We start from the raw sequence: 41,012 nt of genomic DNA on the forward strand, positions 1-41,012 counted from the left end.
TCGCTTCCAGGCTCTGGCTTACTCCGGGATTCACTGCCTGCCAGGCCTGAGGGGAAGTCAAAATACGGATGTGCGTGGCGTAAGGTTTAATAAATTCACCCGCGCGGGCGCGCAGGCCTGCCTCATGGGCATAGGCAGACGGAGATTTAATCGCTAACACGGCGTTACCCTGATTAAATGGAAGGCTATAACGGATAAAGTAGAGTAATTACAGAGAGTTAATAGGGGTTTGTTATAGCGCTGTTTATTTTCTGCATACTACGGTAAATAGCGATTTAAGCAATAAAAAACCGGGCGTTTCATTTTCACAAATTTGTATTAGCTTAGTTATTTTTCAGATATAGCGGGCCGGGCCTTTGCTGTTAATCTCAATCCCTTCAAAGGCTCACTTAATAAACCGCCGGCATGGCGGTTTCCCGGGAAGACTATGCAACTCGATTTTCGCCAGGTCAGAGAGGATGAAGTGGATATCTATCTGGCGCTGATGCATGCCGCCTATGCGCCGGTAAAAGCGCTGGGCATCCGTTTTGATGCCGCCACGGCCAGCCGCGAACAGGCGCTGCGCCATCTGCAAAGCCACGGGGTTTATGCGTTGTATGCCAACGGTGACATGGTCTCCTCGGTGACCCTGCGCTACCCCTGGGGGCCGCTGCCCGGCCCGTTTGGCCTGCCGCACATCGGCTGGTTCGGCGCGCACCCGGATTACCCCGGGCAGCATTTTGGCCGCCAGGTGCAGGACCGCTTAGAGCAGGAGATCCTCATCGGCCAGCTGCGCGCGCCTGCGGTTTCGCTCGGCACCGCCACCAATCATCCGTGGCTGAAAGAGATGTACCTGAAGCGGGGCTTCCAGCCGATGCATACCACTGACCTGGGTAAAGGTCATATCACCCTCTATATGAAAAAAGTGCTGGATGCGTCCGCACATGACGCCTGGCTGACCCGGCAGGCCGCACCACAAGGGAATAAGGCATGAGTACCACAGATTACGCGGCGCTGGGCGAACACCTCATCGCCTTCCGCCATGAATTGCACCGTTTCCCGGAACTCTCGAACCAGGAAGTTGAAACCACCGCCCGTTTGCGCCAACAGCTGGAGCAACACCAGATCCGCATCCTCGACCTGCCGCTGAAAACCGGGCTGGTTGCGGAAGTGGGCCAGCCACAGGGGCCGCTGATTGTGCTGCGTGCGGACATCGACGCGCTGCCGATTGAGGAGCAGTCCGGCGTCAGCTACGGCTCAGAGCGCCCGGGGGTGATGCACGCCTGCGGCCATGATTTCCACAGCGCCGCGGCGCTGGGCGCGGCGATCCTGTTGAAGCAGCAGGAAGCCACGTTGCCGGGCCGGGTGCGCATCCTGTTCCAGGCGGCAGAAGAGACCGGCCAGGGTGCGCCGGAGGTGATCGCCACCGGTGCATTAACCGGTGCCGCAGCGATTTTCGGCATCCATAACGATCCCTCCCTCCCGCCGGGGGTGATCGGCAGCAAAGCCGGCCCGCTCACCGCCGCCGTGGACCGCTTTGAGATCACGGTGACCGGCACCGGCAGCCATGCCGCCAAGCCCCACCAGGGTAATGACCCGATTGTGATTGCGGCGCAGATTGTCTCGGCCGCGCAGACGCTGATCAGCCGGAACGCCCCTTCCGCCGATAACGCCGTGGTCTCGGTTACCCAGATCCACAGCGGCAGCACCTGGAACGTCATCCCCGACAGCGCCTGGCTGGAGGGCACGGTACGCACCTTCTCACAGGCGACCCGCGAACGCCTTGAACAGCGCTTCCGCGCCCTCGCGGAGGGCATCGGTGCGGCCTTTGACGCGCAGGTCAGGTTCGACTGGCATGCCGGGCCGCCGTCGGTAATGAACGATGCGCACTGGGCGGAGTTTGCCCTGCGGCAGGCCGACGCCAGCGGGTTTGAAGGCCGCGTGGTAGAGGCCAGCCCGATCGGTGAAGATTTCGCCTTCTACCAGCAGCAATTGCCCGGTGCCTTTATGATGGTCGGCACCGGCGAACCTTATGCGCTGCACCACCCGGCATTCCGCGTGAATGATGAGGTGCTGCTGCCCACGGCGCGCTATCTGGCCGATCTGGCGCGGGCGGCGCTCCAGCACCCGGGGCTGCCCCAATGAGCCTGACTGCCGCCCTGGCCGGACGGATCGTCCACAGCCAGCCGGATGCCGCGGCGCGCGACCACGCGCGTGAAGGCGTGCGGGATTTTCTGGCGGTGACCTGGCCGGTGTTACAGGGCCATGTGCCTGACAGCGGCTTACCGGCGCTGCGTACCCTGTATGGCGACGGCAGCGTGCGTTCGCAGGCGCTGCTGCTGGGCTATGCCGGCCACGCCCTCGACTATGATGATTTTCATGCTGATTTTCGCGGCCACCCCAGCGTGGTGATCCTGCCGGCGCTGTTTGCCTGGCACCACCACCACCCGGGGGCAAGCGTTGAGCAATTCTGTGAGGCCTACGCCATCGGCGTGGAAACGGCGGGCCGTCTGGGGCTGGCGGTGAGCCAGCAGCACTACGCGCTGGGCTATCACAACACCGCGACGCTGGGCACCCTTGCGGCGGCCGCGGCGCTGGCCCGTTTCCTGGATCTTACGGAGGCCGACACCGCAACCCTGCTGGGGATCGCAGCCACCCAGGCCAGCGGCCTGCGCGCGCAGTTTGGCTCCCTGGTGAAACCGCTGCATGCCGGTTTCGCCGCTGAGCGCGCGGTCACCGCCGCCCAGCTGACGCTGGCGGGCATAGACGGCAGGCAGAGCGGGGTGATTAACGCCTTTCTCGACGCCGGCAGCCGGGGCGAGGCGCAGCCGGAAAAATTGCTGGAGAACTGGGGCGCGCCCTGGCGGATCAGCGCGCCCGGGCTGGAGTTCAAGCCCTTCCCGACCTGCGCCGGGACACACAGCGCGGCGGAAGCAGCACGCCTGTTGCGCCGGCGCTGGCTGGCAAGCGGCCGGCCCCTTGAGGCGCTGCTGGATCAGATCGCGGATATTACCGTCGCTTTCCCGCCAGGCGGGGATATCGCCGCCTCGGTGCGGGTGCCCACCACGGGGATTGAGGCGCGCTTCAGCCTGGAATATGTGATTGCCGCGATGCTGATCTACGGCGACCTGCGGTTGCAGGACTTTGCCGAAGGCGACCTCAACCCGGGGATTATGCCGTTGGCCGTCCGAGTACGCCGCACCCCGGACAGCGCCGCGCCGCCGGATGCGCTTAACCCGGCGCTGCGCTTCCACGACGTGACCTTGTCACTTCAGGACGGTATGACGCTGAACCAGCGCCGCACCCGTCAGGAATCACTGGCGGAGGGCGTGGATGTCGGCGGAAAACTGCGGGCGGCATTGCGCGGGGACGCCCCGGCACTGCTGGACCACAGCGCGCTGCGCTCAACGGCGGATCTGCAGGCCGTCGGCGATGCCCTGTTGCAAGGTATCGCCTGACGGCCGGAGGGTGATGGCGGGCGCTATTGCGGGGGAATAAACGCCTGCACGGGCGTCACCTCCCCGGCAAATTTCCGCACCTGCACTACCGTGATCTGGCCGCTGCACCCCTGTGTCAGGGAAGAGGTGCCGATGTCCAGGGTCAACACGTTCGGGTTGCCGTGGCGGCATAACGGCCGGGCAGCGGTGGGGTCGACCGGGTCGTACCAGGCCCCGGTGGGGAGCTGCACCACACCGGGCATGATGGCATCGGTCAGGCGCGCTGCGGCGAGCACATGGCCCCGGTCGTTATAGAGTTCAATAATATCGCCGTCGGCAATCCCACGCGCGGCCGCATCCTGGCTGTTCAGGCGACAGACTTCCCGCCCGCCGCGCTTGCCGCTCAGGCTGTACTCCCCAAAGTCCAGCTGGCTGTGCAGGCGTGTCGCGGGCTGGTTGGCGATCAGCCAGAGCGGGTGGTCAGCGTCCGGCTTTTGCTGCGGTTCACGCCATACCGGGTGGCCCGGGCAGTTTTCATAGCCAAACCCGGCAATGGTGGCAGAGAAGATCTCAATTTTACCGCTCGGCGTCGGCAGCGGTGCCGCCTCAGGGTCAGCGCGGAAGGCGTTGATCATGCGGCCCCCGTCTTTTACCTGCGGTAGTTCAATCACCCCCTGCTGCCAGAACTGACCGAACTCCGGGATCGTGACCTGATGCGCCGCCAGCTTCTCCTGCAACTGACGGTAATGATGTTGCAGCCAGCCACGCGCGTCCCGCCCCTCGGTGAACGCCTCTTCCCTGCCGAGCCGCCGAGCCAGTTCACTGAAGATGGTGTAATCATCTTTCGCCTCCGCATAAGGTGCGGCCACCGGCTGCATGGCGACCAGATGGCGATCGGTCGGCGCGCCGCCGATGTCCTCGCGCTCCAGCGTCATGGTGGCGGGCAGGACAATATCGGCATGGCGCGCGCTGGCCGTCCAGGCGCTCTCATGCACGATCAGGGTGTCGAGCTGACAAAACGCCCGGCGCAGGCGCGCCAGATCCTGATGGTGGTGGAACGGGTTGCCGCCCGCCCAGTAGGCCAGGCGGATATGCGGATAGGTGAGCCGGCGGCCGTTGTAGTCAAATGGCGTGCCGGGGTTCAGCAGCATATCGGCAATACGCGCCACCGGGATCAGGCGGTCGATGCCGTTTTTGCCCTGCGGCAGCGCCGGGAAGCTGACCAGATTATGGTGTTTGCCATAGTGCCCCAACGCGCCCAGCGCATAGGTGTACCCGCCGCCCGGCAGCCCCGGCTGCCCGAGCGCCGCCGCCAGCACCAGCCCAAGCCACACCGGTTGTTCACCGTGCTCGGCGCGCTGTAACGCATGGGCCACCGTCACCAGCACGCGTTTGCCGTGCAACCGGCGCGCAAACGTGCCGATCGCCTCGCTGCTGATGCCGCAAATCTCTGCCGCCCAGCGTGCGTCGCGGACCACCCCATCCTCTTCACCGCGGAGGTAGGCCACCATCTCCGGCCAGCCGACACAATAGCGGGCCAGGAACGCCTCATCGGTTAAGCCGTCGGCGATCAACACCGAGAGCAGGCCGAGCATAAACGCCGCATCGGTGCCGGGCCGCAGCGCCAGCCACTCCCCCTGCGCCTCGTCAGGGAGATCGCTTTTCAGCGGGCTGACGGAGATAAAGCGGGTGCCGCGCTGCGCCGCCTGCCGCATAAAGCCACGTTCGGTATGCTCACTCAGCCCGCCGCTGGCGACCTGCGAGTTTTTCAGCGCCAGCCCGCCAAACGCCAGCACGATGTCGCTGTGGGCGGCGATCTCCTCCCAGCTCACGCCACGGCGGGCGATTTCCGTCATGTCACCGACGATGTGCGGCAGCAGCACCGAGGCCGCGCCGGAGCTGTAGCTGTTGACGGAGCGGACATACCCGCCCATCACCGTGTTCAGAAAACGGTGTACCTGGCTTTGTGCATGGTGGAAGCGGCCCGCGCTGGACCAGCCGTAAGAGCCGCCGAAAATCCCCGCCGGGCCGTGGGCGTCCCCCACCCGTTTCAGCTCCTGCGCGACCCGCTGGCAGGCTTCTTCCCAGCTGACGGCCACGTACTCATCGGCACCGCGGCGCTGATCCGGCCCCGGCCCGTTTTCCAGCCAGCCCCGGCGTACCATCGGGCGGGCGACACGGGCCGGGTGATGCAGGGCGTGGCGGAAGTTCTGCAATAAGGGGCTGGGGTCGGGGTCGCGGGGGAAAGGGGTTACCCTGAGGTGCTCGCCCTCGCGCTGGGCGTGAAATGCGCCCCAGTGGGCGCTGTGCATTACCGGTTTCTGCGTCATCACGGTTCCTGGCTCAAACAAAGAAAAACGGTGCTTAAAGCACCGTTGAAATAAAGTCTCTTACCCGCCCGTTTTCCGGGTCGTCGAGCACCTGCTGCGTCGGGCCGGCCGCCACGATTTTGCCGCCTTCCATAAAGACAATGTTGTCCGCGACCTCGCGGGCAAAGCCGATCTCATGGGTGACGATCACCATCGTGATACCGGAATGCGCCAGTTGCTTAATCACCTGCAACACCTCGCCGACCAGCTCCGGGTCAAGGGCAGAGGTCGGCTCGTCAAACAGCATGACGCCCGGGTCCATCGCCAGCGCGCGGGCAATCGCCACACGCTGCTGCTGGCCGCCGGAGAGGTTTTGCGGCCACTCCTCTTCACGCCCCGCCAGGCCCACCTGTTTCAGCAGCGCCAGCGCTTTGCTGGTGGCCTGCTGGCGGCTCTGCTTTTTCACCCGCATCGGCGCATCGGTGATGTTCTGCAACACAGTGCGGTGCGGGAAGAGGTTGAACTGCTGGAAGACCATGCCGATCTCCGCCCGCTGGCGCGCAATGGCGCTGCTGCTCAGTTCATGCAGCGCCTGGCCCTTTTGCTGGTAACCCACCATCTGGCCGCCGATACGGATGGTGCCGCCATCGAGCTTTTCGAGGTGGTTGATACAGCGCAGCAGCGTGGATTTACCGGAGCCGGATGGCCCGAGGATCACGGTGACGGAACCGGCCGGAATATCGAGGTTAACCTCGTCCAGGATGGTCACGCCGGAGAAGCGTTTGGTGACCTTGCGCAGGGTAATTGCCTCAGCCATTGCTCACGCTCCTTTCGGTTTTCGGCGCGGAGAAACGCGGCAACGACGGCCATACGCCGCGCTTTTCACGGCGCGTGACGCCGCGGCCAAAATAGCGTTCCACGTAATACTGGCCCACCGAGAGCACGGAGGTCATCAGCAGGTACCACAGCGTCGCGACCAGCAGCAGCGGGATCACCTCATAGGTGCGCTGGTAGATGATCTGCGCGGAGAACAGCACGTCCTGCAGGGAGATCACCGACACCACTGCCGTGGTTTTCAGCTGGCCGATAATCTCGTTACCCGCGGGCGGCATAATGGCGCGCATGGCCTGCGGCAGCACGGTGTGGCGGAAGATCTGCGCCGGGCGGTAACCGAGCGCGCGCGCCGCCTCAATCTGGCCATTGCCCACGCTCTGGATTCCGGCCCGCACAATCTCCGCCGCATAGGCGGACTGGTGCATCACCAGCGCGATCACGGCCGCACTGAACGGGCTGACCAGCGAGTTGGCGTCGGCATGCCAGATCTCCCCGAAACCGGGGATCGACAGCACGATGTCCGGGTAGAGTGCCGCGATGTTGTACCAGAGAAACAGCTGCACCAGCATCGGCACGCCGCGGAAAAACCAGGTATAGGCCCAGCTCACCGTCACCAGCACCGGGTTAGAGGAGAGGCGCATCAGCGCCAGCACCGTGCCGAAGGCAAACCCCAGCACCACCGAAATGGCGGTGAGCTGCAGCGTCATCAGCACACCCTGCAAAATAGAGGGGGCAGTGAAGTTTTCGGCGATCACTCCCCACTCAAAGCGCGGGTTGTTAATCATGGAATGCGCCATCGCCACGATGCACAACAGCACCACCAGCGCACTCAGCCAGCGTCCGTAGTAGCGTTTACCGACGATTTTCAGATCGTCGGCGTGGTCGTGAACATCACTCATTGAAAGATCTCTTCGTTACGTTTGGCTTCGGTCACAGCGCCAAATCCAATGCCCCAGTTGTCGAGGATTTTCTTGTAGCTGCCGTCTTTGATTAACGAGGTGAGCGCGGCCTGAACGGCCGGTTCCAGCGGCGAGGCTTTCGGGAACGCCACCGAGACAGGGGCGTCATTCACGGTGATCTCACCGCTCATAGTCAGGGGCTTGATGATTTTCACCTGCCACAGCAGCCCTTCGTACGGCCCCAGGAACATCGGGACGCGGCCGCTGACCACCGCCTGCACACCGGCCGGGCGATCCGGGAAGACCGAGACTTTGATCGGCGGTTTACCCGCGGCCTCACAGGCTTTGCTGGCCTCTTCCAGGCGGGTTACCTGGGTGGTGCCTGACCCGGCACCGACCTCTTTGCCGCATACCTCGCTGAGGGATTTAAACGGGGTAATATTGGCCGCTTTCTTTGAAATGACGCCGAGCAGGCTGGCGTTGTAGTAGCCCACAAAGTCGATCTGTTTCAGGCGGGTCGGCGTGGCGTTGATGTTTGACAGCGCAACATCATAGCGCCCGGTTTTCAGGCCGGGGATGATGTTGTCAAAACCGCCGGTGTCGCGCCATTGCACCGCGATGCCCAGGCGCTCACCCACGGCGTTCATGATGTCGATTTCACGGCCGGCCAGCGTTTTATTGTCTTCTTTATAGAAGGTGGTGGGCGGCGTGTTGGGGTTGGTTCCGGCCACGATGTAGCCGCGTTTCACGATATCCGCAGGCAACAGGCTTTTCAGCGCCGGGTCAGCCTGCACATGCAGGGCGCTGTCAGTAGGCACAGACGGTTCAGCGGCAAACGTGGTGTGCGCACTCAGAGCAAGTGCGAAAAGGGTGAAGCCTTTTGCGAATTTCACGGAACCTTTCTCCTGATATATAAAGTGTTTCCCAGCGGGAAAAGGCATTGAGGTAGCGATGTATTATTAGCGCCAAAAAGCCAATAAACCCTGTGCTTTAAGGGGGTTATCATCCTCGGAATGTCCCGTTGTCATTCTCAGTGAAGAGCTACGGCGATCACAAATGCTAAAAATAGATATATTTTCCCGGAATCCGGCAATAGACCCGTTGCGCGCCATCTGTGGATGATCCCTCTTGCCGCCTGAGGCGGCCTTCTTGTTCTTACCACGCTCAACGTCACACATTCCGCCATCAACCGGGAAGTGCCGTTTACTTATTGCACTTTATCCGAATAGAATGCATTTACACGAAGCATGGCTGGAGAGGATGATGGCTAAAGTGGTTCAGGCGGATGCATTAAGGGAGTTCGGGAAAGCGGTATTTGACGCGCTTGGCGTGCCTGAACAGGACGCCCTGATGGTGGCTGACAGCCTGGTCGCGGCGGAGCTTTGGGGCCACGCCTCCCACGGGATGCTCCGGCTGCCCTGGTATGTGGCGCGGCTGCGCCACGGGGCGATGCACCCCACCGACAGGAGCGCGGTTGAAACAGACAACGGGGCTGTCGTGGTGATTGACGGCAACCACAGCATGGGCCAGGTGCTGACCATGAACGCGGTGGAGCTGGGCATGGCGCGCGCCGGGCGTTACGGCATCAGCGCAGTCGCCGTGCGTAACTCAAACCACTTTGGCACGGCCGCCTATTTCACACGTAAAGCCGCTGAAAAAGGCTTTATCACCTTTCTGGCGACAAACGCCAGCCCGGCCATGGCCCCCTGGGGCGGTAAAGAGAAGCTGATCGGCACCAACCCCTGGTCAATCGCGGCACCGGCCGGTAAACGGGGCGTGGTGGTGATGGATATTGCCAACACCGCCGTCGCGCGCGGCAAAATCTACCTGGCCGCCGAGCGGGGCGATCCCCTGCCTGAGGGCTGGGCCGCCGACGAACAGGGCGTGCCGACCACGGCGGCAAGCGACGCCCTCCACGGGCTGATCCTGCCGATGGCGGGCCATAAAGGGTACGTCATCGCTTTTATGATGGATGTGCTGGCCGGTGTGTTGACCGGCAGCCAATTTGGTCACGGGGTCAACGGCCCCTATCAGGCAGATAAACCCAGCGGATGCGGCCACCTGCTGATCACCCTCGATATCAACGCCATGATGCCCGGCGAGCTGTTTATGGCGCGCCTCAACCAGCTGATCGACCAGGTAAAAGAGGCACCCACGGCCCACGGCGTTGCCGAAATCTTCTACCCCGGCGAGCTGGAGGATCGCCATACCCGGCACCATCTCGCGGCCGGTATCACCCTTGCCGAGCGCACCTGGGAGAGCCTCTCCCGGCTGGCGGAAGAAATGGCCGTGGCGTTACCGGCACTTATTAATGACACATCACAGGAAGCACTATGATCGCACTGACCGTTTCACTCTACGTACACGAAGAGAAGCTGGAGACTTTCCTGAAAGCTATCGAGGCCAATGCCCGCGCCACCTTTCATGATGAACCCGGCTGCCACTCTTTTGATGTCACACAGGATCTGAAAGACCCGCTGCACTTTATCTTCTATGAACTCTATACGGATGAGGCCGCCGTGGAGGCGCACCGTGCCGCGCCCCATTTTGCGGTGTGGCGCAAGGCCGCGGAGGCGTGCGTGGTGAAAGGGTCACAGGTCAACACGCTGAGCCGCCGCCTCTTCAGCCACGGCTGACCGCGTCCCCTGCCGGCTGGCGGCTGAAAAATTCAGATTGCCCCTTGTCGGATGTTGCCCGCTCAAGATGCAACCTGAGCTTCCCGGCCGCGGCCGGCCGATCCCCGGCCAACAGCAGTTCCAGGATCTCCAGGTGCTCTTCAGCATGGTGCCGGCGCTGACTGCGTTTTTCCTGCGCCTGGCGGTACTCCACAAGGCGGCGCAACTGGTTGAGGCGTCTGACGGTCTGAAGCAGGAAACGGTTGCCGGAACAGGCCGCCAGCGTCTCATGGAAGTCTGAGTTCGTCTCAAACAGCTCACGCGGCGTCATCGTCATAAAACCGCCCCCGGCGATAAACTGCTGCTGACGGCGGCACGCCTCCAGCCGTGCCCGGTCAAGGCGGAAGGAATCCCCCATCAGGCCTGCCGGCTCAATCATCATGCGCAGCGCATAACTCTCCTGATAAGCCTCAAAGGAATCAATCACCGGCAGGGTTTTCCACCCCTGCCCGGCGCGGAACTCAAGCCAGCCCTCCTGCTGGATGCGCGTCAGCACGCCCCTCAGCACGGTGCGTGAAATGTTCAGTTCGCGCATCAGCTCAATCTCGGTGAACAGCTCCGGCAGCGTGCGCGTCAGCCTCATCTCAGCAATCTGCTGATAGACAGGATCTTCACTTTGGGCAGAGAGCTGCTCCGCGAGCGGGCCCAGCTCACTGGCGTGTTGCGCCAGAAAGTAACCGCGGTTTTTGTCGTAGGTGAACATGCCTTGCTGCGTCAGAAAGGTCAGCGCGGTTTTCACCGGTGAACGGGAGGCGTTAAGCTCGCGCGCCAGCTGGGACTCAACGACATGCGTGCCGTGCGGCAACAGCTCGCGGCGTACATAAGAGACAATCTCCCGTAAAATGCGGGATTGCAGAGGAGTCAGGTTCATTTTCACCATGCCCAGGCGTCAGGTTTTCTATCCGGGACAGGATATTACAGTTGGCGGCCTTGTGCAGGGCTTTTAACTAAAGCACATGCTGTCTGAATCAATGCTTTCTCGGGATGTTTATCGTTAATTAAGAATATTCACCACTCTCTTTTTGCCGTTTTTAATTTTTTTCCGAAGCGTGGATTTTGTTTTGACCAGATGATAAGACACATCTTTCTCAATATTATTGATATTGAGGTAGCGCTCCAGCATCAGCTGATCTTCTGCCACCCTGCGCCGGGTGAAATTTTTCCCGGATAAGTCAATGATGCGTAACCCCTCTGCGGAAAGAATAAAGTTGCCTTTATGCGCATCACCCGACACGAGTTTATGGTGGTGTAATAGTGCCATTTTGCAGACGATTTCCTGCTTGATCTCTTCAGGGATCTCGTCAAATTCATTCAGTACTTTGCCGGGGATGTATTCAAACAGCATCACATAGAGATCGGTGCAACCGATTTTCTTGCGTCGTGCTAACAGGTAAACGTCATTCTGAAAACGCATGCCTCTTTCCCAGAGCTCATCATTTCTTTTAATCAGGTTAAAAGAATAATCTTTTTTAAACCAAGACTTATACAGGCGTTCAATCTTTTTTCCATTAGGTTTGAAAACCTTCAACACATAGAGATGCTTGTCATGCTCAATCAGCATGACTTTAGTTTTATTTTGGTTACGAAAGACACTGACAACCGACAGACGGTAATTAACGAAGTCTGCAAAGATACGATGATAAGGTGTACTACTTCCTTTGACATGAAGAGTAAAGTTTTTATGTCTGGACTTGTACAGCATAACTACCCTAAAGAACGGATAAAAAATGATAAAAGGCAATAAGGGTATATTGCCTCATGACTATTACCTAGGTATAGACCTGAACAATGTCGCCTATGTCTTTACTGCGTTTGTATTGTATCGCCGCAAGTAGCGCCAGCAGCGGTAAAGACATCTCCAGCAGCTCCTCTTGTGAGGTCTGAAATGCCACTAACCAAAGAGGCGCATGCCACCCAAAATTCTCTTTAAGCAACCCTAATGAACGGTCAGCGATGTTAGTCAAAGGTATTAATACAACGAACGTTACCGTGGTGACGGCATAGGCTTTATGTAATTTCGCCTGGAGCCGGATATTTTTTGCATGTTTTATAAGCAGGAAGAGGCAGGCGGCCACAACAGGTAACAGGATTAACAACGCGCCTATCTTATCATGCAAAGGCAGGTTTCCAGTCCAGAAGCGCAGTTTAAGCATGCTCATATGAGCAATGGATTTGTGTAAATCTGCCTCTCTGGCCATCATGATAAACAGGCAAAGAATAATGGCGCAGCGAGTCATAAAAGCAATGTGAAGATCAGACCGGAAAATCAAATACAGAAGCGCGACAGCATACGCATATAACGTTAATGTTTCGATCAGCTGGCCCTCTTCCATTAAATGGATGACGGTATTTGTCGGTAACAGGCACGACAAGACAAAAGCGAAAAAAGAGACAAAGACAGCCAGCCTGACTCCGGAAAAGGGGTGAGTAAACATAAAGAGCCTTAAGTTCGGAAACCGATGATTATAGGTATATTTTTTGTTATCGTTTTGTCAAAAAATGCCCAAAGATTTATAAACTATATTGTCACTTACTGTAATTAATCAGTTAACGTTATTCGTGCTTCGCGCATCCGTAAAGGCTGGCTAATACGGGCACCTTTTTGCCGGGCACGGATTACGCTCCCCGGCAGCATCTTTTTTTAATATTGACTGCTATTTTTGAAATATTACTGACTCCACATTTTGTAATGCCGCCATGAGGGCTTACGCATTATTACGCGGCGCGTTAAGGCGTTGGTGAATTTTACCTTTTATATTGCCCCTAAGATAAATCATACCGTTTTGGACATATCCCTGGCTTGCTCCCCATTAATGACTACACCGCGAAGTTAGCCATCTTTTCATCAGCAGCGTGCGGACATCCCCATGAAGAAACGTGTTTCCGGCGATCACAGCCTGGCGCTGTGCCGTGGCTGCCCGGCGACGATAAGAACTGATCAGAGGCGGCGTTTACCTGCCATACGGCGGCGCAAAGGGCTTTTGCGTACAGGGGGAGCTGTGCTTAATCCAGCCGGGGGAGCCGGCACAGAAAGGAGGTATTAAACGTTTTAAAAATGGGGCCCTAAGGCCCCACACTGTTTCACTGATAGTTGTATAAATGGCTATTCAGGCAGCGCATAGACCACGACCTGATCGCCAACCTGATCCTTCAGGATAGTATTCCCGCCTGCGACGAACGCCACATACTGACGGCCTTTATATTCATAGACCGACGGGTTCGCTACCGCAGGGGCTTCCACCTGATCGGACCACAACTCTTCACCGCTATCCACTGAATAGGCGCGGACTTTGGCATCCATCGAGGCGCCGATAAACACCACGCCGCCAGCGGTGACAGCCGGGCCGCCGATAGTCGGTGAGCCCCAGCTTTCCGGCATAAAGAAGCCGTACTGCTGAGACGCGCCAACCGGACGACGCCATTTCACATCACCGGTATGCATATCCAGCGCGACGATCTCGCCGAACGGCGGCTGCCAGCACGGCATACCCAACCAGTTATTTGCCACCATCAGGCGCAGACCGTAAGGGGCCCCTTCCTGCGGCGCAAAGCCGCTCTCGTTGCCGGAGTCCTTATCCGCTTTATCGTAATCTTCACGGCTGTAGAGCTTCACATACTGCACAATGTGTGAGGTGTTGACGATGGCGATCTGTTTTTCCGGATCGAACGCTACCCCACCCCACTGGACGCCACCGGCACTGTCCGGATAGGTCAGCGTGCCCTCGCCTTTGGTGGTCGGCGGCGTGTACATCCCCTCATAGGTCAGCTTATCCCATAGGCGCGAACACTGGCCGGCACCCACCATATCCGCCAGTTTCCAGATTGCCGGCTTTTTCGACTGATCAAGCAGCGGGGCGGGTTTGGTCGGGAACGGCTGCGTTGGCGAAAGCACTTCGCCCTGCACCGAACCATCGCCCTGCGGCACCGGACGTTCTTCAATCGGCCAGACATCCTCACCCGTCAGACGGTTCACAACAAACAGAAAGCCCTGCTTGGTCGCCTGGATCAGCGCCGGGATCTGTTTGCCGTTTACGGTGATATCCATCAGCGTCGGCGCAGAGTTGATATCGTAATCCCACACGTCGTGATGCACCCATTGGCGGGACCAGACCACTTTACCGGTGTTGATGTCCAGCGCGGTGGTTGAGGTGCCGAGCGGAATAGGATCGACGCGATTACCGCCCCAGTAGTTGGGGGAAGGTGAGGAGACCGGCAGATAGACTAAGCCATGCGCCTCATCGGCAGACATATGCGTCCAGACGTTAGCCGTACCGGTGCGTTGGCGGATCGCTGCCGGGATCGCGTCAAAGGTCCATTCACGCTCGCCGGTCTGTGCATTGATGGAGAACACGGAGCCCGGAGGCGCTTCAGCATAGGCCCAGTCTTTACCGGCCCAGCCTACCAGCAGATGGTTGCCCACGACAGTCGGCGGCTGCAGTATCGACAGCGGATATTTGGCGTTAACCGTGTTCCACTGATTGATATCCAGCACGCCATTGTCAGCAAACTCTTTGCACGGCTTACCTGAATCGGCGTCCAGCGCAAAGAGTTTGCCGTCAACCGTGCCCATATAGACGATCTTCTGACAGGCTTGCCCGGCGACCGGTTTTTTTGCCTGCCAGTAGGAGACACCGCGGTTTTTCAGTACCGGCTGCGTCAGGGCTTTGCGTGAGGATTTCGTATCGTAGTGCCACTTCTCTTTGCCTGTACCGGGGTCGAGCGCAATCAGGCGATCAAAAGGCGTGCCGATGTAGAGCGTCTCGTTGGCAAAAATAGGTGTTGCTGACCAGACGGTGGCCGGAGTGTCACCTTTGCCGTCCGAGACATCGCCGGTATGAAACTCCCAGATTTTCTTTAATTTATTAACATTATCAGCGGTGATCTGTTTCAGCGGGCTATATTTTTGGGCGTTAAGCTGGCCATGAAAGCTGTCCCAGGTGGCAACAGAGGGCACCAGGGACGTCCCCGGATGAGCGGCAGAGTCAGCGTTCTGTGTGTCGTGATTGCCCGTTGAGACATCTGCAGTGGATGTCGTGGTTCCCGGCGCTTGCTGATTGGCTGCATCCACATTGAGTTCTTCCCGCGCGCCCATAGAGGCTTCGGCGGCTTTATCCTGCGCCTGCAGCGTCAGCGGGGTGACCAGCAGCGCCAGCGCCGTCATGCTGACTTTCATTAATGGAGAGTGTTTATCGTTATGCACAGGCGGCTCCTCAGGATTTGACGTGATGATTGTGACGAACAGCATTTCTGCTCAGCGCAATCAGGCCTATCAGGCCGACCACCATAGCTGCCGTAATAACGTACTGGTGCAGCAGCGCGGCTGCAAAACCAATACCGAACAACACGGCCAGCGTGACAATAATCAGGAAGAGGCGCGTACCACGGGCAGATGCCCCACGCAGAATAAAGGTCAGCAGCGCCAGCACCACGCTGGCGATGACCACACCCAGCGCACCAATCGTACCTGTGACTCCGGTGAGGGGCGTCAGCCACGCGTATAACGCTACGGCGAAGCCGATCACGGCTGCCAGCAGCAGCAGCAGGCTGCCCAGGCGTGAGGGTTGAGAGTGCAACATACCAGGAATTTCCCTATGAAAAATGAATAATAAATAACCATGACGTATTGGTGAGTGTATGCAGCTATTTTTCACGCAAGGCAACAGCCAAAAAAGCCGGCATCGCGTGAAGAACAGCGGCACAGTTCACTAAACGCAACAAAGTATAGAAGATGGTTTTTTAAAGGGGGGCATTTAAGCGGGTGTGGCATACAGGATGGCCTGCAGGAAAAGGCCTGGCAATAATAGTGGCGAGTTGAGCATGCGTATTCACGTATGCCTCATGCTATAAGCGGATAGCCGCCATTCTTATCACCGCGCTGTTGTTTTATTGGAACAATATTATCAAGCTTATTATTCCTTTATCATCGCCGGGTTATCTTTCACCTGCTGTACATAAACGGCCAATTTCGAACATGCTACCGAAGACCTGTATGAAGGTTAGCGTTCTCATTTTCGGAGATACCTTATAATTCGTCCCCTTGTTCGTACGGGAAATTACGCTATGTCCCGAGTTTGCTTATCAGCAGGTCTCGCCCCTTTAATAGACCATCGAAAATCAAGGTGGGGAAAATCCCCACTCTACCCATTGATAACGCTGCGCGGGCGGGCGTGGGGAGCTGTATGCAGAGCTTCTTATTATCCTATTCCGGGACTGGCTCCCTTGCCCGGAAGGCACGCATCATTTGCTGATCCGGACAAATTAACCAGCCAAAAGGCTGGTTAATTATGCAATCGGTGTGATTGGCTGGAAAACAAAGGTCGTACTCATACGTCGCTGTGTATCGAACCGTTCGAAAGCCTCAATAGGGCTGACGTCTTCGAGATTGCTGAAGTTCAGCCTTTCGAAAAGTTGACGCTCGATACGAGATGAAATGATGTATTCATCCTCAATATGCCCGGTCTGCTTGCTGATCCGTTGAGTGAACCCGCTGATTATTACCGTGCCAAACGGGAGGGCGCAGAAGGCCATACCAGCCAGCCGCAGTAAGATCCCATGCACATGCAGTGCATAACGTTCACGTACTGCCTTCTGTGAAAGCTCTTTTTCAATAATTTCTGTTCCGCGCGCATTTACCCGCATGGAAGAGGTAGGCAGCATTTCATATTCTGGTAAATCGACTTCTACCAATATCTCAGACGAACCGGCATTCACCTGAAACGACACCAGTGTTTCGCGCGGCCAGTCTGCTGCCTGAATAACTTCTGCGAGGAGTGATTCGAAATAGCCTGTATCAGCTGTAAATTGCGAGAATATGTTGCGCCCTGCATCCATAAGCTTCTTCTCATGCTCAGCGGCTTCAAACTGCCAGTTAGCGTACTGCTCTGCCCACCGCTGGCGCATCTCCTGGTAGCGTTTCAGCATCAGCGCATTTTCCTGGCTGCATTCCTCGACGTCACGTTGCCATTTTTCAAGGTTTCGCGCCTGCCGCTCCTGCCGTGCAGTTGCAGATTCAAACAGGCGGCCAATCAACCCACTCCCATGCTTTTCATCTGGTTGTTCAGGTGCAGCAATAGGAACGGGTTTTTCCGGCCGGACCGGTGCGGGCACACTGTAGGGTTTTAACATAAGTTCCCGGTAATGGGATTCAAGCTCAGCAAAAGAATGACCGGTACGCGGATCTGGGGTAAGCAGATGAATATTAACTATCTCGTCCACAGCCCGGTTTAGTTGATCAACCTCGCGTTCAAGCTCCTCTCTTAAAAGGGGATCGTCCTGCCTGGCAGCATTACGTTTTCTGCTGGCCACACTGGCTCGATCCAGCCGCATTCTGTAGCTCAGCCCTGTGCCCGGAAGCCCCAGATTCGCATAGGTGCCACGTTTACCAAATGAGACAGAGGCCCCCCGTGGTCCAATGCTCATACTCGCACCTGAGCCGCTCAAATTTACCTTTACACCGGGAATAATTCTTATCGACTTTCTGAATCTCAGTCCCATATCCTTGACCATTCCAGTTTATTTTTTACGTGTTACCGGCAATTACCGGCTGAAATCTTACAGAGTTATATGTAGCCTTTTATGGCATCTAATTTTACCTCTGTTAATTTGCGGAGAGGACATTTTGTCCTCATTTTTAGGTTTTCAGTATTAGCGCTTCTTCTGGAGGGTATGGCTTTCATTTTCTGCCGCCATCCCCTTGAGGCCTTGCTGATCGGCATTTTTCTGATGGGGCCGGGAATGCCTCTATCCCGCTGCTCCTGTCGGTGATCCGTAAGCATTCACTGAAGGCGGGGCTTAACGCTACACGGCTGAATACACGGGCGTGTCGATTGTATGGATTGCCGGGCCGGCCCTGGCCTTGGTGTTTGCTGACAGGTTTGGCTTCACCTTTCTGGCCTCTGCCCTGCTGGCAACTCTTTCACATAACCTTTACGGCTTCAGGATGACGCTGCTGGCTCCGTTGGTATCCATTACTTGTGCTGCTTTATTGATGTTCTGCGTGAACAGGCACCGTGGGCTGAGGAAGTGCCCCCTCACGTGAGATAAGTGAGGTGGGTACCCCCCTTCTGCATCAGGCACCCCGGCTATAAGCGAACGGCTTTATGAAGACAGCGGAGAGCGTGACTAAGCATTAATTTACTGCCAGCTTATTCTTTAGCGCTGGTGTAGTGGTCAAAAAACTGTGCCAGGGCGCGGGCAACGGCCTCAGGCTGCTCCTCTGGCTGAAAATGGCCACACTCAGAAATCTGCCGGCTGTGAATGTCATCCCCAAAAGCACGCAGGGCCGCAGCCATATCAGGAATGGACCCCTGATCCGCTGACAGCCCCAGCACCGGCATAGTCAGACGCCGCTGCCCGGCAAGCTCTGCGTTTTGTGCCGCCGATAAAGAGAGTGCCCGGTAAAAGGCAAGCCCGGCCCGCAGCCCCCCAGGCGCTGTGAGTAAACGCTCATATTCCGCGATTTCAGCCTCACCATAACAGCGGTAATTAACCGCTTTTGCGCGGAAAAACCACTCCAGATAGATGCGTTCACGCCCTGCCAGCAATGCTTCCGGGAGGTCAGCGACCGCATGGAAGGAAAAGTGCCAGGTCTTCCACGATGTCTCAGAATTTGTCGGCAATTTATCCGGCAGTGACACGCCCGGAATGCCGGCGTCCATTAAGGCCAGAGCCCGGATCTCTTCGCCATACATCAGGGCGTAGGGAAAGGCGACCCAGGCACCCACATCGTGGGCGGCAAGAGAGTATGACCCTAACTCCAGCGAAGCGATAAACGTATGCAATCGCGCGGCAACGGTTTGAGTGTCGTAACCCGAAAGCGGTTTGTCTGTGTCACCCTGCCCCGGTAAATCAACAGCCACAATCCGGTATTTGTCTGCCAGGTAAGGCATTACATGGCGCCAGGCAAACCAGCTTTCGGGGAAGCCTGCCAGCAATATTAAGGGATACCCATCCCGGCGGCCGCCGGTCACATAATGAAAGCGCAGGCCATCTGCACGGGTAAACTGATGGCTAAAACCATCAGGCGCATCAGGAAATAAGGACGCAGACATGATCACTCCTGGTGTGAAAAAAGATTGCCGGACGGCACCGGTGCACAGGCCGCCTGCAACGGTAACCGGGCGCAGCGAGAACGGCAGGCACCACGGGTACAAACATGGCTTACCCCAGCAGCTTTAGCGCCTGAGCCACAAAGTCGCCGCCGTCGCGGGTCAGGGTTGATGCCTTTCCGACGACACGCATCCCCTGCAGCAGTGCCAGGATCACTTCAGCCGCCGCGGTGGCGTGCGTTGTCCCGGCAATGGAGCCATCCTGTTTTCCCTGTTCAATCAGGGCTTCAAGGGCGCGCCGGCGTGTGGCGAGTTGTTTTTCCAGATCCCCGGCAACGATGCCAAGCTGGTCGATATGGGTGACGCCGGCAACGACCATACAACCGAGTCTGCCGTCCCTTCCCTGGCTAAGCTCAACGTAATCCCGCAGCAGCTCAGCGATTTTCTCTTTGCCGTTAGCCGCCTTTGCCAGGCGCATTTTCAGGTGTTCTTCCCGGAGGAGCACATACCGCTCCAGAGCTTTGGCGAAGACGCCCTCTTTGTCTTTATAGGCTTTATAAATGCTGCCTGTGGTGAGGCCGGTAGCCGCAGTGATGTCACTGATACTGACGCCGCTGAAGCCCTGGCTGCGGAACAGCGTAATCGCCCCGTCAAGAAACTGTTCTTCGTCAAAAGCCCGTGGGCGTCCCGGCAAGGGCCGGGCGGACGCGCTGGCGGAAAGTGATTTCATCGCTGGCCCTTAATTTGGAAGTGATCGTTTCCTTTTTAAATGATAGGAAGGGCCACTGTCAAGGAGAGACGCATCTGCCCTGTCTGGTTTGTGCCTGGTTGATTCAGGTGCGATAGGCGGCTGGGGGTGCTGTCGGCATAAAGCAGGTCAGACTGCCCGCTTTATGCCAGAAGCAATCACTGACCCCTTCATGATGGCCGCCGGGATCATCCTTTGAAGTCTGAGTGCGTTTAACGGCGATTTGGGCGCGTGGCGAAGAAGACCACTGCGGCTCCGATAGCGACGATGAGCGTATCTTCAATCAGGCCACTCCTGGTCTGCCCGATCCCTGCCATGGCCTTTTTGCGTGCCGCAAGCGTGGCATAGGCAAGTGGCACAGCGGCAGAGACAGCGATTGCTGCCCCGGTTTTTTCTTCTCCGCTGGGTGCCAGCGCGGCGCCCGCAATCCCTGCGCTGGCCACGCGTGCTGACAAGCCCAACAACACGGTACGGTCTGGCGCGGATTTCATCTTGTCACCAAATAGTTCACCGACACCCATCGCTAACGCGCCGTATTTGAATAGCGGACGGTCCAGCAGCAGCAGATTGCCCGATGTGCCGCGCCCGGCCATGCGTGCTGCCGCGAGGGCCGCCATCGGCGTCATGGAACGGCAGCTGGCGACAAAGCCAATCAAGGCGGAATAAACAAACTTGGTTATTTTCATTAGTTATCTCCCGGATAAATAAAAGTTTTTATTCTTTACGCTTTATTGGCGTGCAGACCAGGAACACGCTGTTTCATTAACGCTTTTGCACGGTTACCTCATTTGAACGCTTTTCCCTGGCGCGCTGGGTCGCCTCTTGCCTTGCCATCAGGATTTTTGCAGCCGGTGCGCCACTTACTTTGCCACCAGAATGAATATGTTGACCACGGCGCGGCCTCCCAGGCAAATGACCACGGCAAGCGTCAGTATAAGTGAAGAAGGAGTAGCCTGGTTTAACAGGCCAGCTGCAAATAGGCGGCACCGCACCCGGCCAGTTGTATCACGCATCAGCACACAACACCGCTGTCCATCCCCGGCGGCGGCCAGATCGATACAGCGGTGGCTCTCCGCCGGGCATCGCGCCGCCTGCCTTACGCTGCAGGCCTCAATTGCTGAGCGCCACCCCCGCCACCCTGCGGGGGCGCGTCGCCCATACGGAGGCGCCGACAATCAGCAGGCCGCCCAGCCAGGCGGCGGGGGTCAGGGACTCCTGTAACCAGAGCATGGCGAACAGCGCACCAAACAGCGGCTCCGTGCCCATCAGCAAAGAGGCGCGGGTCGGCGTGAGACGTTTTACGGCATAATTCTGCGCGAAGAAGGCGAACAGCGTGCAGAACAGCACCAGATAGAGCGTCGCGCCCCAAAACGCCGCGCTCTGCGGCAACGCCGGGATGCCCTGCCGGGTAACCAGCAACAGCGCCAGCGAACCCGCCGCGACCACACCGGTCTGCACCGCCGTCAGCGCCAGTGCCGGCACGTTGCGGTGCTGCATCAGTTTTTTCGTCAGGCACACCATCACTGCCCGCAGCAATGCTGCCCCGAGGATCAGTTTGTCCCCTGCGTTCATCGTGATGGCGGCGCCCCCGGTCAGCAGCAGCGCCCCGCACAGCGACACGCCTGCGGCGATAAACGCGTTATTTTCCGGCCGCTGACGCAACATCAGCCATTCAACAAACGGCGTCAGCACCACGCAGAGGCTGATAAGAAACGCCGCGTTGCTGGCGCTGGTCAGCGCCACACCAAAGGTTTCACACAGAAATATCGCCAACAGCACCGCCCCCAGCAGCAGCCCCGGCCCCAGCGCCTGTCGCCAGCAGCCCCTTAACGCCGGCACCAGCAGCACAAAGGTCAGCATAAAGCGGATAAACAGAAAACCGGCGACCGGGTAGAACAGCACGGCCTGTTTGGCCATGCCGTAGCTGGTTCCCCAGACCACGGCCACCACCAGTAACATAACGCCCGCATACTGGGCCGTCTCATTCGCTCTCTGGCGTTGATTATCCATTACTTAACCCGCTCATAGGCAATAACCAGCACATCACGATACCCCTGCGAACCTTTGCTGCATAAGATGGGCGAAACCTCATGCATCACGCGATGGTCATCCGCCACAATGACATCCAGTGGCTGGTTAAGCGTTTTGGTGCAGAGCACATTCCGCGCATTATCCGTGACGGTCGTGATGCCGCCCGAGACGTTCACCCGGCGGAGCAGCATCATCGCGATATAATCAACCCCATCCCGGTGCAGCCCCTCCGGGGTGGGTTTGCCGGTTTCTTGGGCGTCCGTCAGGATGCGGTAAGGGTGCAGACGGATACGCCATGTGCAGCGCTCCCCTTCCGCCTGGTTAAAAATGTTACACAGCTCACGCAGCAGGGAGGTAAACAGCGGATGGGTGATAAACCCCTCCTCCAGCGGTGGATAGACCCGATCTACCCCACCATTGAGCGTATTGATGTTTTTAGGTTGTGAGTAAGCGGTGTGCGGCAGCAGCGTCAGTTCGCCTTGTGGATCGCACAATTCAAACTGGCTGTAACGGCGATAGCGGTACGTCCCGTTATCTGCCATAAATTCATCACGCGACAGCGAATCCCAATAGCGGGAGAACGAGGAGAGGGAATCCTCTTCCAGCGCCAGATCCTGTTTTAAGTCATCCCCGGCAATAAAAATCCAGCCATTGGTTTTAATGGCCTGCGCCGCATGATGGAGGGCGTGGGCCGGCAGTGTGTAAGATTTGCTGATGATATCCATGGTTCACCTCAGGCAATTAATGAGCAATCAGGAGTAAAAGAGGGGGACAGGTCGGCCAGGTTGCGGCTGCCGCGTACACGGGCAATCTGTTTTTCCCAGCCATCACGGTCGGTCAGGTAGAGCGGGTCGCGCGCCTTGATGGAGACCAGGTCAGCAGCGCCCCTGCGCAGGTTAAACGTCACGGTGCCGCTGACGGTTTCCGCACTGGTACGGATAAAGGCGGCAATGGACGCCGCCAGCAGGCTGTACCAGCGGCCTTCTATCGCCTCGTTTACCCAGATTTGCTCCAGCGCCAGTTTCTGACGCAACAGCCCGGCATCCAGGGTGGCGGTTTCCAGATGACGGAACGCCGCCATCAACAGCATGGCGGCCGGGGCTTCCCGCACTTCCAGCACCTTCTCGCCACCTTCAAGGTGTTCCAGCCCGCTGAAGCGGCCGATACCGTGGCGGCCAATGACCCTGTTCAGCTGTTCAATCAGCGTCAGCAGAGGCAGTGCCTCGCCATTCACTGCCACCGGCAGGCCGTTTTCAACACTGATCGCGAGGTGTTCATCCGGTTGGGGGTGCTGACATGACGTCCACTTAAACAGGGCTTCCGGCATGATGAAATCTTCCGGGTTATCCAGCGCACCGGATTCGTACTCACGCACCCAGATATTGGCATCACCGCTGATCCCGCGCGCCTGGAAGCACGGCAGGCCGGCCTGCGCCAGCGCCTGGATTTTCTCCTCGCGGCTGAGGGCCGAATATTCATAGGGACTGCCGGTAAACCCGGTAAAGTTCAGTTGATGCAGTGCCCCATTGAGACGGCGAAGGCTGTTTTGTGACTGATTGGCGGTATGGAGAATAGCGTCACAGCCGAGTATTTCCGCCTGCTCAACGGCCAGGCGGGCAATCAACGGCCGGGAGAGGGAGGAACTGATCGGGTAGATCCCCAGGTATTGCGCATTGGCCCGGATCGCCGGAATGATAAACTCGTGTGCAAAGGCTTCACGTGCATCAATAATCTGCAAATCGACGTTGAAAAAACCGGCGATGTCCCGCAGGTCCCCGGCGTGCACCCCATCGCCGAGATCGACGGTAAGCGCGGTGACTTTGCACCCGGTCTGCGATAGCTTGTACAGCAGGTAGCTGCTGTCCACGCCCCCGCTAAACAGGGTCAGGATATGTTTCGACTGACGGGACACATAAGAGAGATCGTCAAGGCTGCGCACGTGTTGATAACGATTCATGGTCTCTTTCCTTGTGAAGTAAACGTTGGTTTTTCAAGGCTTGCCGTCAGGCGAGTATGGGCGATCCCGCGCAGGTGAATAAGCCGGGTAAACAAACAAGACTCTTACGCTATGCGAACAAATCAATACATGGGCTTGCTGCCGTATATGGCGGTGTTTGTCAAAGTGGTGGAGACGGGCAGTTTTTCTGCGGCGGCGGAACAGCTGGGCACGACGGCCTCGTCGGTCAGCCGCCAGGTGGCGAGCCTTGAGCAGGCTCTGTCGGTCAAGCTGCTGATAAGAACCACACGGCGGCTGAAGCTCTCGGCGGCGGGGAGCGATGCCTACGCCCGCTGCTGTGAGATGGTCGAGTCGGCCAGATCCGTGCTGGAGCTGGCGGAACGGGTCAACGACACGCCGCAGGGGATGGTCAGGCTCAGCGCCCCGCGCGCCTTCGGCAAAGAACTGATCGCCCCGCATATCGAGGAATTCTTACACCGCTACCCGGAGGTGGATATCCAGCTGAAACTCACCGACCGCCCGGCTGACCTGATCGGCGATGACCTCGACCTGATGGTGCGCATTACCGACACGCCCCCGGCCGGGCTGGCGGCGCGCCCGCTCATCCGCGTCAGCCATATCCTCTGCGCGACAGCCGCTTACCTGGAAAAACGCGGCTGCCCGCAGCACCCCAATGACCTCGCGCAGCACAGTTGCCTCTATCTCGGGGAAGTGGCCGGGGATAACTGCTGGCGGTTTTCCCACCTGCACACCCAGGAGCAGGTTAACGTCACGGTTCGCGGGCGCTATGTCACCAACCACAGCAAAGCGCGGCTGGAAGGGGTGCTCAGCCATCTGGGGATCGGTTGTTTGCCGTGGTTTGTCGCCAGAGACGCGCTGGCCGCCCAACAGGTCGTCGAGGTGCTGCCGCAGTGGGATTACCAGACCTCGTACTACGGCATGTCGTGGATCCTCTACCACCCGAACCGTTTTCTGCCGCCGAAATGCCGGGTGCTGATCGATTTCCTGGCGGGGAAGATTGCCGACAACGATGTAAACCGGCGCGCCTGCCGTTAATCAACAGGTGAAGCCCCGGTGGATCACGCCGAAGATTGTCCGGTATACGTTATCTTGACCTTTGGGTGGGTGCGCTGCCCCCACCAACTCCGTCTGGCGGTACTCTTTCAGTGCGTACACGGGTGAAGGTAAAGGCGTTATTGTCAAATCGTCATCAGGTCTGTAATGGGTACACGAATCCAGAAAACGAATGTGAGACCATCGAATGTACAAATAAAGCCGGCGGGTTCCCTCCCGGTTACAAGCCACCAGCCTGATAAACCTGTCCTAATCCTGCAACCCTGAAGCTATCACCAGGTGCTTTCACCTCTTTATCACGACGCTGAAATACCGGCGCTGCGCATGGCGGACTCCCTCTCAAAGCGGACATTGACCTGCTTGTTAGTCCGCTCCGTGCCGGAAGCGGACGTTATCTGCAATGAAAAACGGAACGAAAAACAGTGCTTTTTTAGCTTTGTCTGATCAATGTACTTCTGCAGCGTGTCCTGTTTTATCAGTCAGACCAGATAATATGGCCAATATCAGCGCTACAACGGAGAGTATTGCGCCCGCCCAGTTAGGCGATTGCAGGCCAAATCCGGCGGCTATAACAGCTCCTCCGAACCAGGCACCGACGGCATTACCCAGGTTAAAGAGACCAATATTCACCGCTGCTGCGAGCGTCGGCGCACCTGCCGCCCGCGCTTTGTCCATCACCAGCTTCTGGATGGGGGATACAGTCGCAAATCCAAATGCAGCCATCAGGAAAATGCAGACAGCTGACATAACCTGACTGTGGGCAGTAAAGTTAAATACCATCAGCACCGCCGCCTGAGCGGCAAGGGTAATATAGAGCATCGGCATCAGCGCGCGGTCAGCATATCTGCCGCCCAGCTGGTTGCCGACAAACAGCCCCAGACCGAACAGCAGCATCAGCCACGTCAGATTGCTTTCGCTGTATCCGGCCATTTCCGTCATCATGGGAGCAATATAGGTAATGGACGTAAAGAATGCGCCCGGCCCGAAAACGGTGATACCCATCGCCAGCAGAACGTTAACGTTTCTGAAGGCAGTAAACTCATGCGCAAAATTATGGTTTTCCGGACGGGGCTGATGCGGGATGAGCATGCCAACGCTGATAACCGTGATGGCCCCGATTACGGCAATGCCCATAAAGGCTTCCCGCCATGAGAGATGCTGTCCAATCCACGTGCCGACGGGAACCCCGATAAGATTCGCTACAGTCAGTCCCATAAACATGAAGGCAATCGCCCTTACGCGCTTAGACGGCGCGACCATATCTGCGGCAATAATCGAGCCGATACCAAAGAAGGCCCCGTGAGTCATGGACGTGATGATCCTGCCCAGAATGGCAACGCCCAGCGTCGGGGCAAATGCCGTAACAAGGTTACCCGCCACAAACAGCAGCATCAGGAAAACCAGCATAGCTTTACGGGGTACTTTTGAGCCCAGAATAATCAGGGCTGGCGCGCCGGCAAAAACGCCCAGGGCGTAAGCCGTCGCCAGGTTTCCGGCCACGGGAATACTGACGTCAAAGTCAGCGGCAATAACGGGAAGCAGGCCAGCAATGATGAATTCAGTGGTTCCGATACCGAATGCACCAATTGCCAGCGCCCAGAGAGCGAGTGGCATAACAAATATCCTGTCAGTAAAATTTTCATGTTCAGGCTGCACATGGCAGCGGGACAGTCAGAATATAAGTTTGCCAAAAGTCGATAAATAACTCTGAAATTGTCGCAGTGGTGACAAAAACTCTACCTCAACGTGCCGAAATATCCTTCGCCGGCTCTTTTAAGCAGTTCATCCACGATAAGCCTTACCTTAGGAATAAGATGCCGTGTCCGGGGCCAGATAACGTTCAGCTCAACCGGGACAGGCACATGATCGGCCATAAGCGCAATAAGCCGGCCCTCCCGGATATGATTGTTCACCATTGATTCCGGAAACTGGGCAATCCCTACACCCGCCAGGCAGGCATGAAGCATGGCGTCTCCGTCGCTTATCTGGTGCGCCGAACCAGAAATAAACTTTATCTCCCGCTCTCCCGCCGGCTGCAGACGCCAGGCAAGAGGTGCCCCCCGTCGGTAGCCCATAATGCAGCAGTGTTTTTTCAGCGCCTCAATATCAGAGGGCTGACCGTACCGCTCAATATAAGCTGGAGACGCGCACAGCATGAGACGCTGTCGGCTAAGACGGCGGGCAATCAGCTCATCGGTGTTCTGCAGTTCGCCAAGACGAAGTACCAGGTCGACGCCTTCCTCTACCGGGTCAATCAGCCGATCGTTAAAGGTCAGCGCCAGACGCAGAGCCGGATAACGTGTCACCACTTCAAGCAACACCGGCATCATCAGGTTACGTCCGAATGAGGCCGGCATATCTATTCGGATCGTTCCCGCTGGGTTGTCCTGACGCCTGCTGAGCGTATTTTCAGCCGAGTCCAGGATTTCCAGCGCAGACAGACAGCTGGTCAGATAGGCCTCACCATCACTGGTCAGGCTCAGCTTACGGGTTGAACGGTGAAACAGCCGCGTTCCCAGCCTTTCCTCAAGCCGCGCCACGCTTTTTCCGACGGCAGATTTTGTAATGCCCAGCTGCTCTGCGGCTTCAGTAAAGCTGCTGGACCTTGCCGTTGTGACAAAAGTTGTGATTCCCCGCAGCGATTCAGCTGTTAACCCGGTAGACATAAAGTTGACTCTCTGGCGACTCATGGTGTGTTTATTGATGTGTAATTCTATACCAGGCTTAAGATCGTTCGTAAACAGAGCACCGACATTAGTTGGCGTATCCGTTTTTAAAAAACAGGGAGCAGTCATGTCACAAGCACAACCTCTGAAATTTGTCTCACTGCTGGGCAGTCTTCGCGCGGGTTCTTTTAACGCCGTGGTGGCCCGCAATCTTGACCAGCTGGCGCCGGCAGGCGTGGAAGTCAGCGCGCTCGGCTCTGTCGGAGACATACCTCATTACGACGCAGACCTGCAGGCTCAGGGGTTGCCTGAATCGGTTGTGGGAATGGGAAAAGCGGTAGCGGCAGCGGACGGAGTGATTATCGTCACGCCTGAATATAACTATTCCGTGCCGGGTGCGTTGAAGAACGCGCTGGACTGGCTTTCGCGCCTGCCGGATACCCCAGTTGCAGCCAAGCCCGTTGCCATACTCACGGCCTCACCCGGTGCTATCGGGGGGGCGCGGGCGCAGTATCACCTGCGCCAGATTCTGGTCTTTCTGGACGGCAGAGTGCTTAACAAGCCGGAGGTCATGATTGGTCAGGCGTCATCCCGGGTTGACCCGGAAACCGGCAGCATAACGGATGCGGACACCCGCAGCCTGATTACGGCTCAGCTCAGTGCGCTTGCGGAAATGGCGGGCGGTCAGGGCTGATTTGAAACATTACTCATATCTGTAAAACCACAGGGAGAAAACTATGTCTACCGACATTATTCGCGGTATGGACCACGTCGGCATTACCGTTTCCGATATTGATGAAGCTACCCGCTTCTTCTCTGAGGCTTTTGGCGCAGAAGTTATCTATGACTCCGTCTCACCGTCAGATGAGGACGTGAAAGGCGAAGAAACGGAAAGCATTCTGAATCTGTTCCCGGGAACGAAAATCACTACGGTAAGGATGATGAAGCTGAAGCACGGCCCGGGGCTGGAGCTTTTTGAAATGAAGGGGCCGGAGCAAAGCCCGCCTGTGCGGCCTAGCGATTACGGGATACAGCATTTTGCCGTATATGTTGATGACATCAGCGAGGCAGTAAGTCTGTTCGAGCATGCGGGCGGTAAAATGTTTACTTCGCCTCAGCCCCTGATGTTTCCGACAGAAGTCGGAGAGAACAACTTTTTCTGCTATGGCCGCACCCCATGGGGGAGCGTTATTGAACTGATTTCTTTGCCTTCGAAGCTTCCGTATGAAGACCAGACGTCTCTGCGTCGCTGGAAGCCCTGAGTGACTGGGTTGCGTCTGCCAGGGCGCAACCTTATTACCGTAAGGTCCGCTTCTCGCTCTAAGCGGACATCGGTCTGCCTGTTGATCCGCTCTGAGCCAAAAGCGGATGTTTTTACAGGCTACAGCACAGCCGTTTTGGGTTTGCTGTACATCTGAAACCATCTGCTTCTTAAGCAGGCATAAAATGCCAGATATCAGATTCCGGCCTCACGTATATCATGCGCATTGATCGCGCCAATAACCTGTCCGGTATCAGACGTTACAGGAGCCGCTGATATCCTGCGTTCCTGCAGCAGCGCCTGCGCTTCAGCAGCAAGCTGGCTGGCGGAAAGACTGAACCCAGGGAAAGTCATTGCGTCCTGAACCGGTGAGCTGAGTGCGCCTCCTTTGAGCAGCCAGCGGCGTAAATCGCCGTCTGTAAAAACACCGGCCAGCCTGCGATCGCCGACCGTCACGGCGACCAGTCCGAGTCCGGTGCGTGTCAGCTCAAACAGGGCATCATGCACGGTTGCTGTGGCCTGCACGAGCGGAACTTTTGCCTCTGTCCGCATAATGTCCTGAACCCGGCAAAGCAGTTTTGTCCCGAGGCTGCCTGCCGGATGCGTCCGGGCGTAATCCTGCTCACTGAAATTACGCGTGCGCATCAGCGCAATCGCCATTGCATCGCCCATTATCAGCGTATTGACGGCAGAGGAGGTCGGCGCAAGGCCAAGCGGGCAGGCTTCATTCTCAACGTGAATATTGATACAGCAGTCCGCGGCTTCACCCAGCGGTGACGCGCGATTTCCGGTAAAAGCAATGACGCTGACAGGAAGCGCCTTCAGCAGGGGCATCATGCGGCGAAACTCAGCGGCATGCCCGGAATAAGAAATCAGCACAACAACGTCACCAGCGGCAATCATTCCCAGATCACCATGCAGCGCCTCGGCTGGGTGAACATAGAAGGCTGGCGTGCCGGTACTTGCCAGCGTGGCTGCAATCTTGCGGCCTATGTGTCCTGACTTTCCGATGCCACTGACGATAACCTTACCGCTGCAGGCCAGGATAAGTTCACAGGCCCTGAGAAAATCATCATCCAGCCGCTCAGGCAGGCTGGTTGCTTCGCGCAGCTCCGTTTCTATGGTCTGCCGGGCGGCGATCAGTATCTGTTCCTTCATTCTTTACGCATCTCCGGCAATGATAACCTCAATGCCCTTCTCACCAAGTTGCGTCAGGGTATCAGAGGTAATGTCGCTGTCAGTGATCAGCACGTCAACGGCATCCAGGTTGCAGACCACGTTCGGGCTGCGTCGGCCAAATTTTGAGGAATCAACAAGCAGTACGATTTTTTTGGCGGCATGACACATCGCCTGGCTGACGGCGAACACCTCATTAAATGTCGTTACCCCGGCCGTCATATCCACGCCGTCTGCACCAATAAACAGCGTGTCGAAGCTGAAGTGACTAAAGGCGGACTCGGCCAGGCTGCCGTGTAGGGACGCCGATGTCTTCCGGTAGGTGCCGCCGGGCATCAGAATGACTTGATCGGTATCAAGCTCCGCCAGTTCATTAACGATGCTCAGGCTGTTGGTCATCACGGTAATGTTATTAAAGCGTGCGAGATGCGGCACCATCTGGAGAACCGTGCTGCCGGCATCAAAAATAAGCGAGTCGCCCTCACTGATAAGAGAAGCCGCACGCGCGGCAATACGCTTTTTCTTTTCCGTGTTAATAAGCGTTTTTCTGTCGATAGGCTGATCCCCTTCATCCCGGTTGAGCATAACGCCGCCGTACGTCCGGATAACCGCACCTTCCTCCTGAAGCCGGGTAAGGTCCTTCCGGATAGTGGTGCCGGTCGTATTGAAGTGTGTAATAAGCGCTTCCACGGATGTGCGGCCGTTTTGCTGCAGGTATTCGAGGATTTGCGCCTGACGCTGTATCGGTTTCATAAAGAGGTCCTTTTCAGTTTCTGAACTTCCTCATCATCCCGGACGTCTCAACTCGTGATGCAAAGGAATAATCTTTCAGAATGAAAGGTATCATCTTTTATTTGAAATAGCTAACGTCAGAGCCTCTTGCAGGGCTTTATTTCCAGGAAAAAGCGTGCCCGGACAGATATCGTTCAGCATTTTGTCGGCCAGGCGGTATTCGGTAACAGGACGAGAGAAAACCGTGATCCCTTTCATAACAAAATTACCGCAGATCCTGCCTTCTTCGTTAACGGCCAGCGCCAGCACGACGCGTGGCCGGAAACGTCCTGATGAGCGACCAATCCGCACGCGCCCGTTGTCGGAAAGTGACGCCAGCGCCCGGTTGAAGCGGTTGATCTGCAGCCACCCCAGCACCGTCTGACCGGCCCAGGCAACAAACGCCACGCAGACCAGTGTATTTACAGCATCCATAACTCCCTCCTGAAACCGGCAGCCTTCACTGCCGGTTACTCTGTCAGAACATGACCTGGCCGCCGGTGATGTTAATGGACTGTCCGGTGCAGTAAGCTGCCTTATCGCTTGCATAGAACAGCAGAACGTTCAGTACGTCCTCATAATCACAGCCACGCTTCAGGGGCACCTTGTCAATGTAATACTGCTCAACCTGGTCCGGCTCAATACCCAGCTTTTCTGCGTACTGCGGCAGCAGCGACTGGAACATAGGTGACTTCAGCAGGTTGCCCAGCATCAGGGAGTGTACGGTGATGCCATATTCGGCCAGATCAAGCGCCAGTGACTGGGTGAGGCCCACACCACCAAACTTCGCCGCGCTGTATCCGGAATTATGTTTACTGCCAACTTTGCCCGACTTGGAGTTGATCTGAATAATTCGCCCTTTAATGCCGTCCCGGATCATCAGCTTTGAAAATTCGCGGGCGCAGAGAAAATATCCCACCAGGTTGACCTGCAAAGACAGGTCAAAATCGGTCAGCCCGAATTCCGTTATCGGTGCGGCCCTGGCAATGCCGGCGCTGTAGAGCAGCAGATCCGCCCGGCCAAAACCCTCATCAACCTGATGTGCCAGCGTGATTACGCTTTCTTCATTTGTGGCATCGACCCTGAAAGCCTGGGCGCGGCCTGCACCATAACGTTCGTTAATAACAGCAGCAACTTCGCCTGCATTGTCTTCATTGAGGTCTGCAACCACGACCCGGTAACCGGCTTCTGCCAGTCCCTCGCACAGGTAAGCACCCAGTGTCTGGCCACCACCGATGACTACAGCAACCTGATCCATTTTCATCTCCTGATTATTCACTCAACATACGAAATTTCTGGCCCGGTTCAACTGACGCCGGCGCGCGGCCTGCGACATGAACGGTGCCGGGAAACTCAGCCTGTGCTGCACCGTCAAACCGCACGGTGATATGACCGAGGTCGCGCAGGTTCTCACGGGCCACGTTGCCTACGGCTGTGACCAGATATTCACTTTCTCCGATGGTCAGCATGGAGCCGGCGCCAAAGGCGCCGCCGTCATTCACGTCCGCGCGATGGATAAAGCAGTACTCCGCCACGTCCCGGGGGGCACCTTCACCAAAAGTGATGAGGAAGTTGTCCTCCAGCGACTCGTTTGCGCTGGGACCGACAGATATAAAGGTGGATTCATAGACGGTTTTCATATGGTTTCCCGTTATTACTGATAGATAAACCCGGATACGGCCCAGGCAAGAAGTACGGCAGGCGCGCCTGTCAGGAAGCGGCCTACCAAAACAGAAGGCACGCCGACCCGCACGGTGTCCTGCCGGGCTTCCGCCAGTGACAGACCTACCGGGATAAAATCGCATGACGCCTGTGAATTGATGGCAAAGAGGGCCGGCAGCGCCAGGTGAGGCGGAATGGTTCCCTGCCCGATCTGTACCCCGACCAGCACGCCGATAACCTGAGCGATAACTGCACCGGGACCAAGAAACGGTGACAGCAGGGGAAAGGAGCAGATAAGCGCCAGCGTGACCAGGCCAACCGGGCTGTTCGCCAGCGGCGTCAGGCCGTGCGCAATAAAGTCACCCAGCCCGGAAGCCATGATGATGCCGATAAGAGCGGACACGAATGCCATAAAGGGCAGGATCGTTTTAAGTACGGTATCAATGGTTTCACGGCCGGCCTGAAAGAAAACCGCGACCACCGAGCCCATACCCATACCGACTTTTGCCAGCAGACCGTCACTCTGCTCGGTGATTTTTTTAGTGCTGTCATATTCGCGCGGACTTGAGCGCACTTCTGAAGCTTGTGCAGCTGGTTCCCCGGTGACAACCGCTTCTTCCGCGCCCTGACCCGGCTGAATATCGTCCGGTCGCACGCCAGATACGTAAATATCTTCCGTGATGTACTGCGCAAGCGGGCCTGATTTCCCTGTAGCATGGATGTTAATGGTCGGAATGCGGCGTTTGGGGTACAGGCCGCACCGCAGCGTGCCGCCACAGTCAATGACAGCGATGCCTATCTCCTCAGCCGGCGGCTCCCCGTCCTTAAAGCCGTCCACGGCTTCCCAGCCAGTAAGCGATTTCAGGCGGTCAACAATAGCCGGCCGGGTACCGGCCGTGATGTAAACAATCTTTTTGCCTGGTGTAACAGTCAGGGTAAGCGGGCCGCCCCAGCCGCTCTCGCCCTTCTTAATCACTATTGAATCAGTCATCTTTTTCTCCGCGCTTACAGACGAACCTGACGGTCAAGCTGGACACGCATTTTTCTTTCAAAAATGGTTGTGGTGAGGTCAGTAACCCAGCCACGGAAGAAATTCATCACCATGCCAACCAGCAGGTAGCTTACGGCGAGCGGACCCAGCGGCAGGTGAAGCGTGGTTAATCCGTTGGCAATTCCCAGATAAACAAACAGCTCACCGGGATTGATATGAGGGAAGAGGCCATTCATTGAGTGGCAGCTGTAGGACGCGGCCGCGTAGTAGCTGGGCTTGTATTTTTCCGGCATAAATTTGCCGAGGCTGAGCGTCATGGGATTACAGAAAACAAACGTGCCGATGACGGGCAGAAACAGGTAGCGGGATACCGGGTTACCGGCGCAGCGCTGAGCGAGCGCTTCAATACGACGCTGACCCACAAAGACAATCAGCGCATTCATGACAACCAGCAAGCTTATCAGCAGAGGCAAAATGCCGGTAACCATGCCGACAAAGACCTCGCCCCCCTTCTGAAAGAGGCCGATAAACCACTCGGCTCCGTGTGTGATGCTTTCAATCATTTTAAAACCCCTTCGCGTAGAGAACAGATAGGTCGTCTTATTCACTGCAGGAACAAGGTAGATCGAAAATTTAACAATAAAAGATATTCAGATCACAAAATGAATATAATATCTTTTATTGTGAAAGGTTAAATGAAAGATTAATGCTTTCATTTGCGCGTGTTTGCAGGAAGATTCAGGCAGTTGATGAAGAGGAATAAAAGGGAAATGGGGTGAAACACTGTTTTTTATAACCGTTTCCCTCTCTGGAGGGGTGACATCCGGTAGACTGTCTGTTAGGTTTAACTATCTTTCGACGCACATGGCCCGTTTAAAATGGTAATGATGACTTCTCAGCAGGCTTTCGCTAATACCGGCTCTCCGGTAGTCAGCGCTGCGTCATCACTACACGGCCTGTATACCGTTACCTGTCCACCGCCTCCACCTCCCGGAACTGCGTCCTTTTAGGGACTAAAACCTTTAGTTACCGACAACCGGCTGATATTACGTTGTAAAACAGCGTGCATTTGCCTGTACCGGTTTTCTGCAGATTCAGGAATTGTGGAGATTCCAATGCGTTCAAATAAATTTTCTCTCGCCTCTCAGGGCGCGACGTCCGGCTTTGTCCTGCTCTGGGGCTGTGCCGCTATTTTTACCCGTCTGGGACTGGATAATGCCTCGCCTCTGGCGCTTCTTGTTTTCCGCTTTGCCATCGCGCTTGGCACCCTGTTGCTCATTGGCTGCTTTCGCCGCCGCTGGTTACCTGAAAAGGGGACCCGCCGGCAGGTGATACTGACGGGCCTGATGCTGATTGGCGGGTATTCGGTCTGCTATTTTCAGGCCATGGCGCACGGCGTCACGCCCGGACTGATTGCCACCATTATGGGCATTCAGCCCATCCTTACGCTGTGCGTCGTTGAGCGCAGGATGCAGGGACTCCGCCTGGCCGGGCTGATGCTGGCACTTTCGGGACTTATCCTGCTGGTCTGGCGAAGCCTGTCTGCATCACATCTGCCCGTATCCGGCGTCATCTTTGCCCTGGCAGCGCTGCTCTTTATGACGTTCGGCGCCATCATGCAGAAAAAAATTCGCCAGTCCCCGGCCGACGTGCTTCCTCTGCAGTACGGCATAAGCCTCGTGCTGTGTGTGTGCCTGCTGCCTACGGGCGTTTTCCACGTCAGCTACACGCCGGCCTTTTTCACCTCGGTCCTGTTTCTGGGCGTACTGATTTCCGTGGTGGCGCAGCTGCTGCTTTACCGCCTGCTCAGTGCCGGGAGCATTGTTAATGTCACCAGCCTGTTTTATCTGGTGCCGGTCATTACGGCCGTGCTGGATTACCTGCTGCTGGGTAACGCTCTGCCGTGGTCAGGCGTGGCAGGCATGGGCGCCATTTTGATCGGAATAATGATGGTGTTCCGGGCACCCCGTGCGCAGGTGGCATAACGTTCTGGTTCCCCGCCCTGAGCGGCGGGGATATTTAAATCCGCTTACGGGCTGGAAAAAAATGGAAAATTCACTGCATACCGACTCTTTTGCACGGGGAGTCAGAGATGCCGTTCCCCTGCTGCTCGCTATTGCCCCCTATGCCGTCATACTGGGCGCTCAGGCTTCACGAACGGGATTAAGCACCCCTGAATTAGGCCTGATGACGGGTCTGAACTTTGCAGGCGGCTCGGAGTTTGCCGCCATACAGCTCTGGCACAACCCGCTGCCGGTGCTGACCATCATCCTGCTCACCTTCCTTATCAACAGCCGGCACATCATCATGGGCGCGGCGCTGATGCCTTATCTCAGGCACCTTCCCCGGCGTAAGGTTCTGCCCGCGCTGTTCTTTATGGCGGATGAGGGCTGGGCCGTGGCTTATTCCCGGACCCTGAAAAATGCCGCCACGATGCCGGCGGACCGGTGCCTGAACCTGGCCTATTTCCTCGGTGCCTGTTTCCCGTTCTGGCCGGTATGGCTCGGCTTTTCCGTTATGGGGGCGCTCGCGGGGCCGGTTCTGGGCGACGTGGAGGCATACGGGTTTGCCATGGCGTTTCCTGCCACCTTTATCGTTCTGCTGAGAGGCATGTGGAAAGGATTCCGGGCGGCCCGGTCGTGGATGGTCAGCCTGGCCGTGGCAGCCGCCGTGTATCTGCTTTTTCCGGGACATGCTTATGTACTGGCCGGCACGTTCAGCGGCCTGCTGGCCGCGTGGTTCTGGGGGGAGAAGGCATGACGGCAGCAGCGTTTATCACCATTGCCGGCATGGCGCTGATCACCTACCTGACGCGAATTCTCGGTTACCTTGTGCTGCGAAACCGGCATCTCAGCCCGCGCGCCAGAAACGTAATGGAAAGCGCGCCGGGCTGCGTAATGGTATCGGCAATTTCCCCATACTTCGTCTCATCAAATCCGGCGGTTGTTATCGCCATGCTGGTCACTGTTGGCTGCGCCACGCGGTTATCCATGCTGCCGACACTGGTCATTTCGATCGCGTCACTGGGCATTCTGCAGGCCGTTATAGTCTGAACCACTTCCCGTATCATGACCGTTACTGGTCATGATACGGGAAACCGGTTACTGGTGTCCGTTCCGGCATTTCTCAGGAATGTTATTAAACGCCTGCATACGCTTATCTGGGTTTGTAAGTCCGCTTTTCGCTCATAGCGCACCGTGACTGTCCGCTCTGTGCCAAGAGCGGACGTTGCACAATGCTTTGTTTAATAAATAGCGAGTAGGTAAATTAAACTTTTTATAATAATTTACTATTAATAGTAAGGGCTATCATTTTTTGCAAAATGGGATACCGGTTTACTTCCAAGTTAATATACTTTATCCGTGCATCACTTATTATCTAATCATTTTTTAGTTAATATTGAACAGCTAGTGTCTAGCATTAGCTCTTGCAAAATGGTAATTCACCCTTCAAAACAGAGGTGTAGAAAATGAGTGAAGAAAAAATTGTTAACATGAAAAATGAGAGTGTAAAAGGTCAATTAGATTCTTCAAAAAGACCATTAATCCCGCCAGATACTATAATTAAAGACTATATTAATTCAGTAAGTAAGTTTTTCAATTCAGATGAATCAATTCTCGACAAACATGTTGAGAAATTAAGTACAATGCCTAGCTATAAGATGTATGACTTGGAAATCTGGGCAGCTTTTGTTTATTTTGATATAACAGCATCACCAGATGATGGTAATGGCCCTGTATTTAAAGGTAAAGCAGGCGGCTTAGCGGGGCTAGTCGGTGGAAAAGCCTGGGGCACCCTGTACACGGATGATATCCAAAACCTTGCTGATAATACTAAAAGTTTTATGTTTACTTGCTATGGTGGGGTTTATGAAGCTTTGTACTTTTATGATAGCAATAGCAACTTACTCGGTTATATTCAAGCTGGAGGGTTTACCATTGCCGCAGGAATGGCCGGTGGCACAGGCAGCTGGAGTTGGTAATCTTTGACACTCTTTTCTTCAGGTTTCCTTTGGGTTAACATCATTTAATACTAAAGGCCCGACTCCATCTCAGATGGGCCTTTTTTTTCCGCTTCCAGCAATACAACTTGTAGATTATATCGCTGTCTGTGATTCAACACATCACCAAGCACATCAATGGCTATTTGGTAGCCTAGGTGGCTTTATTCAGCTTTCTGTTAAAAGCTAAAATCGAAAAAAAGCCCGCACATGGCGGGCAAACCAAAAAAGGTCGAATCAGGAGATACTCTAGACGTTCATCAGGGGCTTGTCATTGTTCAAAGACGTAAAAAGTGTCATAAAAATATCAGCGATTGTCATGCAAACTTTAAAATGGAAAAGAAAAAGTTTTCTTCATTAAAAGGTATAAGGGTTGATATGATTAACGTAATAGTAATTCAGTCGTTATGAGCGAAACGTCTGCTTTCGCTCATAGCGGACATTGGCATACGTTTCAGTCCGTTCTGTGCCAGAAGCGGACATTGCTGACCTAATACTGTATTAATCTATGGCGGCATGTCATCTGAGTTGTTTAGGTAAGGTTAAACAACCCCAGTGCATGAGAGCATACACATTATCTGCCTGCTCTAAGTTAGAGGGTCATTGTCAGTTAACGCCGGGCCTGGCGGAAGATATTCTCTTGTTTGTGCTCTGTAACGTTATCTCCTTTGTTCAGTTGAGAAGAAGATGGATCAAACCTCTTAGAAGAATTCCTACCAACGCTCCGGGTATGGCATAGCGAAAAAGCCTGACAAACCTGCTGGCGATCCCGAGAAAAATGCCAATCCCTGGAAGATCAAACGTCTGAATCATAAAACCAGCTGAGGCATTGACCTGCTGAGAAGTCATCAGCCCTTTGTGTAAAATTTCCGTCATTACGCCATAGTACGCAGTTCCGCCTGCGAGAAGCTTAGTCAGTGTCGGCATTATGAAGATATCGGAAACATTGAGGTTGGTCAGGAGGGGCGCAAGCAGCGAGGCAATGACCTCTATAGCACCGCTGGCCTTTAATAACCCGACAATGGTAAGAGAAATTATCAGCATCGGAACTGCACCCAGAGCAAGTCTGATCGCATCTGAACCTGCGCCGTTAATAATGGTAATCAACCCCTGCCCTGACTTTTCGCTGTGAATGTCATCTTCTGAGGATGTCAGTGTTAAAGATGACAGCCGGCGCCCTGTAAAATGATATGTCATCGCAGCGGCGGCAAGCCCGCCGGCCACCGAAATAAGTATGGCTTCTCCCCAGTGGAGACCAAAGGGGATCAAAGGGTAAAAAACATTACCCTGTCCCATCGCAAATAACATGGCCAGAGCGGCGGCCAGATGCCTGTCTGATGTGCCACGCTTTTCCATAATGGCAAGCGCGGCCAGAGGGGCCGCAAAACTGACAAAATTCAGCTGGATAAGCGCAAAAATAGCTATACCAGTCACGCCAAAAGGCCTCAGCGCAGGCGTCATAACGCGTACAATCCAATCCAGGACGCCTTTTTGTTCAAGATATTTCATGATGATAAGCATCACTACCATGACCGGAATAAGCGTATATAAAGCGACGTCAACAGAAGCTTTCCCGGCTGACATAATGATCCCGATAATATCCATAGGTTGCTCCAAATTGATGATCCCTTCACAGGTTCCGCCTGTCGGCATGTGACATACAACGCGAGCGATGGCGTGACAGCCGAGCGGCTTAATAAATATGACGAAAAAAAGGCCCGCAAAGGGCCTCTAAATTAAGATGCAACGGACGTGGCAATTCAATGGCAAGCCTGCGGGGCGAAAAACCTCAAACTGCCAGCCCGTCACAAATTCAGGCGGTACGCTTCACGCGCAGCGATTTCGGATGGGTAAACGCCTCGTATGAGTATTTACCGTGATAATGGCCGAGACCCGACGTACCCACGCCGCCGAACGGCAGGTACGGGGAGAATGCGTGCAGCATCATGGCGTTCACGCCAGCGTCGCCGGATGGGATCTGGTCAATCACCTCACGCGCTTTTTCCACGTCGGCCGTGAACACGTAGGTCGCCAGCGGCTTAGGATGATAGGTGTTGATGTTCACCGGCACATCGCGGATGTCGTTGTAGCTCAGCACCGGATAGATTGGCGCAAACAACTCCCTTTCCATCAGACTGTCCTGGAAGTCCACGTTGTCCACGATGGCCGGACCGAAGTAGCGATTGTCACGGTCGGACTCGCCGCGGAACACGACATTGCCGCGTGATTTACTCAGCATCTCTTCCAGCGCGTCAAACTGACGGGTGGTGATGATTTTGCCGTTGTTGCCGGCCTTCGTGTAGAGCGGCGCCAGCGCGTCACGCAGCTTCGCAATCAACCTGTCCTTGATGCTTTCATGCGCGTAGATGTAGTCAGGCGCCACGCAAGTCTGTCCGCTGTTCATCATGCGGGCAAACACCAGTTCCTCTACCGCGTTGTCCAGGTCCGCGTCTTCCATGATGATGGCCGGTGACTTGCCGCCCAGCTCCAGGATGACCGGCGTCAGGTTTTTCGCCGCCGCCTGCATCACGATTTTGCCGACCTGGGGGCTGCCGGTGAAGAAAATCATGTCAAACGGCAGAGAGAGCAGGTACTCATTCTCGTCGCGTGCGCCCTGGAATACGTGGATGTAGGAGGCGTCAAAGGTGTTGTTGACGATGTCCTCAATCACGCGGGAGGTCTCCGGCGTGGCCTCTGACGGTTTGATGATGGAGGTGTTGCCGCCGATGATGGCACCAATCAGCGGGCCGGCGAACAGGTAAACCGGGTAGTTGAACGGCACCACGATATAGGTCACACCGAAGGATTCGCGGGTGATGGAGCTTTCCGAGTCGCCCAGTATGGCCGGGGTCGGCACGCGCTCTTCTTTTTCCCACTCCGCCAGGTGCTCAATGGCAAAGTCGATTTCATCAACAATAGGGTTGATTTCTCCCATGTCCACGCCTTCGTGGCTGCGGCCGAGGTCTTTTTCCATCGCATCATAAATCTGCTCTTTATGAGCCAGAATGGCAGCTTTCAATTTCATCAGCTGCGCAATTTTGAAATCGTAGCCCTGGGTGTTTCCGCTCAGGAAATTCGCTTTTTGCGCAGCAAAAACTTTATCTACACGTTGTTTAAAATTTTCGTTCATGTCTTAACTCCAGCCTCTAAGAGGCATTATGTTCTTTGATAAGTCCAACCCGAACAAGCTATGCTTTTTTGAGTCGCGTTTTATTGTTGAGCCGGGGCGTCTTGTGTGTGCAATCCATTAAGCGAAAATGCCCATTGAAATTCACCATGCGCATTGCTTTCACATGCAAAAAATACCCGGCTCGTTGCAATGGGGGCATCCTAAGCAGAACTGATGCTTGTGGCAAGTACGGTAAATTTACCGCGTAAGTTAATATTTGTTTTGTCAGTTCATTAAATGTAACGTAGTTACAAACCATGAAATAAAAATTTGATAGAAAACAAAACCAACAAAATAATTTAATTTAGATTTATATATCAATAACC

40 protein-coding genes (1 of these 40 running past the window's edge) are annotated in these 41,012 nt (G+C 56.1%); 12 read left to right on the forward strand and 28 right to left on the reverse strand.

Features of this window, described 5'->3' with window-relative positions; all coding sequences use genetic code 11:
- Window positions 1-160: the start of an iron-containing alcohol dehydrogenase family protein gene (locus tag CYR32_RS10445; protein WP_101824339.1), read on the reverse strand. It extends 911 nt beyond the left edge of the window; 160 of the gene's 1,071 nt are visible here — the first part of the coding sequence; it begins with the start codon at window positions 158-160; the stop codon falls past the left edge of the window.
- Between the two features lie 267 nt (window positions 161-427).
- Here CYR32_RS10445 and CYR32_RS10450 point away from each other — a divergent pair, with 267 nt between their 5' ends.
- From CYR32_RS10450 to CYR32_RS10460, 3 genes are read left to right on the forward strand one after another with little or no spacing between them, the layout of a single operon-like run.
- Window positions 428-973 (forward strand): GNAT family N-acetyltransferase, encoded by a 546-nt coding sequence (locus tag CYR32_RS10450; protein WP_101824340.1) that lies wholly within the window; start codon window positions 428-430, stop codon window positions 971-973.
- Window positions 970-2,124 (forward strand): amidohydrolase, encoded by a 1,155-nt coding sequence (locus CYR32_RS10455; RefSeq protein WP_101824341.1) that lies wholly within the window; start codon window positions 970-972, stop codon window positions 2,122-2,124. Before CYR32_RS10450 ends, CYR32_RS10455 begins: the two co-directional genes overlap by 4 nt.
- Window positions 2,121-3,437 carry an MmgE/PrpD family protein gene (locus CYR32_RS10460; RefSeq protein ID WP_101824342.1) on the forward strand — a complete coding sequence of 439 codons (1,317 nt, stop codon included), beginning with the start codon at window positions 2,121-2,123 and terminating at the stop codon, window positions 3,435-3,437. The genes CYR32_RS10455 and CYR32_RS10460 overlap by 4 nt, the downstream gene beginning before the upstream one ends.
- 23 nt (window positions 3,438-3,460) lie before the next feature.
- Here CYR32_RS10460 and CYR32_RS10465 read toward each other — a convergent pair whose 3' ends face one another.
- From CYR32_RS10465 to CYR32_RS10480, 4 genes are read right to left on the reverse strand one after another with little or no spacing between them, the layout of a single operon-like run.
- A complete protein-coding gene (locus CYR32_RS10465) occupies window positions 3,461-5,746 on the reverse strand; it encodes a molybdopterin-dependent oxidoreductase (RefSeq protein WP_101824343.1) in 2,286 nt (761 codons plus the stop codon).
- Between the two features lie 34 nt (window positions 5,747-5,780).
- Window positions 5,781-6,542 carry an amino acid ABC transporter ATP-binding protein gene (locus tag CYR32_RS10470; protein WP_101824344.1) on the reverse strand — a complete coding sequence of 254 codons (762 nt, stop codon included), beginning with the start codon at window positions 6,540-6,542 and terminating at the stop codon, window positions 5,781-5,783.
- Window positions 6,535-7,458: an amino acid ABC transporter permease gene (locus CYR32_RS10475; protein WP_101824345.1), complete on the reverse strand. Its 924-nt coding sequence runs from the start codon at window positions 7,456-7,458 to the stop codon at window positions 6,535-6,537. Before CYR32_RS10475 ends, CYR32_RS10470 begins: the two co-directional genes overlap by 8 nt.
- Complete coding sequence (locus CYR32_RS10480; RefSeq protein WP_101824346.1) at window positions 7,455-8,351, reverse strand: ABC transporter substrate-binding protein; 897 nt, start codon at window positions 8,349-8,351, stop codon at window positions 7,455-7,457. The genes CYR32_RS10475 and CYR32_RS10480 overlap by 4 nt, the downstream gene beginning before the upstream one ends.
- Before the next feature lie 370 nt (window positions 8,352-8,721).
- Between CYR32_RS10480 and CYR32_RS10485 the strand changes: the two genes are divergently transcribed.
- On the forward strand, window positions 8,722-9,795 hold the full coding sequence (locus tag CYR32_RS10485) for an Ldh family oxidoreductase (RefSeq protein WP_101824347.1): 1,074 nt from the start codon (window positions 8,722-8,724) through the stop codon (window positions 9,793-9,795).
- Entirely contained in the window at window positions 9,792-10,094 is a 303-nt protein-coding gene (locus CYR32_RS10490) for a putative quinol monooxygenase (protein ID WP_101824348.1), read from the forward strand. Before CYR32_RS10485 ends, CYR32_RS10490 begins: the two co-directional genes overlap by 4 nt.
- Here CYR32_RS10490 and CYR32_RS10495 read toward each other — a convergent pair.
- From CYR32_RS10495 to CYR32_RS10550, 12 genes are all read right to left on the reverse strand, one after another.
- Window positions 10,081-11,004, reverse strand: a complete 924-nt coding sequence (locus tag CYR32_RS10495; protein ID WP_101824382.1) for a GntR family transcriptional regulator — start codon at window positions 11,002-11,004, stop codon at window positions 10,081-10,083. The genes CYR32_RS10490 and CYR32_RS10495 overlap by 14 nt on opposite strands.
- Window positions 11,005-11,127: 123 nt before the next feature.
- Window positions 11,128-11,835: a lipopolysaccharide core heptose(II) kinase RfaY gene (locus CYR32_RS10500; RefSeq protein ID WP_101824349.1), complete on the reverse strand. Its 708-nt coding sequence runs from the start codon at window positions 11,833-11,835 to the stop codon at window positions 11,128-11,130.
- A gap of 67 nt (window positions 11,836-11,902) precedes the next feature.
- Window positions 11,903-12,568, reverse strand: a complete 666-nt coding sequence (locus CYR32_RS10505; protein WP_101824350.1) for a hypothetical protein — start codon at window positions 12,566-12,568, stop codon at window positions 11,903-11,905.
- Between the two features lie 668 nt (window positions 12,569-13,236).
- Window positions 13,237-15,333, reverse strand: coding sequence for a pyrroloquinoline quinone-dependent dehydrogenase (locus CYR32_RS10510; protein WP_101824351.1), 2,097 nt, complete (start codon window positions 15,331-15,333; stop codon window positions 13,237-13,239).
- 10 nt (window positions 15,334-15,343) lie between these two features.
- Window positions 15,344-15,709, reverse strand: coding sequence for a hypothetical protein (locus CYR32_RS10515; protein WP_101824352.1), 366 nt, complete (start codon window positions 15,707-15,709; stop codon window positions 15,344-15,346).
- 706 nt (window positions 15,710-16,415) lie between these two features.
- The gene (locus tag CYR32_RS10520) at window positions 16,416-17,627 is read right to left on the reverse strand and encodes a DUF4236 domain-containing protein (protein ID WP_101824383.1); all 1,212 of its coding nucleotides are present in this window, start codon (window positions 17,625-17,627) and stop codon (window positions 16,416-16,418) included.
- Window positions 17,628-18,277: 650 nt separating this feature from the next.
- Window positions 18,278-19,183: an alpha/beta fold hydrolase gene (locus CYR32_RS10525; protein WP_101824353.1), complete on the reverse strand. Its 906-nt coding sequence runs from the start codon at window positions 19,181-19,183 to the stop codon at window positions 18,278-18,280.
- A gap of 109 nt (window positions 19,184-19,292) precedes the next feature.
- Entirely contained in the window at window positions 19,293-19,910 is a 618-nt protein-coding gene (locus tag CYR32_RS10530; protein WP_101824354.1) for a TetR/AcrR family transcriptional regulator, read from the reverse strand.
- Between the two features lie 230 nt (window positions 19,911-20,140).
- Window positions 20,141-20,614 (reverse strand): hypothetical protein, encoded by a 474-nt coding sequence (locus CYR32_RS10535; protein WP_101824355.1) that lies wholly within the window; start codon window positions 20,612-20,614, stop codon window positions 20,141-20,143.
- A 424-nt stretch (window positions 20,615-21,038) separates the two neighbouring features.
- Window positions 21,039-21,938, reverse strand: coding sequence for a DMT family transporter (locus CYR32_RS10540; protein WP_206602455.1), 900 nt, complete (start codon window positions 21,936-21,938; stop codon window positions 21,039-21,041).
- Entirely contained in the window at window positions 21,938-22,684 is a 747-nt protein-coding gene (locus CYR32_RS10545) for a 2OG-Fe dioxygenase family protein (protein ID WP_101824357.1), read from the reverse strand. The genes CYR32_RS10540 and CYR32_RS10545 overlap by 1 nt, the downstream gene beginning before the upstream one ends.
- An 8-nt stretch (window positions 22,685-22,692) precedes the next feature.
- Window positions 22,693-23,916, reverse strand: coding sequence for an argininosuccinate synthase-related protein (locus CYR32_RS10550; protein WP_101824358.1), 1,224 nt, complete (start codon window positions 23,914-23,916; stop codon window positions 22,693-22,695).
- Window positions 23,917-24,027: 111 nt separating this feature from the next.
- On the opposite strand from CYR32_RS10550, the gene CYR32_RS10555 reads away from it, so the two are divergent.
- A complete protein-coding gene (locus tag CYR32_RS10555) occupies window positions 24,028-24,972 on the forward strand; it encodes a LysR family transcriptional regulator (RefSeq protein WP_165698222.1) in 945 nt (314 codons plus the stop codon).
- Window positions 24,973-25,434: 462 nt separating this feature from the next.
- On the opposite strand, the gene CYR32_RS10560 is transcribed toward CYR32_RS10555, so the two are convergent.
- Together CYR32_RS10560 and CYR32_RS10565 are read right to left on the reverse strand one after the other, a co-directional pair.
- Window positions 25,435-26,604 (reverse strand): MFS transporter, encoded by a 1,170-nt coding sequence (locus CYR32_RS10560; RefSeq protein WP_101824360.1) that lies wholly within the window; start codon window positions 26,602-26,604, stop codon window positions 25,435-25,437.
- Window positions 26,605-26,726: 122 nt separating this feature from the next.
- Entirely contained in the window at window positions 26,727-27,656 is a 930-nt protein-coding gene (locus CYR32_RS10565) for a LysR family transcriptional regulator (RefSeq protein WP_101824361.1), read from the reverse strand.
- Between the two features lie 127 nt (window positions 27,657-27,783).
- Here CYR32_RS10565 and CYR32_RS10570 point away from each other — a divergent pair, with 127 nt between their 5' ends.
- Window positions 27,784-28,350 carry an NADPH-dependent FMN reductase gene (locus CYR32_RS10570; protein WP_101824362.1) on the forward strand — a complete coding sequence of 189 codons (567 nt, stop codon included), beginning with the start codon at window positions 27,784-27,786 and terminating at the stop codon, window positions 28,348-28,350.
- Between the two features lie 43 nt (window positions 28,351-28,393).
- Entirely contained in the window at window positions 28,394-28,918 is a 525-nt protein-coding gene (locus tag CYR32_RS10575; protein WP_101824363.1) for a VOC family protein, read from the forward strand.
- Between the two features lie 194 nt (window positions 28,919-29,112).
- Here the strand turns inward: CYR32_RS10575 and CYR32_RS10580 are convergent, their stop codons facing one another.
- The 7 genes from CYR32_RS10580 to srlA all read right to left on the reverse strand — a co-directional run bounded on the left by CYR32_RS10580 (window position 29,113) and on the right by srlA (window position 34,080).
- A complete protein-coding gene (locus CYR32_RS10580; RefSeq protein WP_101824364.1) occupies window positions 29,113-30,075 on the reverse strand; it encodes a KpsF/GutQ family sugar-phosphate isomerase in 963 nt (320 codons plus the stop codon).
- A 3-nt stretch (window positions 30,076-30,078) separates the two neighbouring features.
- Window positions 30,079-30,846 (reverse strand): glucitol operon DNA-binding transcriptional repressor SrlR, encoded by a 768-nt coding sequence (srlR, locus tag CYR32_RS10585; RefSeq protein ID WP_101824365.1) that lies wholly within the window; start codon window positions 30,844-30,846, stop codon window positions 30,079-30,081.
- A 90-nt stretch (window positions 30,847-30,936) separates the two neighbouring features.
- Window positions 30,937-31,299: a transcriptional regulator GutM gene (gene gutM, locus CYR32_RS10590; protein ID WP_101824366.1), complete on the reverse strand. Its 363-nt coding sequence runs from the start codon at window positions 31,297-31,299 to the stop codon at window positions 30,937-30,939.
- A gap of 43 nt (window positions 31,300-31,342) precedes the next feature.
- On the reverse strand, window positions 31,343-32,122 hold the full coding sequence (gene srlD, locus CYR32_RS10595; RefSeq protein WP_101824367.1) for a sorbitol-6-phosphate dehydrogenase: 780 nt from the start codon (window positions 32,120-32,122) through the stop codon (window positions 31,343-31,345).
- Window positions 32,123-32,135: 13 nt separating this feature from the next.
- Window positions 32,136-32,504 (reverse strand): PTS glucitol/sorbitol transporter subunit IIA, encoded by a 369-nt coding sequence (locus CYR32_RS10600; protein WP_101824368.1) that lies wholly within the window; start codon window positions 32,502-32,504, stop codon window positions 32,136-32,138.
- A 14-nt stretch (window positions 32,505-32,518) separates the two neighbouring features.
- The gene (gene srlE, locus CYR32_RS10605; RefSeq protein ID WP_101824369.1) at window positions 32,519-33,517 is read right to left on the reverse strand and encodes a PTS glucitol/sorbitol transporter subunit IIB; all 999 of its coding nucleotides are present in this window, start codon (window positions 33,515-33,517) and stop codon (window positions 32,519-32,521) included.
- A gap of 14 nt (window positions 33,518-33,531) precedes the next feature.
- Window positions 33,532-34,080 carry a PTS glucitol/sorbitol transporter subunit IIC gene (gene srlA, locus CYR32_RS10610; RefSeq protein ID WP_101824370.1) on the reverse strand — a complete coding sequence of 183 codons (549 nt, stop codon included), beginning with the start codon at window positions 34,078-34,080 and terminating at the stop codon, window positions 33,532-33,534.
- Window positions 34,081-34,632: 552 nt separating this feature from the next.
- On the opposite strand from srlA, the gene CYR32_RS10615 reads away from it, so the two are divergent.
- From CYR32_RS10615 to CYR32_RS10630, 4 genes are all read left to right on the forward strand, one after another.
- On the forward strand, window positions 34,633-35,502 hold the full coding sequence (locus CYR32_RS10615; RefSeq protein ID WP_101824371.1) for a DMT family transporter: 870 nt from the start codon (window positions 34,633-34,635) through the stop codon (window positions 35,500-35,502).
- A 61-nt stretch (window positions 35,503-35,563) separates the two neighbouring features.
- Entirely contained in the window at window positions 35,564-36,277 is a 714-nt protein-coding gene (locus CYR32_RS10620) for an AzlC family ABC transporter permease (protein ID WP_101824372.1), read from the forward strand.
- Window positions 36,274-36,570 carry an AzlD family protein gene (locus CYR32_RS10625; RefSeq protein ID WP_101824373.1) on the forward strand — a complete coding sequence of 99 codons (297 nt, stop codon included), beginning with the start codon at window positions 36,274-36,276 and terminating at the stop codon, window positions 36,568-36,570. Before CYR32_RS10620 ends, CYR32_RS10625 begins: the two co-directional genes overlap by 4 nt.
- 416 nt (window positions 36,571-36,986) lie before the next feature.
- Window positions 36,987-37,499 (forward strand): VapA/VapB family virulence-associated protein, encoded by a 513-nt coding sequence (locus tag CYR32_RS10630; RefSeq protein ID WP_101824374.1) that lies wholly within the window; start codon window positions 36,987-36,989, stop codon window positions 37,497-37,499.
- A 690-nt stretch (window positions 37,500-38,189) separates the two neighbouring features.
- On the opposite strand, the gene CYR32_RS10635 is transcribed toward CYR32_RS10630, so the two are convergent.
- Together CYR32_RS10635 and mdlD are read right to left on the reverse strand one after the other, a co-directional pair.
- On the reverse strand, window positions 38,190-39,122 hold the full coding sequence (locus CYR32_RS10635; protein ID WP_101824375.1) for a nucleoside recognition domain-containing protein: 933 nt from the start codon (window positions 39,120-39,122) through the stop codon (window positions 38,190-38,192).
- Between the two features lie 208 nt (window positions 39,123-39,330).
- A complete protein-coding gene (mdlD, locus tag CYR32_RS10640) occupies window positions 39,331-40,647 on the reverse strand; it encodes an NAD(P)-dependent benzaldehyde dehydrogenase MdlD (RefSeq protein WP_101824376.1) in 1,317 nt (438 codons plus the stop codon).
- Window positions 40,648-41,012 lie beyond the last annotated feature (365 nt).

Source organism: Chimaeribacter coloradensis, from assembly GCF_002858715.1.
GTDB lineage: Bacteria > Pseudomonadota > Gammaproteobacteria > Enterobacterales > Enterobacteriaceae > Chimaeribacter > Chimaeribacter coloradensis.

What these genes read in the sequence shown, in the direction of transcription:
- CYR32_RS10550 (WP_101824358.1), bottom strand. Translation starts at nt 23,916, where the DNA reads ATGAATCGTTATCAACACGTGCGCAGCCTTGACGATCTCTCTTATGTG.
- CYR32_RS10575 (WP_101824363.1), top strand. Translation starts at nt 28,394, where the DNA reads ATGTCTACCGACATTATTCGCGGTATGGACCACGTCGGCATTACCGTT.
- CYR32_RS10465 (WP_101824343.1), bottom strand. Translation starts at nt 5,746, where the DNA reads ATGACGCAGAAACCGGTAATGCACAGCGCCCACTGGGGCGCATTTCAC.
- CYR32_RS10505 (WP_101824350.1), bottom strand. Translation starts at nt 12,568, where the DNA reads ATGTTTACTCACCCCTTTTCCGGAGTCAGGCTGGCTGTCTTTGTCTCT.
- CYR32_RS10455 (WP_101824341.1), top strand. Translation starts at nt 970, where the DNA reads ATGAGTACCACAGATTACGCGGCGCTGGGCGAACACCTCATCGCCTTC.
- CYR32_RS10570 (WP_101824362.1), top strand. Translation starts at nt 27,784, where the DNA reads ATGTCACAAGCACAACCTCTGAAATTTGTCTCACTGCTGGGCAGTCTT.
- CYR32_RS10525 (WP_101824353.1), bottom strand. Translation starts at nt 19,183, where the DNA reads ATGTCTGCGTCCTTATTTCCTGATGCGCCTGATGGTTTTAGCCATCAG.
- CYR32_RS10620 (WP_101824372.1), top strand. Translation starts at nt 35,564, where the DNA reads ATGGAAAATTCACTGCATACCGACTCTTTTGCACGGGGAGTCAGAGAT.
- CYR32_RS10500 (WP_101824349.1), bottom strand. Translation starts at nt 11,835, where the DNA reads ATGCTGTACAAGTCCAGACATAAAAACTTTACTCTTCATGTCAAAGGA.
- CYR32_RS10565 (WP_101824361.1), bottom strand. Translation starts at nt 27,656, where the DNA reads ATGTCTACCGGGTTAACAGCTGAATCGCTGCGGGGAATCACAACTTTT.
- CYR32_RS10625 (WP_101824373.1), top strand. Translation starts at nt 36,274, where the DNA reads ATGACGGCAGCAGCGTTTATCACCATTGCCGGCATGGCGCTGATCACC.
- mdlD (WP_101824376.1), bottom strand. Translation starts at nt 40,647, where the DNA reads ATGAACGAAAATTTTAAACAACGTGTAGATAAAGTTTTTGCTGCGCAA.
- CYR32_RS10555 (WP_165698222.1), top strand. Translation starts at nt 24,028, where the DNA reads ATGCGAACAAATCAATACATGGGCTTGCTGCCGTATATGGCGGTGTTT.
- CYR32_RS10540 (WP_206602455.1), bottom strand. Translation starts at nt 21,938, where the DNA reads ATGGATAATCAACGCCAGAGAGCGAATGAGACGGCCCAGTATGCGGGC.
- CYR32_RS10475 (WP_101824345.1), bottom strand. Translation starts at nt 7,458, where the DNA reads ATGAGTGATGTTCACGACCACGCCGACGATCTGAAAATCGTCGGTAAA.
- CYR32_RS10450 (WP_101824340.1), top strand. Translation starts at nt 428, where the DNA reads ATGCAACTCGATTTTCGCCAGGTCAGAGAGGATGAAGTGGATATCTAT.
- CYR32_RS10470 (WP_101824344.1), bottom strand. Translation starts at nt 6,542, where the DNA reads ATGGCTGAGGCAATTACCCTGCGCAAGGTCACCAAACGCTTCTCCGGC.
- CYR32_RS10535 (WP_101824355.1), bottom strand. Translation starts at nt 20,614, where the DNA reads ATGAAAATAACCAAGTTTGTTTATTCCGCCTTGATTGGCTTTGTCGCC.
- CYR32_RS10530 (WP_101824354.1), bottom strand. Translation starts at nt 19,910, where the DNA reads ATGAAATCACTTTCCGCCAGCGCGTCCGCCCGGCCCTTGCCGGGACGC.
- gutM (WP_101824366.1), bottom strand. Translation starts at nt 31,299, where the DNA reads ATGGATGCTGTAAATACACTGGTCTGCGTGGCGTTTGTTGCCTGGGCC.
- CYR32_RS10580 (WP_101824364.1), bottom strand. Translation starts at nt 30,075, where the DNA reads ATGAAGGAACAGATACTGATCGCCGCCCGGCAGACCATAGAAACGGAG.
- CYR32_RS10635 (WP_101824375.1), bottom strand. Translation starts at nt 39,122, where the DNA reads ATGGATATTATCGGGATCATTATGTCAGCCGGGAAAGCTTCTGTTGAC.
- CYR32_RS10515 (WP_101824352.1), bottom strand. Translation starts at nt 15,709, where the DNA reads ATGTTGCACTCTCAACCCTCACGCCTGGGCAGCCTGCTGCTGCTGCTG.
- CYR32_RS10600 (WP_101824368.1), bottom strand. Translation starts at nt 32,504, where the DNA reads ATGAAAACCGTCTATGAATCCACCTTTATATCTGTCGGTCCCAGCGCA.
- CYR32_RS10460 (WP_101824342.1), top strand. Translation starts at nt 2,121, where the DNA reads ATGAGCCTGACTGCCGCCCTGGCCGGACGGATCGTCCACAGCCAGCCG.
- CYR32_RS10615 (WP_101824371.1), top strand. Translation starts at nt 34,633, where the DNA reads ATGCGTTCAAATAAATTTTCTCTCGCCTCTCAGGGCGCGACGTCCGGC.
- CYR32_RS10485 (WP_101824347.1), top strand. Translation starts at nt 8,722, where the DNA reads ATGGCTAAAGTGGTTCAGGCGGATGCATTAAGGGAGTTCGGGAAAGCG.
- CYR32_RS10545 (WP_101824357.1), bottom strand. Translation starts at nt 22,684, where the DNA reads ATGGATATCATCAGCAAATCTTACACACTGCCGGCCCACGCCCTCCAT.
- CYR32_RS10560 (WP_101824360.1), bottom strand. Translation starts at nt 26,604, where the DNA reads ATGCCACTCGCTCTCTGGGCGCTGGCAATTGGTGCATTCGGTATCGGA.
- srlR (WP_101824365.1), bottom strand. Translation starts at nt 30,846, where the DNA reads ATGAAACCGATACAGCGTCAGGCGCAAATCCTCGAATACCTGCAGCAA.
- CYR32_RS10495 (WP_101824382.1), bottom strand. Translation starts at nt 11,004, where the DNA reads ATGAACCTGACTCCTCTGCAATCCCGCATTTTACGGGAGATTGTCTCT.
- srlA (WP_101824370.1), bottom strand. Translation starts at nt 34,080, where the DNA reads ATGATTGAAAGCATCACACACGGAGCCGAGTGGTTTATCGGCCTCTTT.
- CYR32_RS10490 (WP_101824348.1), top strand. Translation starts at nt 9,792, where the DNA reads ATGATCGCACTGACCGTTTCACTCTACGTACACGAAGAGAAGCTGGAG.
- CYR32_RS10520 (WP_101824383.1), bottom strand. Translation starts at nt 17,627, where the DNA reads ATGGGACTGAGATTCAGAAAGTCGATAAGAATTATTCCCGGTGTAAAG.
- srlD (WP_101824367.1), bottom strand. Translation starts at nt 32,122, where the DNA reads ATGGATCAGGTTGCTGTAGTCATCGGTGGTGGCCAGACACTGGGTGCT.
- srlE (WP_101824369.1), bottom strand. Translation starts at nt 33,517, where the DNA reads ATGACTGATTCAATAGTGATTAAGAAGGGCGAGAGCGGCTGGGGCGGC.
- CYR32_RS10630 (WP_101824374.1), top strand. Translation starts at nt 36,987, where the DNA reads ATGAGTGAAGAAAAAATTGTTAACATGAAAAATGAGAGTGTAAAAGGT.